The sequence below is a fragment of the Nitrosomonas mobilis genome, from assembly GCF_900103035.1.
Taxonomy (GTDB): Bacteria; Pseudomonadota; Gammaproteobacteria; order Burkholderiales; family Nitrosomonadaceae; genus Nitrosomonas; species Nitrosomonas mobilis.
This window is the reverse complement of record NZ_FMWO01000045.1, coordinates 56,062-113,732: the sequence shown is the minus strand read 5'-3', so window position 1 is coordinate 113,732 and position 57,671 is coordinate 56,062. Positions and strand designations below refer to the sequence as shown.

Annotated in this window: 52 protein-coding genes and 2 pseudogenes (2 of these 54 only partly in view); 34 read left to right on the top strand and 20 right to left on the bottom strand. The window is 47.6% G+C overall.

Annotation, left to right across the window (positions count from 1 at the left end; all coding sequences use genetic code 11):
• The 5 genes from efp to clpS form a co-directional block, all read right to left on the bottom strand.
• Positions 1 to 163, bottom strand: partial view of an elongation factor P gene (efp, locus tag NSMM_RS06575; protein WP_090285824.1) — the start only. The gene continues 398 nt to the left of window position 1, outside the view; 163 of the gene's 561 nt are visible here — the first part of the coding sequence; the start codon lies at positions 161 to 163; the stop codon falls past the left edge of the window.
• 148 nt (positions 164 to 311) lie between these two features.
• Positions 312 to 1,463, bottom strand: a complete 1,152-nt coding sequence (earP, locus tag NSMM_RS06570; RefSeq protein WP_245654707.1) for an elongation factor P maturation arginine rhamnosyltransferase EarP — start codon at positions 1,461 to 1,463, stop codon at positions 312 to 314.
• 21 nt (positions 1,464 to 1,484) lie between these two features.
• Positions 1,485 to 2,162 carry an orotate phosphoribosyltransferase gene (gene pyrE / locus NSMM_RS06565; protein WP_090285822.1) on the bottom strand — a complete coding sequence of 226 codons (678 nt, stop codon included), beginning with the start codon at positions 2,160 to 2,162 and terminating at the stop codon, positions 1,485 to 1,487.
• Between the two features lie 119 nt (positions 2,163 to 2,281).
• Positions 2,282 to 4,540, bottom strand: coding sequence for an ATP-dependent Clp protease ATP-binding subunit ClpA (clpA, locus tag NSMM_RS06560; protein ID WP_090285820.1), 2,259 nt, complete (start codon positions 4,538 to 4,540; stop codon positions 2,282 to 2,284).
• A 1-nt stretch (position 4,541) separates the two neighbouring features.
• The gene (gene clpS / locus NSMM_RS06555) at positions 4,542 to 4,856 is read right to left on the bottom strand and encodes an ATP-dependent Clp protease adapter ClpS (RefSeq protein WP_090285817.1); all 315 of its coding nucleotides are present in this window, start codon (positions 4,854 to 4,856) and stop codon (positions 4,542 to 4,544) included.
• 724 nt (positions 4,857 to 5,580) lie between these two features.
• Between clpS and NSMM_RS06545 the strand changes: the two genes are divergently transcribed.
• Positions 5,581 to 5,784, top strand: coding sequence for a cold-shock protein (locus tag NSMM_RS06545; protein ID WP_090285812.1), 204 nt, complete (start codon positions 5,581 to 5,583; stop codon positions 5,782 to 5,784).
• A gap of 144 nt (positions 5,785 to 5,928) precedes the next feature.
• On the opposite strand, the gene icd is transcribed toward NSMM_RS06545, so the two are convergent.
• The 7 genes from icd to NSMM_RS06510 all read right to left on the bottom strand — a co-directional run bounded on the left by icd (position 5,929) and on the right by NSMM_RS06510 (position 12,111).
• Complete coding sequence (gene icd, locus NSMM_RS06540; RefSeq protein WP_090285809.1) at positions 5,929 to 7,185, bottom strand: NADP-dependent isocitrate dehydrogenase; 1,257 nt, start codon at positions 7,183 to 7,185, stop codon at positions 5,929 to 5,931.
• Between the two features lie 29 nt (positions 7,186 to 7,214).
• The gene (gene scpB, locus NSMM_RS06535) at positions 7,215 to 7,835 is read right to left on the bottom strand and encodes an SMC-Scp complex subunit ScpB (protein ID WP_090285881.1); all 621 of its coding nucleotides are present in this window, start codon (positions 7,833 to 7,835) and stop codon (positions 7,215 to 7,217) included.
• A complete protein-coding gene (locus tag NSMM_RS06530; RefSeq protein ID WP_090285807.1) occupies positions 7,801 to 8,601 on the bottom strand; it encodes a segregation and condensation protein A in 801 nt (266 codons plus the stop codon). The genes scpB and NSMM_RS06530 overlap by 35 nt, the downstream gene beginning before the upstream one ends.
• A gap of 41 nt (positions 8,602 to 8,642) precedes the next feature.
• Complete coding sequence (locus tag NSMM_RS06525; RefSeq protein ID WP_090285805.1) at positions 8,643 to 9,845, bottom strand: tryptophan--tRNA ligase; 1,203 nt, start codon at positions 9,843 to 9,845, stop codon at positions 8,643 to 8,645.
• Between the two features lie 85 nt (positions 9,846 to 9,930).
• A complete protein-coding gene (locus NSMM_RS06520; protein ID WP_090285803.1) occupies positions 9,931 to 10,596 on the bottom strand; it encodes a site-2 protease family protein in 666 nt (221 codons plus the stop codon).
• The gene (locus tag NSMM_RS06515) at positions 10,589 to 11,221 is read right to left on the bottom strand and encodes an L-threonylcarbamoyladenylate synthase (RefSeq protein ID WP_090285801.1); all 633 of its coding nucleotides are present in this window, start codon (positions 11,219 to 11,221) and stop codon (positions 10,589 to 10,591) included. The genes NSMM_RS06520 and NSMM_RS06515 overlap by 8 nt, the downstream gene beginning before the upstream one ends.
• A gap of 32 nt (positions 11,222 to 11,253) precedes the next feature.
• The gene (locus tag NSMM_RS06510; protein ID WP_176753877.1) at positions 11,254 to 12,111 is read right to left on the bottom strand and encodes a 3',5'-nucleoside bisphosphate phosphatase; all 858 of its coding nucleotides are present in this window, start codon (positions 12,109 to 12,111) and stop codon (positions 11,254 to 11,256) included.
• 139 nt (positions 12,112 to 12,250) lie between these two features.
• Between NSMM_RS06510 and NSMM_RS06505 the strand changes: the two genes are divergently transcribed.
• From NSMM_RS06505 to NSMM_RS06425, 17 genes are all read left to right on the top strand, one after another.
• Complete coding sequence (locus tag NSMM_RS06505) at positions 12,251 to 13,498, top strand: NnrS family protein (protein WP_090285795.1); 1,248 nt, start codon at positions 12,251 to 12,253, stop codon at positions 13,496 to 13,498.
• Between the two features lie 131 nt (positions 13,499 to 13,629).
• Positions 13,630 to 15,651, top strand: coding sequence for a TonB-dependent receptor (locus NSMM_RS06500; protein WP_090285793.1), 2,022 nt, complete (start codon positions 13,630 to 13,632; stop codon positions 15,649 to 15,651).
• Between the two features lie 209 nt (positions 15,652 to 15,860).
• The gene (locus NSMM_RS06495) at positions 15,861 to 16,196 is read left to right on the top strand and encodes a c-type cytochrome (protein WP_090285792.1); all 336 of its coding nucleotides are present in this window, start codon (positions 15,861 to 15,863) and stop codon (positions 16,194 to 16,196) included.
• A 66-nt stretch (positions 16,197 to 16,262) separates the two neighbouring features.
• Entirely contained in the window at positions 16,263 to 17,000 is a 738-nt protein-coding gene (locus NSMM_RS06490; protein ID WP_245654706.1) for a helix-turn-helix domain-containing protein, read from the top strand.
• Positions 17,001 to 17,245: 245 nt separating this feature from the next.
• On the top strand, positions 17,246 to 18,013 hold the full coding sequence (rpsB, locus tag NSMM_RS06485) for a 30S ribosomal protein S2 (RefSeq protein WP_090285790.1): 768 nt from the start codon (positions 17,246 to 17,248) through the stop codon (positions 18,011 to 18,013).
• A 112-nt stretch (positions 18,014 to 18,125) separates the two neighbouring features.
• Positions 18,126 to 19,010: a translation elongation factor Ts gene (tsf, locus tag NSMM_RS06480; protein WP_090285787.1), complete on the top strand. Its 885-nt coding sequence runs from the start codon at positions 18,126 to 18,128 to the stop codon at positions 19,008 to 19,010.
• A gap of 22 nt (positions 19,011 to 19,032) precedes the next feature.
• Positions 19,033 to 19,740, top strand: a complete 708-nt coding sequence (pyrH, locus tag NSMM_RS06475; protein WP_281200896.1) for a UMP kinase — start codon at positions 19,033 to 19,035, stop codon at positions 19,738 to 19,740.
• Between the two features lie 97 nt (positions 19,741 to 19,837).
• Positions 19,838 to 20,395, top strand: coding sequence for a ribosome recycling factor (gene frr / locus NSMM_RS06470; protein WP_090285785.1), 558 nt, complete (start codon positions 19,838 to 19,840; stop codon positions 20,393 to 20,395).
• An 8-nt stretch (positions 20,396 to 20,403) separates the two neighbouring features.
• Positions 20,404 to 21,204, top strand: coding sequence for a polyprenyl diphosphate synthase (gene uppS, locus NSMM_RS06465; protein ID WP_090285783.1), 801 nt, complete (start codon positions 20,404 to 20,406; stop codon positions 21,202 to 21,204).
• Positions 21,205 to 21,239: 35 nt separating this feature from the next.
• Positions 21,240 to 22,067 (top strand): phosphatidate cytidylyltransferase, encoded by an 828-nt coding sequence (locus NSMM_RS06460; protein ID WP_090285781.1) that lies wholly within the window; start codon positions 21,240 to 21,242, stop codon positions 22,065 to 22,067.
• On the top strand, positions 22,064 to 23,284 hold the full coding sequence (gene ispC, locus NSMM_RS06455) for a 1-deoxy-D-xylulose-5-phosphate reductoisomerase (protein WP_090285778.1): 1,221 nt from the start codon (positions 22,064 to 22,066) through the stop codon (positions 23,282 to 23,284). The genes NSMM_RS06460 and ispC overlap by 4 nt, the downstream gene beginning before the upstream one ends.
• A 125-nt stretch (positions 23,285 to 23,409) precedes the next feature.
• A complete protein-coding gene (gene rseP, locus NSMM_RS06450) occupies positions 23,410 to 24,777 on the top strand; it encodes an RIP metalloprotease RseP (protein ID WP_090285775.1) in 1,368 nt (455 codons plus the stop codon).
• Positions 24,778 to 24,779: 2 nt separating this feature from the next.
• Positions 24,780 to 27,059, top strand: a complete 2,280-nt coding sequence (gene bamA / locus NSMM_RS06445; RefSeq protein ID WP_090285772.1) for an outer membrane protein assembly factor BamA — start codon at positions 24,780 to 24,782, stop codon at positions 27,057 to 27,059.
• An 87-nt stretch (positions 27,060 to 27,146) separates the two neighbouring features.
• Positions 27,147 to 27,665, top strand: coding sequence for an OmpH/Skp family outer membrane protein (locus tag NSMM_RS06440; protein WP_245654704.1), 519 nt, complete (start codon positions 27,147 to 27,149; stop codon positions 27,663 to 27,665).
• Positions 27,666 to 27,687: 22 nt separating this feature from the next.
• A complete protein-coding gene (gene fabZ / locus NSMM_RS06435; RefSeq protein ID WP_090285767.1) occupies positions 27,688 to 28,131 on the top strand; it encodes a 3-hydroxyacyl-ACP dehydratase FabZ in 444 nt (147 codons plus the stop codon).
• A gap of 187 nt (positions 28,132 to 28,318) precedes the next feature.
• Complete coding sequence (rnhB, locus tag NSMM_RS06430) at positions 28,319 to 28,888, top strand: ribonuclease HII (protein WP_090285764.1); 570 nt, start codon at positions 28,319 to 28,321, stop codon at positions 28,886 to 28,888.
• 78 nt (positions 28,889 to 28,966) lie between these two features.
• Positions 28,967 to 29,446: an FKBP-type peptidyl-prolyl cis-trans isomerase gene (locus tag NSMM_RS06425; protein ID WP_090285761.1), complete on the top strand. Its 480-nt coding sequence runs from the start codon at positions 28,967 to 28,969 to the stop codon at positions 29,444 to 29,446.
• A gap of 45 nt (positions 29,447 to 29,491) precedes the next feature.
• Here the strand turns inward: NSMM_RS06425 and ettA are convergent, their stop codons facing one another.
• Positions 29,492 to 31,162, bottom strand: a complete 1,671-nt coding sequence (gene ettA, locus NSMM_RS06420) for an energy-dependent translational throttle protein EttA (protein ID WP_090285759.1) — start codon at positions 31,160 to 31,162, stop codon at positions 29,492 to 29,494.
• A 194-nt stretch (positions 31,163 to 31,356) separates the two neighbouring features.
• Here ettA and NSMM_RS15125 point away from each other — a divergent pair, with 194 nt between their 5' ends.
• Positions 31,357 to 31,539 (top strand): hypothetical protein, encoded by a 183-nt coding sequence (locus NSMM_RS15125; RefSeq protein WP_143001880.1) that lies wholly within the window; start codon positions 31,357 to 31,359, stop codon positions 31,537 to 31,539.
• A gap of 150 nt (positions 31,540 to 31,689) precedes the next feature.
• On the opposite strand, the gene cysG is transcribed toward NSMM_RS15125, so the two are convergent.
• Both cysG and NSMM_RS06405 read right to left on the bottom strand, forming a co-directional pair.
• Positions 31,690 to 33,072: a siroheme synthase CysG gene (cysG, locus tag NSMM_RS06415; RefSeq protein ID WP_090285757.1), complete on the bottom strand. Its 1,383-nt coding sequence runs from the start codon at positions 33,070 to 33,072 to the stop codon at positions 31,690 to 31,692.
• Between the two features lie 570 nt (positions 33,073 to 33,642).
• A pseudogene (locus tag NSMM_RS06405) lies at positions 33,643 to 33,864 on the bottom strand (transposase); the annotation flags it as partial.
• Positions 33,865 to 34,290: 426 nt separating this feature from the next.
• Between NSMM_RS06405 and NSMM_RS06400 the strand changes: the two are divergent.
• The 13 genes from NSMM_RS06400 (at position 34,291) to NSMM_RS06340 (ending at position 52,205) form a co-directional block, all read left to right on the top strand.
• Positions 34,291 to 36,675: an efflux RND transporter permease subunit gene (locus tag NSMM_RS06400; RefSeq protein WP_218121033.1), complete on the top strand. Its 2,385-nt coding sequence runs from the start codon at positions 34,291 to 34,293 to the stop codon at positions 36,673 to 36,675.
• Positions 36,644 to 37,336, top strand: coding sequence for an outer membrane lipoprotein-sorting protein (locus NSMM_RS06395; protein ID WP_218121032.1), 693 nt, complete (start codon positions 36,644 to 36,646; stop codon positions 37,334 to 37,336). Before NSMM_RS06400 ends, NSMM_RS06395 begins: the two co-directional genes overlap by 32 nt.
• Positions 37,337 to 37,520: 184 nt before the next feature.
• Positions 37,521 to 38,741: a hypothetical protein gene (locus NSMM_RS06390; RefSeq protein ID WP_090285752.1), complete on the top strand. Its 1,221-nt coding sequence runs from the start codon at positions 37,521 to 37,523 to the stop codon at positions 38,739 to 38,741.
• Between the two features lie 350 nt (positions 38,742 to 39,091).
• A complete protein-coding gene (gene ahr, locus NSMM_RS06385) occupies positions 39,092 to 40,099 on the top strand; it encodes an NADPH-dependent aldehyde reductase Ahr (RefSeq protein WP_090285749.1) in 1,008 nt (335 codons plus the stop codon).
• Between the two features lie 418 nt (positions 40,100 to 40,517).
• Positions 40,518 to 40,937 carry a nucleoside diphosphate kinase regulator gene (rnk, locus tag NSMM_RS06380; protein WP_342671778.1) on the top strand — a complete coding sequence of 140 codons (420 nt, stop codon included), beginning with the start codon at positions 40,518 to 40,520 and terminating at the stop codon, positions 40,935 to 40,937.
• A 56-nt stretch (positions 40,938 to 40,993) separates the two neighbouring features.
• Positions 40,994 to 41,344, top strand: a complete 351-nt coding sequence (locus NSMM_RS06375; protein WP_218121031.1) for a transposase — start codon at positions 40,994 to 40,996, stop codon at positions 41,342 to 41,344.
• On the top strand, positions 41,262 to 41,576 hold the full coding sequence (locus NSMM_RS17020; RefSeq protein WP_425412354.1) for a hypothetical protein: 315 nt from the start codon (positions 41,262 to 41,264) through the stop codon (positions 41,574 to 41,576). Before NSMM_RS06375 ends, NSMM_RS17020 begins: the two co-directional genes overlap by 83 nt.
• Before the next feature lie 133 nt (positions 41,577 to 41,709).
• Positions 41,710 to 41,892, top strand: a complete 183-nt coding sequence (locus NSMM_RS16035; RefSeq protein ID WP_218121030.1) for a hypothetical protein — start codon at positions 41,710 to 41,712, stop codon at positions 41,890 to 41,892.
• Between the two features lie 354 nt (positions 41,893 to 42,246).
• Positions 42,247 to 42,885, top strand: a complete 639-nt coding sequence (locus NSMM_RS06360; RefSeq protein WP_090285738.1) for a hypothetical protein — start codon at positions 42,247 to 42,249, stop codon at positions 42,883 to 42,885.
• 51 nt (positions 42,886 to 42,936) lie between these two features.
• Positions 42,937 to 48,345, top strand: a complete 5,409-nt coding sequence (locus NSMM_RS06355; protein WP_090285735.1) for a cupredoxin domain-containing protein — start codon at positions 42,937 to 42,939, stop codon at positions 48,343 to 48,345.
• A 44-nt stretch (positions 48,346 to 48,389) separates the two neighbouring features.
• The gene (locus NSMM_RS06350) at positions 48,390 to 50,177 is read left to right on the top strand and encodes a YncE family protein (RefSeq protein ID WP_090285733.1); all 1,788 of its coding nucleotides are present in this window, start codon (positions 48,390 to 48,392) and stop codon (positions 50,175 to 50,177) included.
• The gene (locus NSMM_RS06345) at positions 50,174 to 50,764 is read left to right on the top strand and encodes an SCO family protein (RefSeq protein ID WP_090285731.1); all 591 of its coding nucleotides are present in this window, start codon (positions 50,174 to 50,176) and stop codon (positions 50,762 to 50,764) included. The genes NSMM_RS06350 and NSMM_RS06345 overlap by 4 nt, the downstream gene beginning before the upstream one ends.
• Complete coding sequence (locus tag NSMM_RS06340) at positions 50,739 to 52,205, top strand: c-type cytochrome (protein ID WP_176753876.1); 1,467 nt, start codon at positions 50,739 to 50,741, stop codon at positions 52,203 to 52,205. Before NSMM_RS06345 ends, NSMM_RS06340 begins: the two co-directional genes overlap by 26 nt.
• A 106-nt stretch (positions 52,206 to 52,311) precedes the next feature.
• Here NSMM_RS06340 and wrbA read toward each other — a convergent pair whose 3' ends face one another.
• On the bottom strand, positions 52,312 to 52,917 hold the full coding sequence (gene wrbA, locus NSMM_RS06335; protein WP_090285726.1) for an NAD(P)H:quinone oxidoreductase: 606 nt from the start codon (positions 52,915 to 52,917) through the stop codon (positions 52,312 to 52,314).
• Positions 52,918 to 53,381: 464 nt separating this feature from the next.
• Between wrbA and crcB the strand changes: the two genes are divergently transcribed.
• Together crcB and NSMM_RS06325 are read left to right on the top strand one after the other, a co-directional pair.
• Entirely contained in the window at positions 53,382 to 53,765 is a 384-nt protein-coding gene (gene crcB / locus NSMM_RS06330; protein WP_090285724.1) for a fluoride efflux transporter CrcB, read from the top strand.
• A gap of 16 nt (positions 53,766 to 53,781) precedes the next feature.
• Positions 53,782 to 54,099, top strand: coding sequence for a DUF190 domain-containing protein (locus NSMM_RS06325; protein ID WP_090285721.1), 318 nt, complete (start codon positions 53,782 to 53,784; stop codon positions 54,097 to 54,099).
• A gap of 151 nt (positions 54,100 to 54,250) precedes the next feature.
• Here the strand turns inward: NSMM_RS06325 and NSMM_RS06320 are convergent, their stop codons facing one another.
• The 4 genes and pseudogenes from NSMM_RS06320 to NSMM_RS06305 form a co-directional block, all read right to left on the bottom strand.
• Complete coding sequence (locus NSMM_RS06320; RefSeq protein ID WP_090285719.1) at positions 54,251 to 55,582, bottom strand: TrkH family potassium uptake protein; 1,332 nt, start codon at positions 55,580 to 55,582, stop codon at positions 54,251 to 54,253.
• A gap of 20 nt (positions 55,583 to 55,602) precedes the next feature.
• Entirely contained in the window at positions 55,603 to 56,334 is a 732-nt protein-coding gene (locus tag NSMM_RS06315; protein ID WP_218121029.1) for a potassium channel family protein, read from the bottom strand.
• 126 nt (positions 56,335 to 56,460) lie between these two features.
• Positions 56,461 to 56,887 (bottom strand): annotated as a pseudogene (locus NSMM_RS06310) (IS6 family transposase).
• A gap of 185 nt (positions 56,888 to 57,072) precedes the next feature.
• A protein-coding gene (locus tag NSMM_RS06305) for an alginate export family protein (protein WP_090285714.1) crosses the window boundary here: on the bottom strand, positions 57,073 to 57,671 show its 3' end. Its footprint extends 883 nt past the window's final position; 599 of the gene's 1,482 nt are visible here — the last part of the coding sequence; its start codon lies off the right edge, out of view; it ends in the stop codon at positions 57,073 to 57,075.

Genomic DNA, 57,671 nt, shown 5'->3' with positions numbered 1-57,671 from the left:
TATACACGGCTTCGCTGGGAGAGTCGGTCAACAGATTTTTGAATTTCATTTTTACAACAGAAGCGTTGCGCCCGGACTTGCTGAATTCGGTTTTTAAGACGACCATGGGGTCTTTGCCGAGCATAAATACGTTACCTGTACGGAGTTCCTGAGCTGTTTTCATTTTGAGATACCTGATCTTTTGCTGTTAGTGTGAATGAATCGCATTTTACTTGGAATGCTATTGCAAATCCACTAACCACGTCACAAAACCGTGGTTTTTGCTGGATAGGCTTTTGGTTTGAATGCTCAGGGAAGCTGGTTAATGCTTATTAAAGTGCAAATTTTTTGCTAAACTGCACCAGATTGGATGCAAGGTCACCGAATAGTGTTATCTGTTGCGCCCAAGTTATAGCATGAGTTTGTAATATGAGTTGATTTTTCCAAAATGCTGCCCAGTCAAGATCTCCGTCGTGGTTCCAACCAAGATGAAAAGCACGCAGGTTAGTCGCAACATTTGCCGTTAAATTCTGACAATAGCGGTCAAGGAAAGCGTTCAGTTTAACCAGATGAGCGTTATCCCGTTGTGGATAGATTTGCCAAATGAGGGGCTTGGCCGCCCATTGCGCACGCACAAAAGAGTCCTCGCCGCGAACAAAATTGCAATCACACGCCCCAAGTAGGCGATCATAATCCTCTTGTGAGAGGAAGGGAAGAATGTGAAGAGATAGATTTCCGCGTTGTACGGAATCGCCTGGAATGAGTCTTTCTCGTGCTGACCAACGAGTAACGTTTGGTAAAACTTTACTTTCGGGCAATAAACAGCGTACAGGACTGGGGAAAGCAGCCCACGCGTCGAGTAGACCGTCTACTCGATGGTTGTCATAGCAGAATAATGAAATTGTGGTTTCTGCTGGATCAGGGGAGGGTAATCCGATCTTGTGCCAGAAGTCCGCAAAACTCTGCTGCCATACAGTTTGCTGTTGGAGCAGATTATGTCCACGTATCAAGCCGCCAGTGGCTGCTGTGAAGCCGGGGAAGAAGAAATATTTGATTAATGGTAAGTATGGATGAGGCGAAGGTAAGCAGTGGTAGCCTTCGACCCATGACTCGGCGGACAGATATTCCAGGTTGATCCAGACAAGTGAACTGTTCGTTTGTGTGGAAGATACATGCTGCGACATTGCTGCGACATAATTTGCTGGTAACGTGCAGCCGAATGTTTCAATAACAACTTCGGCTGGTGCGATGGCAGGAAACGGTTCAATCCAATGCCGTACTTCCACTCCCCGCCAGTGCTGGATTGTCAGGCTGACATTAATAGCTGGACAGATACGATGCAGACTGGCGATCTCATCTACCCAAAGACGTATTGAAATGCCGTGTTCCGCAGCAAGCTGGCACGATAAACGCCAGCATACGCCGATGTCACCGTAGTTATCGATAACCCTGCAAAAAATATCCCACCGTGGCATTTCTGTCATTTGACAGTTGATGCAGCTCGTTTATTTGTCAGGATTGGCAGCAAATACTTTATCGGATTGGTTGATGCCGTAGCGTGTTCGGTAGGCCTCAATATCAGTAAGGTGTGGCGCAAGATCAGGCTGGGTGCTTAGATAAGCGGTAATGTCATTCAGGTTACTCAAGCTGATAACAGGAACACCAAAATTGCGCTCGATTTCTTGAATTGCGGATAATGGGCTATCACCGCGTTCCATACGATCGAGCGCAATCGCAATACCGCAAGGGGTCGCACCGGCGGCTTTGATTATATCGATGGACTGCTTGACCGAGATCCCGGCAGAGATTACGTCATCCACAATCAGGATGCGACCAGCCAGAGGTGCGCCTACGATACTGCCACCTTCGCCGTGATCCTTGGTTTCTTTGCGGTTAAAACTGAATGAATGGTTATGCCCCGATTGAGCTAGGGCAATCGCAATGGTGCTAACCAGGGGAATTCCCTTGTAAGCCGGCCCGAATAGCGCATCAAACGAAATCGTACTTTCAAGGATCGCGCGTGCATAGTACCGGCCAAGCAGTTGCAGTGTGTGGCCATTATTGAACAACCCTGCATTAAAGAAATAGGGTGATAGTCGGCCAGCTTTTGTTTTGAATTTTCCGAAACAAAGTGCACGATTGCGAATGGCAAATTCGATAAATTCCTGTCGGAAAGTAGGCATGAGAAAGGATAGTTAGTGAACGAAAATTGTAAATGGCGAACTGCCATTTACATATATTCGTAGTGCTGGCCAAGAGCCTCTAGTTGTTTTGAGTATTGCAGGTACTGAGTACATCGCGATCAAGTAATTTTCTCTATTTCTGAAAAATTAAGCACTGCCTTGCCTTGTATTTCATCGATATCAACCGTAACTTTTCCGCCATTGGACAGACGACCAAACAACAATTCGTCTGCGAGTGCGCGGCGGATAATGTCTTGGATGAGGCGAGCCATTGGACGGGCACCCATGAGCGGATCAAATCCATGAATTGCCAAGTAATTGCGCAAATTTTCGGTGAAAGTGGCATCCACTTTCTTCTCCTGTAATTGGGTTTCCAGCTCGATGAGGAATTTATCAACTACTCGCAGAATAATGGTCTCATTCAACGGCATAAAGGAAATGATATCGTCGAGGCGGTTACGAAATTCGGGGGTGAACAGCCGCTTGATTTCAGCAAGCTCATTACCGGCTTTAACATCCTTGGCAAACCCGATAGAGGTTTTAGTTAGCACATCTGCGCCAGCATTGGTGGTCATAATGATGATCACGTTACGAAAATCTGCTTTATGCCCACTATTATCGGTGAGTGCTCCGTAATCCATTACCTGGAGCAGGATATTGAATATATCAGGATGGGCTTTCTCAATTTCGTCCAGCAGCAGCACCGCATGGGGTTGCTTGATGATTTTGTCAGTGAGCAAACCGCCTTGATCAAAACCGACATACCCAGGCGGAGCCCCAATTAAGCGCGAGACTGCGTGGCGCTCCATGTACTCAGACATATCAAAACGGTGCAAGGGAATGCCAAGGATATAAGCCAGTTGTCGAGCTACCTCAGTTTTACCGACGCCGGTTGGTCCGGAAAAAAGAAAGGAGCCAATCGGTTTGTGTGTGTTCCCCAGGCCGCTACGTGTCATTTTGATGGCAGCGGCAAGCGCATCAATTGCTTTATCCTGGCCAAAAACGATAGATTTCAGATCACGATCAAGTGTTTTTAGTTTGTTGCGATCATCATTGGAAACACTTTGAGGAGGGATCCTCGCCAGCTTTGCAATAACAAGTTCTATTTCGTGTTTGCCGATGACTTTACGCTGTTTAGATTTCGGCAAAACTCGCTGTGCTGCACCAGCTTCATCAATAACATCAATTGCTTTATCCGGTAGATGCCGATCATTAATGAAACGTGAGGATAGTTCGACAGCTGCGACTAAAGCAGCTTCGGTGTATTTAACATTATGGTGTTTTTCGTAGCGGGATTTTAATCCACGCAGAATTGCGACAGTTTCATTGATTTCGGGTTCGGAAATATCAATTTTCTGGAAACGTCGGGATAAGGCATGATCTTTTTCAAAGATGCCGCGGTATTCATTATAAGTTGTGGCACCAATGCATTTCAAGGCGCCTGAGCTTAATGCCGGTTTAAGTAGATTGGAGGCATCAAGCGTGCCACCCGATGCTGAGCCGGCACCGATGAGCGTATGAATCTCGTCAACGAATAAAATAGCCTTAGGGTTATCGGTGAGTTGTTTAAGAACGGCCTTCAATCGTTGCTCAAAATCTCCACGATATTTGGTTCCTGCCAGCAGTGCGCCCATATCGAGTGCGTATACTTGATGATGCTGCAATACTGCAGGTACTCGACCTTCTGTAATTCTTCTGGCCAACCCTTCCGCGATAGCAGTTTTTCCGACGCCTGCTTCTCCTACGAGTAATGGATTATTTTTACGTCTGCGACACAAGGTTTGAATTACCCTTTCAACCTCTTTTTCTCGTCCAATCAGTGGATCAATCCGATTAGCAATCGCCAGATTGTTTAAGTTGACTGTGTAATTTTCAAGTATGTTACTGGAATGAGGTGGTTCATTATCGATACCATCGTCATTTTTTTCATGGGTGCTGTTTGCTGCAGCATTATGAATGCCGTGAGAGAGAAAATTGACGACATCCAGTCGTGTTACGCCTTTTTGCTGTAGGAAATAAGCGGCGTGTGAATCCTTCTCCCCAAAAATCGCGACCAGTACATTTGCACCAGTGACTTCTTTTTTGCCAGATGACTGAACATGCAGAATAGCCCGCTGAATAACTCGCTGAAATCCTAAAGTGGGTTGTGTGTCAACCTCATCGGAACCTTCGACTACAGGAGTATGGCGGAAAATATGCTCCTGGAGTAATGTGCGCAGTGTCTCAATATCAACGGCACAACCTGTCAAAACTTCTGCGGCACTGGGATTATCGAGTAAAGCCAGTAGTAAGTGTTCAACAGTGATGAATTCGTGACGCTTTTGCCTGGACTCGACAAAGGCCATATGCAAACTAACTTCCAGTTCTTGCGCAATCATATCACTCCTTATCCATCACACACATTAGCGGATGCTGATGCTGCCGCGAAAATTCATTTATTTGCTGTACCTTGGTTGCCGCAATATCATTAGGATAAACACCGCAGACACTCGAACCTTCATGGTGAATTTTAAGCATTACCTGTGTTGCTCTTTCTTCGCTCATCGAGAAAAAATTTTTGAGTATGGCAACTACAAAATCCATGGGGGTGAAATCGTCATTTATCAATATCACCTTATATAAAGGAGGGGGAGACAGCTTTGCTTTGCCTTTTTCGAGTACTCCACCATCGGGTTTTCCATTACGTATAGCCATAACTTTCTTATTTTCCATTCTATAAGAAATAATCTGCGTGCGTTTTCAGCCAAGCCAATTCCTAGGACTTCTGGAACAATATCGACTGAGCTTTGTGCGACATTAATATTGCACACTGATATTATTATTGCCTGCAAATTTTATGTTCGAGTAGTATTTTAGTTTTTCTCTGCTGTTAATATAGATATAAATACTTAGATTGCTGAACTCGATCAATGATTCCATAAGAAATAATGTCTGTATATTATAAAACTGAAGTTTCACCATTTTATGATTACCAAGCTTCGCTGCGGTTATAAGTCGAGGTGAATTTTGATAAGACTTGCTCATTTTATAGCAAGCTCCCATAAAACTACTGCTGGGTGTGTGTATTCATATAATGTAAAAACATACTATATTTCAATTAGATATTGTACAATATTAATATTACCACAAAATTGAAATCGTGAAACTTCAGTTATGAAATCATTTCGATGATTACGGCAATAGTTTGGTGTTGCTTGAGCAGGTAGCAGGTATTTATTTGCAAAAATATAATTTTCGACTGAATGCAAAAAAATATTCAAGTTAATGAGGACTTGGGCTTGACTTGAGCGTTATTTTGCGTAACACTGCGTTTGGCGTTTGTGCTTCAAGTATTCTGCAGTTCTGGTTACACCCGTTTGCGGTCTTGAAATTCAAATAGTATCAGGGTATCCGGCCCAGTTTTTAATAGGAAGTAGAAATGGCAACAGGAACAGTAAAATGGTTTAATGATTCTAAGGGTTTTGGTTTTATAACGCCAGATGATGGCAGTGAAGATTTGTTTGCTCACTTCTCCGCAATCAACATGACTGGTTTCAAGACGCTTAAAGAAGGGCAGAAAGTAAGCTTTGAAGTGACTCAAGGGCCAAAAGGTAAACAAGCATCTAATATTCAAGCTCCTTGAAACTAAAGTAACTGGTTTCAGTTTGGTTGAGCCTCCACTTAACCATGATCATGGTTAAGTGGAGGGATGCAGAAGCAAACTACAAATTCCCTTCACTAAGATTTATAGGTCTAATCGTAGCCATAACTGGCTATAATCGGTAAGTTAAAGCGTCCCCATCCTTTGTATCATCGCTTCACCAAATTGTGAACAGGAGACCTGCTTAGCATTGGGCGTTAGCCTGGCTAGATCGTAAGTCATAATTTTGTCTGAAATGGTTTTTTCCATCGATTGTATAATATTATCTGCTGCTTCATACCAGCCAAGATGTCGCAGCATCATTTCAGCAGACAGAATAATCGATCCCGGGTTTACCATGTCTTTTCCTGCATATTTTGGTGCAGTCCCATGCGTAGCTTCAAAAATAGCAATACTGTCACTTAAATTGGCACCTGGCGCAATACCAATACCACCTACCTGTGCAGCTAGCGCGTCTGAAATATAATCTCCATTCAGATTCAGTGTGGCAATCACGTCATATTCTTCTGGACGTAACAGAATTTGTTGCAGAAAAGCATCTGCAATGGCATCCTTGATAACGATCTCGTGGTTGCCGTGCTTAAGTTTCATCCAAGGGCCGCCATCCAGTAGCTGTGCGCCAAACTCTTTCTGAGCAATGGAATAACCCCAAGTCTTGAAGCCACCTTCGGTGAATTTCATAATGTTGCCTTTGTGAACCAGCGTTACTGAGTCGCGATGCTGATCAATTGCGTATTGAATGGCTTTTCTGATGAGTCTCTGACTACCCTCTTGTGATACCGGTTTTACTCCAATAGCTGAGGTTTCCGGAAAACGAATCTTCCTGACCCCCATGTCCCTTATCAGGAAGTCGATGACTTGCCCTGCTTCTTTTGTTTGCGCTTCCCACTCGATGCCAGCATAAATATCTTCCGAGTTCTCACGGAAAATGGTCATATTGACTTTTTCCGGGTGTTTAACTGGACTGGGAACTCCCTGAAAATAGCGAATCGGCCGCAGGCAAATATAAAGGTCCAATAGCTGCCGTAATGCCACGTTAATTGAGCGAATCCCGCCGCTGACCGGTGTAGTTAATGGCCCCTTGATTGAAACCACAAATTCCTTTGCTGCGGTCAAAGTCTCATCGGGCAACCAGGTCTCCTGATCATACAAGTGAGTTGCTTTCTCGCCAGCATAAATTTCCATCCAGGAAATGACGCGCTTGCCGCCATATGCCTGTCTGATTGCGGCATCGACGACCTTGATCATGACTGGTGTAATATCGATGCCGATGCCATCACCTTCTATAAATGGAATAATCGGGTTATCTGGTACAAGTAGCGTTAAATCCTGGTTGAGCTGAATTTTGCTGCCCGAAGTGGGAATTTTGATCTTTTGATACATGGTAAATATCTCCCCTTGTTGGTAATGATTTATGGTTGATTGTTGATATGGCCACAGATATGGTTTGTTATGTTCTGTGCGTCGATTAATTGCATCACTGTATTATTTTCAAATTGCTCCATATTCTCCAGTGGAGGCAACTGCTCAAGATCTTGTAAATTAAAGTCATCGAGAAAATATTCAGTTGTCGCATATAGTAATGGTCTGCCAGGGACTTCTCGCTGACCAACCGATTCTATCCAGCGTCTGGATTCCAATGTTTTGATAATTGTGGTTGAAACCGCAACACCACGAATTGCCTCAATATCCCCGCGCGTTACTGGTTGCCGGTAAGCGATGATAGCAAGGGTTTCCATGACGGCGCGCGAATAGCGTGGTGGACTCTGCGGATTAAGTTTTTCAAGAAAGACCTGCATTTCAGGTTTGCTCTGAAATCGCCAGCCACTTGCAATTTCCACTAATATTAATCCTCTATCCTGCCATGTCTCAGCTAACAATCTCAGCAGTCCGGACAGATCCCGATGAGTGGTTTTATTGTCAAACAATTTTCGTAACTGATCCAGAGATAAAGGGGTCGAGCTGGTCAGTAAAGCTGTTTCGAGTATCTTGATTGCTTCAGTTGATTGCGTCAGACTGGGCGGAGCGGACATAAATTGTTCCAAAGCGTTCTGTTTGCGAAATAGTAATCAGTGCTTCCCGTGCCAGTTCCAGCAAAGCTAGAAAGGTGGCTACAAGTTTGCCAGGACTGATTATTTGTTCGAATAATTCGGAAAATGAGATGTTGTGGTTTGTTCGCAGCCGCCGCATGATCTCGCTCATACATGCGCGCACGGATATCGCTTCATATTGGATGGCATGATGGCGATTGACTCTGGCTCTGTCCAGTAGCCCAATCCAGGCAAAATGCAGATCATCAATCGTTACAACTGGTAGTTTGACCGCACTCTGTGATTCAACCCATACCAGTGCAGGTACGAAATCCCTGCCTAGGGTGGGCAGGGATTCAAGACGTATCGCTGCAAGTTTGATGCGTTCATATTCCAATAGCCGGCGTACCAGTTCCGCGCGCGGATCGGTTTCTTCATCTTGGACGATCGTAGGTTGCGGCAATAATGAACGTGATTTGATGTCAATAAGCAATGCTGTCATCAACAGGTATTCTGCCGCAAGTTCAAATTGGTCAGTGTGCATGGTGTCGATATAGGCGATGTATTGACGAGTAAGCTCAACCATCGGTATATCCAGTATACTAAAATTATGCTTACGGATCAGGTAGAGCAAGAGGTCTAGCGGACCTTCAAAATTGTCGAGATAAATTGCCAAGGCTTCCGGCGGAATGTACAGATCGTGAGGAACTGCCTCTAGCGGCTTTCCGTCGACTTTTGCAATGTAATCGATTGTAATGACTTGATTCAAGGGATCAGTCTAGTATAGTAATAACCGGCTGGCAATGGCGGTTACAGGTAATTCAATCCCAGCGCTTCCCTGACATCGCGCATGGTTTCTTCGGCAAGTTTGTAGGCATTTTCGCATCCATCTGCGACAATGTTGCGCATGAGTGCAGGATCTTCCTCGTACATTCTGGCACGCTCACGAATGGGCGCCTGCTCTGCCAAAACAGAGTCGATGATGGGCTGTTTGCATTCAAGACAGCCGATACCGGCAGTGGTACAACCCTGTTGAACCCAGTCGCGTATTTCAGTGGAAGAATAAAGTATGTGGAATTGCCAGACGGGGCATTTCTGCGGATTGCCGGGATCACTGCGACGGACTCTCGCAGGGTCGGTTGGCATGGTACGGATTTTTCTGGTAACACTGTCCGGTTCTTCGCGTAAACCGATGGTGTTCCCGTAAGACTTCGACATCTTTTGCCCATCCAGTCCCGGCATTTTTGCGGTTTGTGTCAATAAAGTTTGTGGTTCTGGCAGAATCAGCCGGCTGCTGCCTTCAAGGTAGCCAAACAGGCGTTCACGATCACCTGCATTCAGATTTTGCTGTTCTCCCAGCAGGGACTTGGCCTCGGCAAGCGCATTTTCGTCACCATGTTCCTGGTAGCGGGCACGCAGTTCACGATAGAGTTTTGATATTTTGGAACCAAGTTTTTTGATGGCCTGCGCCGCCTTCTCCTCAAAACCGGGTTCCTTGCCAAAAATATGATTAAAGCGGCGACATATTTCGCGTGTGAACTCCAGGTGTGGGGCTTGGTCTTCGCCAACCGGAACAAGATTAGCACGGTAAATCAGAATATCGGCACTCTGCAGAAGCGGATAGCCGAGAAAGCCATATGTGCCCAGATCCTTATCAGTCAGTTTTTCCTGTTGATCCTTGTAGGTTGGGACCCGTTCCAGCCAGCCAAGCGGTGTAATCATAGATAGCAACAGATATAATTCTGCGTGCTGAGGAACCTTGGATTGAATGAAGAGAGTTACTTTCGAAGGATCGACGCCAGCAGCGAGCCAGTCGATTATCATGTTCCAGGCATTCTGTTCGATGATCTCGGGTGAGTCGTAGTGGGTCGTCAGCGCATGCCAGTCTGCAACAAAAAAAAGGCACTCGTATTGTTGCTGAAGTGTTAGCCAGTTCTTTAACACTCCATGATAGTGCCCCAGATGCAAGTTTCCTGTCGGACGCATCCCTGAAAGTACGCGATTAGCAAACATTTTTTCTGACCGTTAATCTGGAAAATATATGAATGAATAGCCTGCTAATGTAGATAGTTACCCCAAGATGTAATGTGACAAACATTTATATATACAAACCAAAAAAAATAACAATGGCCTGTTTTGTGAGCGCGATCAATGGCCATAAGATTGCTCCCAGTGTACCGGTGATCAGCAAGGTCAGCAGGATTATCATCCCATAGGGCTCAATCTGGGCAAATTTCCAGGCAAGCTTCTCTGGCAATAGACTAACAGCAATACGACCGCCGTCCAGCGGTGGCAGCGGTAGCAAGTTCAGTATCATCAGTATCACATTAATCTCGATTCCCGCAATTCCCATCAAAACCATAGGCCTGATAAAAGCGCTTTCGGGAAGTAACATTCCCAGTTTGATAATCAGCGCCCAGAAAAAAGCCATCAACAAATTGGCGCCTGGGCCGGCAGCAGCCACCCATAACATATCGCGTTTAGGGTGGCGTAGTTGATTGAAATTAACCGGTACCGGTTTGGCCCAGCCAAATAGTATGCCGCCACCCAGCATCAGTTTGCTGGTGATGAACATGATCAGCGGGACAGCGATCGTGCCTACCGGGTCAATGTGCTTGACTGGGTTGAGACTGACTCGTCCAGCTCTTTGAGCAGTCAAGTCACCAAAGCGTTTGGCGACATAGCCATGTGCGGCCTCGTGAAAGGTGATAGCAAAAATGACTGGCAGCGCGTAGATGGCGATACCCTGAATAATACTATCCATGGATACTTCCAAAGGGTGTCAAGGGCCCTTTACCGGCTCTGATAATTTCGGGGGTATTGCCAGTCAGATCGACGACAGTCGTCATTTCCGTTCCACATGAGCCGGCATCGAGAATGAGTTCAACCTGGTGTTCGAGACGCTGCCTTATTTCTGGTGCATCATTCAGCGGTAATTCATCATCCGGAAGAATCAAGGTCGAACTCAATATCGGTTCGTCAAGCTCGGTCAGCAGCGCATGAGCAACGGGATGTTCGGGAATACGCAAACCAATTGTATGTCGTTTAGGATGCTGTAATCGCCTGGGAACCTCACGGCTGGCGTTGAGAATGAATGTGTAGCTCCCAGGGGTGGTAGATTTAAGGAGACGATACTGGGTGTTGTCAACTTTGGCAAAGGTGGCGATTTCCGATAGATCGCGACATACCAGTGTGAAATGGTGTTTTTCATCAACATTGCGAATGGAGCGTATACGCTCCATAGCGTCCTTGTTGCCAAGCTGACAGCCAAGCGCGTAACAGGAATCGGTTGGGTAAACGATGATCCCGCCTTGACGGATGATATCGACCGCCTGGCGGATTAGCCGGAGGTGGGGTGTCTGTGAGTGGATCGAAAAAAACTGTGCCATGGAAAACCTGTGTCAGTTATTTTAGTTGTACGTCAGAGTTGGATTTGACCTGCTGGTAACGCCCAGTCATGCCATATCGGAGTGCATTCTGCGGGTATTCTGGGTAATTGCCCCAGATTAAAGTAGCTCTCGTTTGGTCCATGGTAATCGGAGCCACAAGAAGCAAATAAATCTTTTTTAATAGCAAGCTGCGCAAACTGTTTTACCTGTTCAGGTGTGTGGCTGGAGGAAACGACTTCTATACCAACGCCGCCCAGTGCCTTGAATTCATCCAGTAGTTGGTCAAGCAGATTTTTTCCCAGCTGATAGCGGGCGGGATGCGCAATGACCGCCCGGCCACCACTGCTGCAAATCCAGTCAATTGCTTGCAACAGAGAAACCCATTCATGATGTGTATAACCAGGTTTTCCTTTAATTAGAAATTTTTTGAATACCGTTTTGACATCTTTCGCATATCCACGCGCTGCCAAAAAACGAGCAAAGTGCGTCCGTCCAATCAGTCTGCCTTCGCCAGCATAAGAACAGGCGCCTTCATAGCTGCCTGCAATACCATGCTTACTGAGTTCGGTGGCAATATTACGGGCACGTTCGACGCGGCGTTCACAGATATCGCGTACCCCTTCAAGCAACGGCTGATAATCCGGATTAATATTCAGACCAAGGATATGCAGCGTACGGTTTCGCCAAGTGACGGAAATCTCAATGCCGTTTATGAGTGTGATGCCCAGCTGATTGGCGGCTTCTCTTGCCTCGCCAAGCCCACTAACAGCATCATGGTCGGTTAGGGCAAGTACACTTACCCCAAGCGATGCGGCATGTGCTAATAGTTCTGTCGGGGACAATACACCGTCAGAAGCGGTCGAATGACAGTGTAAATCGATGTTCAGCATCAAAAAGCGATAGAATTAGACATCGCTCTATCATAGCAAATAACGGCCTCGATTAAAAATTACCTGAATTGCTAGGCGGACCTGGCCGGATCTGCTGCTTTTGCTTGTAACTATAATTAACAGGATAAACCAGAATCTTATGAATCCTTTAACAGCAGCCTGGGGGCAGCTATCTGCGGCACCACATCGCGGGCCATTTCTGATTGGCGCCATCCAGGGCGTGTTGACTTTTTTGTGGTGGAATGCGGATCTGCTCGGCCGATCTGGGTTGATTGCTGGGTTTCCTGGCTTACATGGGCAGATTGCACCAATCTGGATACACGCTTTTTTAATGATTTATACTTTTTTTCCTTTTTTCATCGTTGGATTCTTATTTACTACTTTTCCCAGCTGGGTGAATGGTGAAAAAATCAAGCCGTTCCTGTACATGACGGTTTCTGTCGTGATGGCATTGGGTACTCTGGTGTTCTACATTGGGCTGATTTATGGAACTCCTTTTATTTTCCTGGGGCTATTGCTGCTGTTGCTGGGTTGGTGGGTGGCTATTTTTGCTTTGCTTAAAGTGCTGCTGACTGCCCCAGGTGGAGATAAACGCCATGCATGGGTTTGTGCGAGTGCATTCGTCGGTGGTTGGCTGGGTTTGGCTGCTTATACTTTCTGGTTGTTGACAGAATCAGTTACGTTTCTGAATTTTTCACGTCAGGCGGGAATCTGGTTCTTTTTATTGCCCATCCTGATAGCCGTTTCGCACCGCATGATTCCATTTTTTGCAAGCAGAGTGCTGCAAAACTATGTAGTCATTCGCCCGTACTACTTACTATGGGTAATGCTTGCATGCTCGGTTCTACATGGGTTGCTATATTTTATAAATTTTGAGCAATACGCTTGGGTAAGTGATTTGTTGCTGGCGGCCTGCACGCTCTATTTTAGTTATGTTTGGGGGTTTGCTCGAAGTTTTTCAGTGCGTTTGCTGGCAGTATTGCATATCGCCTTTGCCTGGTTGGGTTTGGCCATGCTTCTGTTTTCGCTGCAGAGTTTTTTGCTATGGTCGATCGAGGAGGGTCAGCGTCACTGGCTTGGGTTGGCGCCCTTGCATGTGCTGACGATAGGTTATTTTGCCAGTATGGTGCTGGGAATGGCGTCCCGTGTAACTCTTGGCCACTCAGGCCGGCCGCTTGAGCTGGATGGTTATACTTGGCTGTTGTTTCTTGGGTTTCAGGTGGCAGTTCTTTTTAGAATTTTACCCGAGATACTGCCGACAATTTTTGCCGGAGTGCCCTGGCTCCACTTAGTGGCGGGAGGCGTGTGGCTAGTGTGTTTCATGTTATGGGCAGGCAAGTATGCTCCGATTTTCTGGCGAGCCAGGGTGGATGGTAAGCCGGGGTAAATGGATATTGCCAGTCTCAATCTCAATAATTAACATTTTAAAATCTTGGTGATTGACGAAACAGACAGTTGTTGTCAACCTGTAATAGATATGTTACAACATATCATATTTTAATTATTTGTTTGCAAAAAATGAAACCATTCGGAATTTTGGTTAGTTGGCTGGTTGTTATTGTGGGGGGCTGTTCATCTGTTCTGGCAGAAGAAATCACGCCTGTTTTAACGTTGCAACCTTTAACCATAACGGCAGACCCGCTTAGCAGAGGAGAGGCAAATATAGCGCAGCCGGCGTCCATTTTAAAGCGAGAGAGACTATTGACCAGGGATATGCGCAATATTGGTGAGGCTGTATCGCAGGAGTTGGGTGTTTCCAGTAGTGATTTTGGGCCGGGAGCCGGGCGTCCAATTATTCGGGGTTTGGGGGGCGCGCGAGTGCGAGTGCTGGAAGATGGAATTGGCACGATGGATGTTTCCACGATCAGTCCGGACCACGCGGTGGTGGCGGAGCCGCTATTTGCCGACCAGATCGAAATCTTTCGTGGCCCTTCCGTCTTGATGTATGGTTCGGGAGCCAGTGGCGGGGTAGTCAATATCGTGAATCGCCGTATACTTGAGCATGTGCCGGAAGCAATCGATGGCGATTTGTATGGACATTACAATTCGGTTGCGGATGATTTTACCGGTGCATTTCGTTTAAATGCGGGAGCGGGTAAATTTGCCTTTCATTTGGATGGCTTGAAGCGGCATACTGAGGATTATTCCATACCGGGTTTTGCCAGCGTTGATCCTGAGCCTGATGCTAAAAAAGGCAAACTCACGAATAGCGATATCGATACAGAGAGCTTTTCGGGTGGGCTGTCTCATGTTGGCGAGCAAGGGTTATTGGGTGTGGCGATCAGCCGTTTTAGAAATGATTATGGCGTGCCCGGAGATGACGACGAGAATGTCCGGATTAGGCAGCGTCAGACCCGCTTTGATATTAAGGGGGCACTGAATAATCCACTGCCAGGATTTCGTGTGGCCAAAACGCGCTGGGGTTATAACGATCATGCTCATAAGGAACTTGAAGGCGATGAAATTGGCACCTTGCTTTTGAATCGGGAGTGGGAAGGACGAGCTGAGCTATTGCACAACCCATTGGCAGGCTGGGATGGTGTGTTGGGGATGCAGTATCAGAATCGTAAGCTTTCCACTTCAGGAGAAGAAGCCTTCGTGCCGGATTCACAGGCAGAAGCCGTCAGCGGCTTTATGTTGGAAAAACTAAAACTCGATCGGTGGCAGTTCGAGATGGGAGGACGTTTTGAGCATCAGTTGGCCGGACGTCAAAAAGACAATTTAGCGGCCACACATAATGCATTCAGTCTTTCCGGTGGGACCACCTGGACATTTTTCGATGGATATTCACTGGGCGGCAATCTCTCGCATGCACAACGCGCGCCAGCGCTTGAAGAGCTCTTTTCCAATGGGCCGCACCTGGCGACCAATTCTTTTGAAATAGGTAATGCTTCCCTAAATAAAGAAAAATCCAATAGTCTGGATGTATTTATGCGTAAACGTGATGGTCGCTTTGAATGGACATTGAACCTGTTTGCCAATCTGATAGACGATTTCGTTTTTCTCCAGGAGGTGGATTTGGCAGATGATGGTGTAGCAGATCGAGTTGATTCGGAAGGTAGTCCTGCTGCCGATGGTTTATTGCTGTTGACACATCGCCAGAAAAAGGCCAGATTTCTGGGGTTCGAATTTGAAACCACGGCGCAGCTGCTGAATGATCGTCGTGGCAAGCTTGATCTCAGATTGTGGACGGATTATACGCACGGCAGACTTGCTGGTGGTGAACCTATCCCGAGGATGACGCCTCTGCGTTTTGGTGGCGCGCTCAATTATGGACGGGGACCTTGGCGCGGCATGATCGATGTGATGCGCGTAAATAAGCAAAGCCGGGTTTCATCACTAGAAACGGAAACAGGCGCTTATACGATGCTGAATATTCAAATGGAGTATGCGATCGATTGGAGAGCCGGAAATTACAGCTTATTTGTGCGAGGAACGAATCTATTGAATGAAGAAGCCCGCCGCCATACATCCTTCCTTAAGAACCGTGCACCGTTACCTGCTCGTTCGGCGATGGTCGGTCTGCGTATCAATTTTTGATTTACCGCGTTTAGTTGCATGCCGATGCCTTTGTCCGATTAAAACAGGTGACACGACTTGCGAATTCTACTGTTACCTTGACAGGCTCTTTTTCGGAGTAGCTTGTATGCTAAAATTTCTAGTTCGTTAGAGATAAAATGCGGGATGCTTTTTAGCTAACAGCGTACTTGACTTGACGGAAAAAGCTGACCATCTGGAGAAAATATAAAATGAAAAAAATGACTGCTTTGTCCTTGACTTTAACAGGCTATGCGTTAATCGTATTATTAAGTGGCTGTGCAAAGAATAGTGACTATATGCCTTCTGCTGGGGCAACCGGCGAAAGTATCTTTAAAGAGGCTTGTGCCAACTGCCATTCTCCCGTTAATGGAAAGGTAATGATACTGCGTCCCGAAATGGCTAATTCGGAAGCGATTATAGAGAGAGTCAGAAATGGCAAGGGATTTGGTATGCCGGCTTTCCCGAACCTGATGGGGGATTCTGTGCAAATGCTGGCTGATTATCTGCTGGAAAATGCAGGCACGTTGCCGGAAAAAGCTGAATAGCAACTCAGCTTGACGATTAATTTGTGATTTTTGTCTGAAACTTTTGATCAGAATTAGGCGGATGCCTTGTTAAATAAACTTGTGGCAGAGCATTCTGTGGTTGCGGCGCAGCAAAAACCAAGCTGTACTACATGCAGTTTGCGTGATGTCTGCCTGCCGGTTGGACTCGATGATGCTGAAGTACAGCATTTGAGCACGCTGATCAAGCATAAATTCAGAGTGCGACGTGGCGAATATCTGTTTCATGCAGGTGCTGACTTCAAGTCGTTGTATGCCGTAAAAAATGGTTTTTTTAAAGCCAGCATATTGAAAACTGATGGACGTACGCAAGTGACGGGCTTTTATATGACTGGCGAGTTGCTGGGATTGGGTGCGATCAGTCTTGAGAAATATAGCTGTGACACAATGGCGTTGGAAGATAGCGAGGTTTGTGAAGTGCCTTTTGCTAAGCTTGAGGAAATCGGGCGAGCCATTCCACCGCTGATGAATCAATTTCATAAAATCATGAGTCGTGAAATCGTTCACGATCATGATGTCATGATGCTGTTAGGCAGTATGAAAGCTGAGGAGCGTTTGGCCACATTTCTGCTAAATTTGTCGACTCGCCTGAGTCGGCGTGGTTATTCATCGACGGAATTCAATCTCAAAATGACCCGGCATGAAATTGGCAGCTATCTAGGGCTTAAACTGGAGACAGTCAGCCGATCTTTTTCGAAATTGCAAGAAGAAGGTCTGATCTCGATCAGCAATAAGCGCGTGAAACTGGAGAAAATCGCTGAGTTGTATCGCAAGATTGGCGATTGAGATTAACTGCCCGGCCCGCCATTCACCATAAATCGTCTGGCATTGAGTCGAAGTGGTTGCGTGTTATAATCCGGCACGAAGCGGATTACAGTTTGATTTTCGCCTAATGGATATAGCGGCATGGCTGTTTCATGCAGCTGTTTTTAAATAACATTTAATTTTATATCACTCGCGTCTGCTGGAAAGGGTGCCTTGTACATCAAGGAAGCGTGTCGGCAGGTGGCGGTTAACCCTAAGGAAATTTCATGGCAGTTACAATGCGGCAAATGCTTGAGGCAGGGGTACATTTTGGACATCAGACTCGTTTCTGGAATCCTAAAATGGCACCATTTATTTATGGTCAGCGCAACAAAATCCATATTATCAATCTTGAAAAAACGCTGACCATGTTCAATGATGCGTTAAATTTTGCGCGTAAAACTGCTGCAAACAAAGGCACCATTTTGTTTGTGGGTACAAAGCGTCAGGCAAGGGATATTGTGAAGGAAGAAGCTATGCGTTGTGGGGCACCCTACGTTGCCCAGCGCTGGTTAGGTGGAATGCTGACCAACTTTAAAACTATCCAGCAATCGATTAAACGGTTGCACGAGATGGAGAAGATGGAGCAGGACGGAACCATGGCTAAGCTGATCAAGAAAGAGGCGTTGAACTTTCAGCGAGAGATAGAAAAGCTAAACAGTAGCCTGGGTGGAATAAAAGATTTGAGAGGGCTGCCAGACGCTATGTTTGTGATAGATGTCGGCTATCAGAAAGGGGCAATTATCGAGGCTGAGAAGCTGGGGATCCCCGTAATTGGTGTGGTTGATACCAATCATAATCCAGCGGGTGCTAAATATGTGATTCCTGGAAATGATGATTCCAGTCAAGCGATCCGACTGTATGCGCGTGCGATGGCTGATGCTATTCTGGAAGGCCGCAACCAATCCATTCAGGAAATCATTGATCTTCAAAAATCGGATGAGGAATTGCTGGCATCAGCACCTGAGACTGATCAGTCTGCCGCTGAAGGCTGACTCAGGGGCTAGCATTGGTTCATGCGTTATCTAGCCTTTTCTCGAGGAGAATTGGTCAACAAAGTAACTACTTTTATCTTAATAAACTAAACATCTTGTATCTGGAGTAAATATGGCGGGAATTACCGCGAGTGTAGTCAAAGAATTGCGTGAACGCACGGGCTTGGGGATGATGGAGTGCAAAAAAGCATTGACCGAGACCGATGGTGATTTGAAGGCCGCAGAAGATCTTCTGCGGATACGCAGTGGCGCTAAGGCAAGTAAAACTGCTGGGCGTATTGCGGCAGAGGGAGTGATCAGCGGATTTATTTCTGCCGATGGTAAGCAGGGAGCCATGGTAGAGATCAATTGCGAAACTGATTTTGTTGCCAAAAACGAAGATTTTATCGAGTTTGCCAGGCAACTGGCGCAGCTGGCCGCAGAACAGCATATTGTCGATGCGGCTGCATTGTCCGCATTAACGCTTGCTGATGATAATACTGTAGAAGCACGGCGGCAAGCATTGGTGATGAAGCTGGGTGAGAATATCAGTGTGCGGCGTGTGGTCAGTTATGAAACTGAGAGTAGACTGGCCATGTATCTGCATGGCAGTAGAATCGGAGTCATGCTGGATTTCACCGGGGGTGATGAGGTACTTGGCAAGGATATTGCCATGCATATCGCGGCAAGCAAACCAGTTTGTGTGTCCAGTGACCAGGTGCCCGCGGAATTGCTGGCGCGTGAACGCCAGATATTTGAAGCACAAGCAGCTGAAAGCGGCAAGCCAGCCAACATCGTAGAGAAAATGGTCGATGGCCGGATCATTAAATACTTGGCTGAAGTAACTTTGTTGGGTCAGCCATTTGTTAAAAACCCAGATCAAACAGTGGAAGCACTATTAGCAGCAAAATCAGCCAAAGTAATGCGTTTTTCCTTGTTTGTGGTTGGTGAAGGCATTGAAAAGAAATCCGAGGATTTTGCCACTGAGGTGATGGCGCAAGTGAATCAGACAAAGTAAAGCAAAATCTGGCGGTGTTGCATTGATCTATAAACGTATTCTGTTGAAGCTGTCCGGAGAAGCGCTGATGGGTGAGGCGCAATATGGTATTGATCGGACTATTGTTGAACGAATAGTGATAGAGATTGCCAGTGTCCTGCAAATGGGCGTAGAGGTAGCAATTGTGGTCGGTGGCGGAAATATTTTTCGTGGGATGAAATCGGCTGGCGATGGAATGGATCGTGTAACTGCTGATTATATGGGCATGCTAGCTACCACCATGAATGCACTGGCATTACATGACGCAATGAAGCATGGGGGTTTGGTTTCGCGAGTACAGTCCGCGTTGCGGATTGATCAGGTTGTTGAGCCCTATATTCGAGGCAAAGCGCTACGCTATTTAGAAGAGGGTAAGGTAGTCGTGTTTGCTGCTGGCACTGGGAATCCGTTTTTTACAACAGATACTGCTGCTGCGTTGCGTGGCATGGAGATGAATGCGAATATCGTGCTCAAAGCAACCAAGGTTGATGGTATCTACACCAGTGATCCCATTATTCATTCCGATGCAAAGCGATACCAGCAGCTGAGTTTTGATGATGCAATTAGCCAGAACCTACAGGTAATGGATGCAACTGCATTAACATTGTGCCGGGGTCAAAATCTTTCCATTAATGTATTCAGCATATTTAAGACTGGTGCATTAAAACGGATTGTCATGGGTGAGAATGAAGGTACGCTCGTAACTGTTTGATTTTTTGTTAAAAGATATGTAAAAATTGATCTACATAAAAATATATAACGGTTCGTGGCATTAAGCAGATATTTTTAAATAAACTTCCTGATAAGCAATGATCGTCGAGATAAAACATTCCGCAGAACAAAAAATGCAGAAAAGCCTGGAAGCACTCAAGCTTGATTTCAGTAAAGTCAGAAGTGGCCGCCCTCATACGGGATTACTTGATCATATTGTAGTGGATTACTATGGTGCGCCAACTCCGATCAAACAATTGGCCAATGTGATTTTGGCTGACGCTCGCACGATTGGTGTGGTGCCTTGGGAAAAAAAACTGATGGCAGCGATAGAAAAGGCCATACGGGATTCTGATTTGGGGTTGAATCCTTCAACTGTTGGTGAGATGGTGCGGGTGCCAATGCCAGCACTTACTGAGGAAAGGCGTCGTGATCTGACTAAGATTGTCAAAGCCGAGGCGGAGAATGCGCGTATCGCCATGAGAAACATACGTAGAGACAGTAATGCACAGCTAAAAGAATTACTTAAAGATAAATTGATTGCCGAGGATGATGACCGGCGTGGTCAGGAGGAAATTCAAAAACTGACCAATCATTATATTGCTGAAGTTGATAAGTTACTGCAACTTAAAGAATCTGAACTCATGGCGGTTTGAGCAAATACATGCCGGATGAGTTAGTCAGTTCGACTGTTCAGCTTCCTGAGATCGGCGATGTCCCAAGACACGTTGCCATTATCATGGATGGAAATGGTCGCTGGGCAAAACAGCGGCACCTTCCTCGTGCTGCCGGGCACAAGCAGGGATTAGAATCTGTACGCGCGATTATTAAAGCCTGTATTGAGCGTGAAATAAAATATCTGACTATTTTTGCTTTTAGCAGTGAGAACTGGCGCAGACCGGAGGATGAAATAAAACTCCTGATGCAACTTTTTCTCATAGCACTTGAGCGAGAAGTGAGCAAGCTGCATGAAAATGGTATTCGCTTCAGAGTAATAGGAGATATTAGCAAACTGGATAGCCGCATTGTTGACTGCATCCGCCAAGGAGAAATACTGACGGCGAGTAATAGCCGCCTGTTTTTTACTGTGGCAGCTAACTATGGTGGGCGCTGGGATATCATGCAGGCGGTACGCAAGATGATGATCCAAGCGCCCCATTTGCAGACCAACTTTACCGAAGCAGATTTGTCCAGACATCTGGCGCTAGCGGATGCGCCCGAACCTGATCTGTTTATCCGTACTGGTGGAGAATGCCGTATCAGTAATTTTTTATTATGGCAATTAGCGTATACGGAGCTATATTTCACTGAAACTTTGTGGCCGGATTTTGATGCTGCTTCACTGAATAGAGCAATCGTTTCTTATCAGCAGCGAGAACGCCGTTTCGGTCGAACCAGCGAGCAGCTTGCTGCCGCTGTGCCACAACAGGCAATTTACAAGACGAACAGAGACCGTTCTAACTAATACCCCTATTCTATCTGCCTGTAACAGCCTATCCTATGCCCGGCACCCGAATTCTCACTGCATTAGTTTTATTGACTACCTTTCTGGTTGCATTATTTTATTTGCCGCCTATTTTTTGGTCGATGCTGCTCCTTGGTCTAACAGTAACTGCCGCCCGGGAATGGTGTCGACTTGGTGGCTTCTCGGTAAATCAGACCATTTTCTACCTAATTGCGACTACTTTATTGGGAGGGGAGCTTTTGTTCCTACTTGGCGAAGCAGTTATTGTCGATACAGTAAGCACATCGTTTATCTGGCTATACGGCGCTTCAATTGTGTTCTGGCTGTTGTTTGCTCCCATCATGCTAAAAATAGGACGCGTGTTTAAAACCAGCTGGATATTTATGATATTGGGCTGGGTAATATTGCTACCCACTTGCCTGGCTTTATATCAGTTGCGTGCAATTGAACCTTTATTGCTGCTGGGTTTCATGGGTGTAATCTGGGTGGCAGATAGCGTTGCTTATTTTGCCGGTCGCGCCTTTGGCAAGCATAAACTTGCGCCGCAGATCAGTCCCAGGAAAACCTGGGAAGGTGTATTCGCTGCTTTGGGTGGTGTGCTCATCTATGCGGTCATCTGGTCATTCTGGATGAATAGTGACGACAAATTAATCCTGTGGCTGCTGCCTTTTTTACTGATGCTGACTGTGCTGGGTATCATTGGCGATCTGTTTGAATCGTTGTTAAAGCGACAGGCAGGTGTCAAGGATAGCGGGAAAATATTGCCTGGTCACGGTGGTATACTGGATCGGATTGATGCGTTGACTTCGACATTGCCTCTCGCCGTCTTGGCCGTAATTTTATTTTATTCGAAAGTAATATGACTACGAAACGTCATCTGACTATACTCGGCTCAACTGGCAGTATTGGGGAAAGCACTCTGGATGTGGCGGCACGACATGCAGATAGATTCTTAGTTTTAGCTCTGACCGCCAATCAGAACAGCGAAAAACTGTTTACACAATGTTTGCAATTCCAGCCCCGTTACGCAGTCATGCTCAACCCGCGTAGCGCGGATGATCTGGATAATAAAATTCGTGCGGCAGGGCTTGATACTGTTGTGCTGGCAGGCATCGAATCGCTGGAACATGTTGCCTCGTTGCCAGAAGTTGATACGGTGATGGCTGCGATCGTTGGAGCGGCCGGTATCCGCCCGACGCTTGCTGCCGCACGTGCGGGTAAGCAAATTTTATTAGCTAATAAGGAAACATTAGTGATGGCTGGCGGTATCTTCATGGATATCGTACAAAAGCATCATGCGAGCTTGTTGCCGATTGACAGTGAACACAATGCCATATTCCAGTCGTTACCGCATGAGTTTAATGCAGATCTGGCTTTGTCCGGTATTCGCCGTATTTTACTCACGGCTTCAGGCGGGCCTTTTCGTCAGGTAGAGTTGGCGGAGTTGGCTAGTGTGACACCTAAGCAGGCATGCGCCCACCCCAACTGGATAATGGGGCGGAAAATATCGGTTGATTCCGCTACCATGATGAATAAAGGGTTGGAGGTAATTGAAGCGCATTGGTTGTTCAACGCCCATCCCGATCAAATCCAGGTGGTGGTGCATCCCCAGAGTGTTATCCACTCAATGGTTGAGTATGTCGATGGTTCTGTACTCGCGCAACTGGGTAATCCGGATATGCGAACGCCGATTGCGCACGCGCTTTGTTATCCAGAAAGAATGGAAAGTGGTGTGCCATCGCTGGATTTATTTGATATTGCACGTCTTGAATTTGAAACTCCGGATTTTGAACGCTTTCCATGTTTGAGACTAGCTTACGAGGCATTGGCAAGGAAAGGCAACATGCCAACTATTATGAATGCAGTTAATGAAGTCGCAGTTGAATCTTTTCTGAATGGTAGAGTGCCATTTCTGGCCATTCCGGCGATGATTGAACAGGTTATGCAATCATCACCATGGCAGGAAATTACGACCTTGGATGAAGTCCTGGCAGCAGATACTTTCGCGCGTGAGTCGGCCATGGAATGGCTGGCGCGTAGTTATGGATTAAACAGCTTGTATTCAGTTGCAGCTGTTTAGTTACGTTGCTTTGTATAGCAAGTTTGTATCTTGCAGGTTCGTACGAAAAACAGTCAATAGCAGAACACTCCGCCCCACCCATTTAATTATTACGAATCCAGCCTGCGAACCAAATCTACCCTAATATGACACTATTATCTACTCTGCTGGCCTTTGTGATTGCGTTGAGTTTGTTGATTACCTTTCACGAGTTTGGTCATTATCTGGTGGCGCGCTGGAGTGGTGTCAAGGTATTACGCTTTTCCATTGGCTTCGGTCGTCCTGTGTATAAAAGGAAATGGGGGCAGGATCAAACGGAATGGGTTGTAGCAGCCATTCCTTTGGGTGGTTATGTAAAAATGCTGGATGAACGTGAAGGATCAGTTCCAAGGCATGAACTGACGCGCGCATTTAATCGTCAGCCAGTTTTAAAACGTTTTGCCATTGTTGCAGCAGGTCCGTTAGCAAATTTTCTGTTGGCAATTCTGCTTTATTGGGCGCTTTTTGTAGTTGGGGTGACCGGAATGAAACCGGTATTGGGCGATATCCAACCTATGACACTGGCGGCTACAGCTGGGTTGCATGTTGGTGAAACTATTACCAAAATTGATAACCAACCCGTTGCAACCTGGCAGGATGTTCGCCTTGTCCTACTGGATCGTGCTGTCGATCGAGATGCAACTGTCAGGCTGGAAGTCATGGCTGAAAATGGAGTCATACACAAACGCACGCTCGATCTCAGTACACTTCACCCTGATGAATTAAATGCAGATTTTCTTGGTAAGATTGGTTTGAGTGTGTATAGACCTGTATTAACTTCGGTGATTGGCCAGGTAATCGCCGGCAGTGCTGCGGATAAAACGGGGTTGCAGGCAGAGGATGAAATCCTGGCGATTGACGGTAAGGAAATTTTGTACTGGGATGAGGTCGTAAGTGAAATACGTGCCAGTCCGGAGCGTGAGCTTGAAATAGAGGTTCTGCGCGACAAATCCGTCATGAAATTGATATTGGTGCCGGAGAAAGCACGTGAAGATCAATCCGAAATAGGTAAGGCAGGGATTGCCCCGAAGATCGAACATGCTGCGCTGGAAAATTTGCTGATCACAATCAGCTACTCACCTTTTACTGCGCTTGTTAAAGCGATCGCCAAAACGTGGGATATGACCTACTTCACCTTGCGGATGCTTGGCAAGATGATGACGGGAGACGTTTCTTTAAAAAATGTTAGTGGCCCGATTACCATTGCGGACTATGCTGGCCAATCTGCTCAGATGGGAATAGTGGCCTACCTTGGTTTTCTGGCGCTGGTGAGTGTCAGCCTGGGGGTATTAAATTTACTGCCAATCCCCGTGCTGGATGGAGGACATTTGATGTATTACGTTATTGAGATGATTCGCGGCGCACCACTTTCTGAAAGAGTGATGGAGATTGGGCATCAGATCGGTATGGGGTTATTGGTAACGTTGATGTTGTTTGCATTGCATAATGATCTGCTGCGCTTGATTTCAGGATAGGTATGGGGTTCCGGAATTGTCTGTTGGTGATGGCGTTATGCTGTTCCAGTGTATGCATAGCAGAAGATACGTTTGTCATTCAGGATATTCGCGTGGAGGGCATACAGCGTACTGAAGCCGGTACCGTGTTCAGTTACCTGCCGGTCAAGGTGGGAGATGTACTCGACAAGGCCAAAGTGAGTGCGGCGATCAAAGCATTATATGCCACCGGATTCTTCAGGGATGTCAAGCTTAAGGCGGAAGGGTCGCTATTGATTGTACAAGTGGAGGAACGACCAGCAATTGCGCAAATTACAATTAATGGTGCTAAGGAGTTTGACAAGGACAAGCTGAAAGATGGCTTGAAGCAGGCAGGATTATCCGAATCGCGTATTTTCAATCGCTCCTTGCTGGAGAAAGCGGAGCAGGAGTTAAAGCGTCAATACATCAGTCGTGGCAAGTATGCCGTAAAAATCACTACCACCACCACTCCGTTGGAACGTAATCGTATTGGCATCAATTTCGACATCAAGGAAGGTAGAACTGCCCGAATCAAGCAAATCAATATTATTGGCAATCATACTTTTAGTGAAAAAAAAATATTGAAGCTTTTCAGTTTACAAACCCCCAATCTATTGACTTGGTTTAATAAGCAAGACCAGTATTCCAAACAAAAATTATCGGCAGATATCGAGGCATTGCGTTCGTATTATCTTGATCGTGGCTATCTTGAGTTTAATATCGATTCCACCCAAGTCTCTATTACGCCAGATATGAAAGATATCTATATCACCATTAATGTGACGGAGGGACCGCAGTATACGGTTTCGGATATCAAGCTTGCCGGTGAATTGATCGTGCCAGAGGAAGAGTTGCGCAAATTGATCAAGCTCGAGGTCGGTGGCGTGTTTGTGCGCGAAAAACTGACCGAGTCCATTAAATTAATCAGTGACAGGTTGGGAGATGATGGCTATGCATTTGCCAATGTCAACGCCGCGCCAGAACTGGATAAAGAGACGCATCAGACCGTATTTACTTTTTTCATTGATCCGGGACGACGAGTTTATGTTAGACGAATCAATGTTAGTGGCAATGAACGTACCCGGGATGAAGTGATCCGGCGAGAGTTTCGCCAGATGGAGGGAGGGTGGCATTCTACAAGCCAGATCAATACCTCACGGCGACGTATTGACCGGCTTGATTTCTTTACCAGCGTGAATGTCGAGACACCGCCCGTGGCAGACGTGCCTGATCAGCTGGATATCAATGTGAGTGTTGTTGAGAAACCAACCGGAGCAATCATGTTTGGTGCTGGTTATTCTGACAGGGAAGGGATTATTCTGAACGGGTCGATCGCACAAAATAATATTTTTGGTACCGGCAATTTTCTTAGTTTGCAGGTGAATACCGGCAGCGTTAATAAAATCCTCTCCGCGTCATTCACCAATCCTTATTACACCATTAATGGTGTCAGCCTGGGGCTGGAAGCCTTTAGAAGAGCAATCAATACCCGTTCTCTCAATAGCGTCGGGGTATTTAATACCGATACTACTGGCGCCAGTATTCGTTTCGGGATCCCCGTCGCAGAAAATGATTCCATTTCATTGGGACTGGGATTTGAGCAGACTAAAATAAAACTGCGCGATGATAGCCCACAACGGTTTGTAGATTTTGTCGAACGGTTTGGTAAAAATTCTACCAGTTTTCCATTGACGTTAAGTTGGGCGCGTGACCGACGGGATAGCGCGATCTGGACAACTTCCGGCCTGACGCAACGTGTATTTGGTGAATTCAGTGCGCCGATCGCTGATCTCCGCTACTATAAAGTCAGTTTGGAGCAGCGCTGGTTTTATCCGCTGACGAAGCATTTTACGTTGATGCTCAATGGTGAAGTGGGTGTCGGGGATGGTTATTCTGGCAAGCCATTGCCTTTCTTTAAAAATTTCTTTGCGGGCGGGTTTAATTCCGTACGCGGCTTTAATATCAATACATTGGGGCCACGTGATAATGATAATAGGGTTCTTGGTGGCAGCAAACGGATTGTGGGAAATATCGAAGTATTATTTCCTGTTCCATTTATGCTGGAAGATAAAAAGGTCCGCTTGAGTGCATTTCTAGACGGCGGTACGATTGTCAACTCTTTCTCCGGGCTTGGTTCCAACGATTTTCGTTATGCTGCTGGCTTGGCCGTTACCTGGATTTCACCGATGGGCCCCCTGAAATTCAGTGTTGCACAGCCTTTCAATGATCAGCCTGGTGACAAAGTACAACGCTTTCAATTCCAACTAGGACAAACTTTCTAATTAGCGATAAATAAGCGTGGGGTGTAGATGAAGTTTGTATTGAACGGGTGGTTGTCGAGAAAGTTCGTTAGCATGCTGATACTGGCTATGGCATCACTACTTTTGCCACAAACTGCGGATGTTTGTGCCACGGAGATCAAGATCGGCATCGTCAATACTGAAAAAATTCTAAGAGAGTCTATCCTTGCCATCAAGGCTCAAAAAAGAATTGAGCAGGAATTCAAGTTACGCGATAGCAAGGTCAAGGAACTTTCTTCTCAGATTAAAAAACTTCAGCAACAGCTGGAAAAGCAGTTGAGTACCCAAACAGCTGATTCATCCGATAGACGTGCCAAAGAGCGTGAGCTTGCAAGTATCAGTCGGCAACATCAGCGTGAACAGCAACAAATGCGGGAAGATTTGAGTCTGCGCCAGAATGAGGAATATGGCCGAATCCTGGATCTGATTAATCAGACCATCAACAAACTAGCCTCAGAGCAAGGTTATGATCTGATTCTTCAATTGCAGGACTCAGTGTACCGTAGTGCGCGCATCGATATTACCGATCAGATAATGTCTATATTAGATGGGCAAGAAAAGAAACCCAAGAATCTGAAAACAAAATAACAGCTACGAAAGGAAGCATGAAATGACCGCTATGGATATCCATGAAATTCTCAAGTATTTGCCACACCGTTACCCTTTTATCCTGGTGGACAGAGTGGTTGAGCTCGAAAAAGGAAAGCATATCCACGCATACAAGAATGTATCGATCAATGAACCTTATTTTAGCGGACATTTTCCTCACTATCCGGTCATGCCAGGTGTGTTGATCGTAGAGGCATTGGCGCAGGCAGCAGCAATATTGACCATACGCAGTGAAGGCACCAGTCTTGATTCAAATAAGGTTTACTATTTTGTTGGAATTGATGCGGTGCGTTTTAAAAAACCAGTGATAGCGGGAGATCAGCTGGTTCTAAAAGTAGTGATCAGCCGGCAGATCAGAGGCATATGGAAGTATGCTGCTGTCGCTGAAGTTGATGGTCAGATCGTGACCGAGGCACAGTTGATGTGTACGGCGCGCGCAATTTAAGGCTACGTCCTGAATGGATGTTGTACTGGCTGCATTAGCAGTCATGGGCGCATCTAAGAACCCGTATTTCGTCACAATGCGTTGTTGTCTGTAAAAAATTTTACTTGTATATCAATCGTATGTTGCGTCAATATTTTGTATTTGCGCCTGATCTTATTTAGAACTCTGAATTTTTAGAGGCGCCCTCATGTATTCAGAAAAAATAATTTATGGTGTGGACGAGGCGGGTAGGGGGCCATTGGCTGGTGCAGTGTATGCAGCCTGCGTAGCACTGAATCCCAAACATGTGATAGCAGGGTTGGCCGATTCAAAAAAACTGACTGAACAAAAACGTGAAACTTTAGTCAAGGAAATTAAACTTCACGCTATTGCCTGGTCAGTTGCCAGTGCTTCAGTGACAGAGATTGATCAGCTGAATATTTTGCAAGCCAGTTTACTCGCGATGAAAAGGGCCATCGAAAAGATTTCCCCACCTAAAAATGCACTGATACTGATTGATGGTATGCATACGCCTCAATTGAGTTATGAAGTACAAGCCATCATTAAAGGTGACGAGAGGGTAGCGGAAATTTCTGCTGCATCCATTCTGGCTAAAACGACACGGGATGCGGAAATGCTACGCTTGCACGCATGCTATCCGATGTATGGTTTTAATCACCATAAAGGCTATCCTACCAAGATGCATCTAGCCGCAATCCACCGATACGGTATTTGTGGCATACACCGTCGCAGTTTTGCACCTTGCGCCAAATTTTAGAAGTGATCTGAAAACCAAACGTACCTTAAACAAAAAAATTTTGTGGCTTAACCATCATGATCAACAAATGGAGATAACATGAGAATAGAAAAAAATACCGTTGTATCCCTCAATTACAGAATGCTTAATCGGGAAGGTCAGATTGTGGAGGAAGCGGAGACGCCCATCAGCTACCTGCACGGTGGTTATGACGGGATATTCCCGGCAGTTGAAGAAGCGCTCCACGAAAAGGAAGTTGGGCACAGCCTTTCTATTTTGATGGAGCCTGAAGATGCTTTTGGGGGATATGACGCTGAACTGATGCGAATCGAGCCCAAATCTGCTTTTCCCGAGGGTGTGACAGTCGGTATGCAATTTGAAGGTGGCGAAGAAGAATCGGATGATATGATGATCTACACTGTGACAGACGTAACTGAAGATATCGTTGTTGTAGATGGCAATCATCCGTACGCTGGTATGGCATTGCAGTTTGAATGTACCGTAGTCGATATCCGTTCCGCAACCACGGAGGAAATGATGCATGGCCATGTGCATGGGCCAGACGGACATCATCATTGAAACTCTTCATTACTCCATTGTCACCAATTTGCTGGAGTTACATTTTTATCGGGTAATCGGTTTGTAGCGGATACGTTTGGGTTTCGCCCCTTCTTCACCAAGGCGTGTGCGCTTGTCGATCTCATATTCATGATAGTTTCCAGCAAAAAATGTGACTTGTGAATTACCTTCAAAAGCGAGGATATGCGTTGCAATACGATCGAGGAACCAGCGATCATGGGAGATGACCAGTACGCAACCAGCAAATTCCAGTAGTGCATTTTCAAGCGCGCGCAGTGTTTCGATATCCAGGTCATTGGAAGGCTCGTCTAGCAGCAGCACATTTCCACCGGATATCAGTGTTTTGGCTAGATGCAGTCTGCCTCGTTCGCCACCGGAGAGCGTACCAACCAGTTTCTGCTGATCTGGTCCCTTGAAGTTAAATCTGCCTAAATAAGCTCGTGCAGGAATTTCATATTTGCCGACCGTTAATATGTCAAGACCATCTGAAATCATTTGGAATGCAGTCTGGTTAGCAGCTAATGCATCTCGGGATTGATCCACATAAGCAAACTTGACGGTATCACCAATCTTGATTTCCCCACTATCCGGCTGATCCTTGCCGATAATCATGCGAAAAAGCGTCGATTTACCAGCACCATTAGGTCCGATGATGCCAACAACAGCGCCTGGTGGTATCTTGAAATTCAGATTGTCGATTAACAACTGATCACCAAATCCCTTGGAGACATCGATAAACTCGATTACTTCATTCCCCAATCTGTCAGCCACCGGAATAAAGATTTCCTGTGTTTCGTTGCGTTTCTGATAATCCTGCGAGTTGAGTTCTTCAAAACGTGCCAGCCGCGCCTTGGATTTGGATTGCCTTCCTTTGGGATTTTGCCTGATCCATTCCAGCTCTTTTTTTAGTGATTTCTGGTGGGCAGATTCCGTACTTTCTTCTTGTTTCAGGCGGTTCTGTTTTTGCTCAAGCCAGCTCGAGTAGTTACCTTTCCAGGGAATTCCATGACCACGATCCAGTTCAAGGATCCACTCAGCGGCATTATCGAGAAAATAGCGGTCATGCGTGACAGCAACCACCGTTCCAGGAAAGCGCGCCAGAAATTGCTCCAACCACTCGACCGATTCCGCATCAAGGTGATTGGTGGGCTCATCCAGCAAGAGCATGTCTGGTCTGGAGAGCAGCAGTCTGCACAGTGCAACCCGACGTTTCTCGCCACCCGAGAGATTTTGGATCAATGCATCCCATGGCGGCAGGCGTAATGCATCCGCAGCAATTTCCATTTGCTGCTCCAGGTTGTCTCCCCCTTCCTGCGCGATCAGAATAGCTTCCAGCCGCGATTGTTCGGCGGCCAGCGCATCAAAATCCGCATCTGGTTCAGCATAAGCAGCATAGATAGCATCGAGTTGCTGTTGGGCATTGAATGCCTCGCCAAGCCCAGCTTGAACTGCCTCACGTACCGTTAGCCCAGGATCAAGTTGTGGTTCTTGTGGTAAGTATCCTATTTTAAGTCCAGGCATCGGCGTGCATTCCCCATCAAACTCCTTATCCACACCAGCCATGATTCTCAGCAAGGTGGATTTACCTGAACCATTCAGCCCGAGCAAGCCGATTTTTGCACCTGGCAAGAAACTCAGGGAAATATCCTTGAGAATGGTGTGTTTGGGCGGGACAGTTTTACTGACACGATTCATGATGAGAACGTATTGAGCCATAAATACTTGTTTACTCCGATGTTTGAATTATTTGGGACGTTCTAGAATGCCGGGAATGGTCGTTGGATAGTAACCGCGCATGTAATTTTACATTGCTTGGCAACTAATGTGAAATGAACGCCAGGCAAAGTGAATAAATCTGACAGGATCAAAAGTGTGTTTCCGTTTCAAAATAATTAGTTGAGATTAGCGCCATGAAAGTATTGGTTCATTATAGATCAGGAGCAAACCAGGTGTTTATTGTGCCTCGGGAGATGGATGTGGCTGAATTTCGACGTTTGGCCGAAGAAATTGGGGGGGCTTTACGTAAAATTGAATTTCCGTCGACTACCATGAAAGTGGATTGGGCAAACTCAAGCCTGGGGTACAGAATATAAGCAACTAAATAAAATTTAGGTCAACTTCACAGAAGAACCAGCGTAATCATGAAAATAGTCAAATTTAAATCTTGCTTCAGCCGGCGACAATCAATATTAAATATATACGAGTTGATGCGCCAGGTTAATCTGCGCCATAGTCAGTAGGCATTATTCAGATTTCTCTGGATGAAACCAGTTTAATTTTTCCCGGAGGGTAACTACTCCGCCCACAATGATCAAGGTCGGTGGTCTGGGTTTTTCAGTTTGCACGATTTCGGGCAACGTTGCCAATGTCCCGGTATAGATACGCTGATCTTGAGTTGTCCCCTGCTGCACTAGCGCAGCCGGCGTGCCTGCCGGCAGGCCATGTGAAACAAGCTGGGCGCAGATCGTTTCAAGACCATGTAGACCCATATAGAACACGATCGTCTGATTAGGGCGTGCGAGTCTTTCCCAATCGAGATTCGTCGTGCCATTTTTCAGGTGTCCAGTGACGAAGGTGCATGATTGTGCGTAATCGCGGTGCGTCAGTGGAATGCCTGCGTAACTGGCGACACCGGATGCGGCGGTGATGCCGGGTACAATTTGAAAAGGAATGCCATGTGCGGCAAGCGTTTCAATTTCCTCTCCACCGCGTCCAAAGATGAACGGATCACCCCCCTTGAGACGAAGTACGCGTTTGCCTTCCTGTGCCAGCCGTACCAGTAATACATTGATTTCTTCCTGTGGCAAGGTATGATTATTGCGCTGTTTGCCAACATAGATACGTGTCGCATCGCGCCGTGTCATTTCAACAATAGGTTTGGATACCAGATTATCAAAGAGCACGATGTCCGCCTTCTGCATCAGACGCAAGGCACGGAATGTCAGCAAATCAGGATCACCTGGCCCTGCACCTACCAGGTACACTTCACCACTTGGAGGCTTGTTACCTTTTTTTAACTGATCGAGCAGCATGGCTTCCGCATCTGCCTCGTCGCCTGCGAGTACTTTCTCGGCAATAGTACCCTCCAGCACGTTTTCCCAGAAAATGCGCCGTATAGCCGGCTCAGTAATGCCTGTTCTGACCGTGTTACGTAATCGTGCACAAAATGCAGTCAAGCGGCTATATCCCTGTGGAATCATGGTTTCCAGCTTGCCACGCAGCATTCGGGCAAGTACAGGCGAAGCACCACCGCTGGAAAATGCCACCATTAACGGCGAGCGATCCAGAATCGACGGCATGATGAAGGTACATAAGTCCGGATTGTCAACTACATTCACCGGAATGTTCCGCGCGCGTGCCAGTTTTGAAACTTCATGGTTGACTACATGATCATCCGTTGCGGCGATGACTAGAATTGCTCCGTCCAGGTGGTTTGGTTGAAATCGCTGCACTACGTACTCAATACCTGCTAAACCCGAAAATTCCTCAAGAAACTCCGGCGCTACCGCCTTAACCATTGCGCCAGCATCCAGCAGCACGGATGCCTTGCGCTGTGCAACCTCGCCACCGCCTATTATCAGACAGAGGCGGTCTTTGACGTTCATGAAAATTGGTAAAAAGTCCATAGCGAACCCTTTAAGTTTGCTGTAATTAAAATAGTCGCCCCTGAAATTCACTCTGTGGGAGCAAGAACTGTACTGCAAAAAGCTGATCAAGGTATATTGCTCTGCCGATAATCTGAATCAGCCAGACGAACCTGGCATCAGCATGACCAATTGCAGCTTTGTTTTTACGGTTGACCGCATCAGCATGCTTTAGCATAGGTTTGGAGAACAGCTAAGCCCTTTTTATACACAGGACACGCTTATGTTTAATGGAAGCATTCAGGATCGAGCTTGCGGCGCGATGATGGGTGCATTTATCGGGGATGCGTTAGCCCTCGGTCCGCATTGGTATTAAGTCTCGATGAACTTCATCGTGATTACGGAACATGGATTGACGATTATACTGATCCAAAGCCCGACCGGTATCATGCCGGGCTTAAAGTCGGTCAATTATCACGGCTGGTTTTATTCTTAGCTTGATGATTCGTTCACTCAATGAATGTAATGGCTACAACAAGGCCGATTTTTGCCGCCGCATGGATGATGAATTCTTTTTATTGCTTGATAGAGCCCCGCCCAGGGGGTTTGATGCTTATAATTTTTGCCATTTTTGCCATTGCCAGGGGGATGGGTTACAGTTTCGTGCTTATCGTGACCAAGATGCTCGGCTATCTCTGCTTGTAGGGCACGTTCAACCAGCGCTTTGGTGAGTTGCTTGAGAAGACCATTCTCACCGATTAAATCTTCTGGCTTTTTGTAATCGGCCAACAAACTACCAATTAAGTCGGTCGGCAGGGATTTGTGTGTGGTCATCTTTACTCCAGAAGTAAATAAACAGTTTCCTGCTGAATGACTATTTACACCCCCATAAAATTTTCACAATTAAGATCGGTCAGCCTTAATCGTGTGATACTGTGTAAAGCTTAATTCGCATTAAATAGTGAACCTGCAACTAATGCCGCCAAGTATCTCGGTTCCTATTTCGGCTGGTTCCGCACCCTTGACCCGTCAACTCTCACCGAAGCATCACTCTCGTCATTACTCTCTCTGACTTTCGGAGCTCGTGCCGTCGTTACTTAACGCGAATTGAGCCTTGTTTGTTTAAATACGTGTTGATATAGATAGATCCAGTATTTGAATCAATTGGCATCCATTACAAATATTTAGTACTTGTACTTGCCACAAATTTTAAAAATTTTTTGACGATAAAAGATCATATGATCTTAAATGGAGGTTGCAGTGACTGTCATTAGAAACGAAACCAAACAATTAAACAAAACTGATCGTTTTGCACTTCAATGGGCGGAATTCGTCATTAAAAATCGTCTGAAGACAATTTTTTTCGCAATTACTGTCTTTTTTGTTCTCGCTGCTGGATTGATGCAAATTCAGGCTTCACATAATTATCGAGTCTTTTTTAGCGATAAAAATCCTGATTTGCTTACATTTGAGAAGTTTGAGGAGACATATACAAAAAACGACAATTTTCTTTTTGTCGTTAAACCGAAGTCAGGCACGATTGATCAACCGTTTGTTGCCCAAGCCATTGAAGCATTAACCGCACGCGCTTGGATGGTTCCATTCGCGATACGGGTCGATTCAATCACGAATTTTCAACATACCTATGCAATAGATGACGATTTAATTGTAGAAGACTTGATTGAAGATGCAGCCAATCTTTCGCAGGCAGAAATAGCCAAGCGGGTTGACATCGCGCTTAAAGAGCCCTTACTTGCCGGTAGTCTTGTCGCACTTGATCGTGGCGCATCAGGTATCAATGTAACGTTGCAATACCCGGGGCTCAGTGAGAGTGAGCTGCCAGAAGCCATTCATTTTGCACGCGCACTTGTATCCGAATTCGAACAGGAATATCCCGACCTGAAGATCGCCCTCACGGGAATATCGGCGCTCAATGCTGCTTTTTTTGAGGCTACAATCAATGATGCAGAAACGCTCTATGGGCCGATGTTTTTGGTGCTGGTCCTTATCACATGGTTAATCATACGGAACTTTTCTGGTGTCATTTCGACTGTACTTGTTATTACATTTGCAACAATTGCTGCGATGGGTTTTGCGGGCTGGGCAGGCATCACCATTTCGCCATTCTCGGGCAGCGCGCCGGTTGTGATCCTAACACTCGCGATTGTGGACTCTATTCATATATTGATCACGATGGCACAACGCATGCGTGTAGGCGATGACAAAATTGCGGCCATCAAGGAAAGTATGCGCGTTAATTTCCTGGCTGTTTCAATTACCAGTTTAACGACGGTTATCGGTTTTTTAGCGCTTAATTTTTCCGATGCGCCACCATTCAATGCTCTGGGAAATATTGCAGCCTTCGGGATTACAGCCGCCTGGTTTTATTCGCTTACATTTTTGCCAGCATTGTTAGCGATTCTACCTTTCAGTGTGCAAACCTACTCAGATAAATCCCGAGGTCCGCTGCAGGAGGCAATTAACAAACTTGCCGAGTTCGTTATTGCACGCGCACGCGCTACACTGGTTTTTGTGGGTCTTATTTTTATCGGGCTAGCTTGTGCCATACCAACAATTAATCTGAATGATCAATGGGTTGAATACTTTGATGATAGGGTGGAATTTCGTGGTGATGCGAAGTTTGCTATCAATCATCTGACAGGGCTTTATATTCTGGAATACTCAGTACCTGCTGGGGCACCTGGTGCCATTAGTGAGCCTAAATATCTGCAAGACCTGGATGACTTTGCGATCTGGCTACGGGAATATGCAAAAGTACGCCATGTTTATTCATATACGGACATCATCAAGCGGCTGAGTAAAAATATGAATGCCGATGACCCGGCCTATTATCATATTCCCGGCGAACGCGAGCTGGCTGCACAATATCTGCTGCTCTATGAGTTGTCATTACCATATGGATTGGACTTAAATGACCGCATAGACATTGACAAATCATCAACCCGGGTTTCAGTTACGCTGGATGAAATTACGACAGGAGAGACGCGGCAATTCCTAAAAGATATCGATGCCTGGTGGGATTCCCGTTCACCGGGGAATGAAGTATATGGCACTGGCGCAACCTATCTGTTTTCCTTTATCTCTGAGCGCAATATACAAGACATGATTGGCGGCAACATCGTCGCCGTTATTTTGATTTCCATTGTCATGATGATCGCGTTGAGGAGCTTCAGTTTTGGACTTCTCAGTTTGATTCCAAATATTGCACCACTCATTATGACCTTCGGCGTATGGGCATTGTTAGTGGGAGAAGTGGGCATGGCTGCAGCGACAGTATCCGCCACTTCTCTCGGTATTATCGTCGACAACACGGTCCATATCCTGACGAAATACCAGCGTGCTCGTGAAGAATTGGTACTCTCCATTGAGGACGCGATTCGCTACACCTTTGATACCGTCGGGGCTGCCGTTGTGGCGAATGCGCTGATTCTGGCGTTTGGCTTTAGTGTGCTCATGTTTTCATCATTCAAGATTACGGGTGATATGGGAACGCTGACAGCACTCGCCATTCTTATCGCCTTGGTTGTAGATCTGTTGTTGTTACCAGCGCTTTTAATGTTACGCGCCCAATCTAAAACAAAAGGAGCTTCATATGCTAATACTGAAAAAACACAAACAATTTAACCTTAACCATAGGATTTTAACGGGCGCTTTCATGTTGGTAAGCTTTGCGCTACCCGTTGTTGCAGAAGATCTCGATCAAAAAGGATTTGATATTGCTGCGCGCTCCGACCGCTCAGATCGAGGCTTTAATAACAGCCGTGTAGAGCTTGAAATGGTGCTGAAAAATGCCTCAGGTGCAGAATCTCGACGTGTGCTTGAGCAGTCAACTCTAGAACTTCCGGATGAGTCCGTCGGAGATAAAAATCTGATTGTTTTTTTCTCGCCCGCAGATATTGAAAGTACGGCGTTACTTTCTTACGCGAAAATATTGGACCCGGACGATCAGTGGCTTTATCTGCCAGCGCTAAAACGCGTGAAGCGTATTTCATCAAAAAACAAATCGGGCCCATTTGTCGGTTCAGAATTTGCTTTTGAAGATATTACCGGTCAGGAGCTTGAGAAATATGAATATACCTGGTTGCGTGAAGAAGCGTGTGGAGAGCTGACCTGTGATGTTGTCGAGCGGCGTCCACTTTATAAAGATTCTGGTTATACACGGCAAATTGGATGGGTTGATCAGACTGATTATCAAGCGCGCAAGATTGAATATTACGATCGCAAAGGCAGCCTGCTGAAAACCCAGCTGTTTGAAGATTATCAACTTTATGATGACAAATACTGACGGGCACATGTGTGGCGCATGGAAAATCATCAAACGGGTAAAAGCACGGACCTTTTTTTCAAGGCATATGAATTTAATGTAGGCCTCGGCGACGGAGATTTCGTCAGGGGTGCGCTGTCGCGCCAGCGTTAGAGAACGTTAGATTGGCAAGTGTCATGAAAAATTGCGAAAGGTTATTGTATCAATGCTTATTTTAATCAAGGCACTTGCTGCTTTGTTTCTTTTCAAGTTGTCTGTGGTTTCGGCACAATCGTTCGACTTTAGCGGTCAAGCTGCTTTAGAGCTGCGTGGGTTTCCTGAAGCATCATTATGGCCTGGTCAGGTCGAAGGTGTGCAGTTCTCAAGCTTTCTCGAACCAGAATTTCGCTGGCGTAATGCAGACCGCGATTCATTGTTAAAATTTACGCCCTTCATTCGCGTAGATGCCGCAGATGATAAACGTACTCATTTTGATATCCGGGAGGCAAATTGGCGAAAAATTGCGGGTAAATGGGAGTTTTTGGTAGGCGCCACGCGTATATTCTGGGGGGTGACAGAATCCCGTCATCTGGTTAATATCATCAATCAGATTGATGCTGTTGAAGACATCGATGAAGAAGATTTTCTTGGCCAACCCATGGTGCAGGTGGGCCATCAGTCTGATTTCGGTCGATTTGATGTCTTTTTAATGACAGGATTTCGTGAACGAACCTTTCCGGGACGCGATGGACGGCTTAGAACGCCGCTTCCTGTTAAAACAGGAGATGCTGTTTATGGTAATAGTGCTGAACAGTGGCACCCCGATGTCGCCTTGCGTTATTCCCATTTTTTTGGTGATTTTGATCTGGGGTTACATGTCTTTCGCGGCATCAATCGCGAACCTTCTCTTGTTTTATCGGCTGACAGCCAGAGTTTTACACCCCATTACACCTTAATTACCCAGGCTGGCATTGATCTTCAATTGACTCACGATGCCTGGCTTTGGAAGTTTGAAGGTATCGTCCGTGAAGGTCAGGGTGATACTTTTGCTGCGGTGGTAGCCGGATTGGAGTACACCTTCTTCCAGGTTGCCGAAAGTGATGTTGATCTTGGTCTCATTGTGGAAGGACTGTATGACGGCCGGGATAAGCTGAGCTTTAATGACATTCGAGACAATCAAATTTTTCCTACAATTTATGACAAGGATATTTTTCTGGGTACGCGCCTCGCCTTTAATGACGTTCAGGCTTCATCTGTTCTCGCCGGTTTTGTAACTGATATTGAGGATGGGCCAGCAACCTTGCGTGTTGAAGCTGAGCGTCGTTTCGGTGAGGACTTGAAAATCGAATTTATCGGGCAGGCATTTTTTGAAGAAGCTCCTAAGAATCCAGTGTCTTTCTTCAGGCAGGATAATTTTGTTACCTTAAGATTGTCTAAATTCTTTTAATTCAGTCGATTTACCCATATGGCTGGCATATAGCGAGTAGTCGATTGCATTACTTACCCTTTTTGTTTTTGCAGAGTGGGCGATATTGGGCCGTTCGCTCCATTTACATTGTTCAGACGTCGCTTAATGCTGTATTCCAGACGAATATCCTGATCGTCATTCGATGGCCAGTGGCGTAAGGTGGTTAACCCGATAGTAGTCCGTTTTCTTTCTATCAAACCTTTGTTGCGAGCGGGCACTTCACTTTTTAGAGAATTACGATATATTGCTGAATACGTCCAAACATAAACCGGCTGGTAAGGCTGACGCAAAATAGCCCCGCGTTAAAACAGGAATAGGAGAAGCTGAAAATGAGTACAGTTCATGCGTATGCAGCGAGTAAAGCCAATGGTGTTTTAAAACCATTTGAATATCAGTTGGGGGCGATTGGTCCGCAAGAAGTCGATATCGCCGTGGAGTCTTGCGGCATCTGTCATAGCGATCTCAGTATGCTAGAGAATGCTTGGGGAATGACGCAATTTCCACTGGTTCCCGGTCATGAAGTGATTGGCAAAGTCAAAGCCGTTGGCAATCAGGTGTCGCATCTCTCGGTCGGAGAGCGAGTCGGTTTGGGTTGGCACGCGGGATATTGTATGACTTGCGATCAGTGCTTCGGTGGGCATCACAATTTGTGTTCAGATGCGCAGCCCACGATTGCGGGTCGTCATGGTGGGTTTGCTGATACTGTTCGCGCTCATGGCGCAAGTGTTGTCAAATTGCCTGACGACCTTAACGCCAAGACGGCGGGTCCATTGTTCTGCGGCGGAATGGCGGTGTTTGATCCCTTGATGCAGTTTGGCATCTCGCCCACAGACAGCATTGGTGTCATCGGGATTGGTGGCTTAGGACACCTGGCTTTAAAGTTCGCACGGGCTTGGGGCTGCCATGTCACTGCCTTTACGTCTGGGGAGGGGAAAGAACAAGCAGCTCTGGACTTTGGAGCGCACGAGGTGATTAATTCCCGTGCGCCGTGCGCCATCAAGGATGTCACCAGTCGCTTTGATTTGTTGCTTTCGACCGTCAACGTCACGCTTGACTGGAATAGCTATATTGGTTTGCTCAAACCGCGGGGTCGATTACACCTGTTGGGCGCAGTCACAACGCCTCTGGATTTAAACCTTATCCCAATGATGTTTAGCCAGTTGTCAGTGAGTTCATCACCGGTCGGCAGTCCCGCAACCATTCGTAAAATGCTTGAATTTGCTGCGCGTCATGATGTAGCGCCTGTGACTGAGCATTTTCCAATGGATAAAGTCAACGATGCAATGGAGCACCTTCGTTCTGGTAAGACGCGATATCGAATTGTCCTGGATCGGTAATTAATTCAATAAGACTATTGCAAAAATTCTCGTCATAAGCTTTATCCAATTGATTGTAAATTATTAATTTTTCAACTATTGGGGTTTTGTAAAGATCTCTCAATGTTCGATGCGGCTGATAGGGCCACGATTATCTTTTTTGATTGAATCGGCATCCCGCAGCGGTTTCACGAGCGCAGGCAGATCGTTGATTATGATTACATCATTTGGCTTGACATCGTTAAAATACTAGGCTAGAAGAGCCTCCCCAAGACTTGGGCGAGCATCCCATAACTAAACATGAGAATAAGCGTTAACAATGCGCTACACTCGGATAAATTTATGCTTCGCTCCAATTTTTTGGTGGGCGCGGCGTTGGGCCGCATACATTTAGAGTAGCATTGTGAGAATGCTACAGAGGATAGGAATGAAAACGAGGATGGAAATGAAAACAAGGCCAGAAATAGTGATCTCAACGGTAGATTCCGAAAGACTAGAAAGACTCTTAGACTCGTTACCAAACAATGGGTTTATAGGCAAGGTTGAGTTGGAATCCGAGTTGGCAAGGGCTAGAGTAGTAGAACCAAAGGATGTTCCAGCTACAACTGTCACCATGAATTCAACCGTTCGATTCAAGGTTGAATCTTCGAGTGAGGAGTTCGAGTTGACACTTGTCTATCCGAAGGACAGTGATTTGAGTGGTAAAACATTATCAATTTTGGCACCCATTGGAAGCGCATTGCTTGGCCTTTCACAAGGAGATGAAATTGAGTGGCCGAAACCAGGAGGTGGTGTTCTGCGTGTTCAAATTCACGAGATTACATATCAGCCAGAAAGATCAGGTGAATTCCACCGCTAGAAAGCAGCATTAGCGTATGAATACGCGTTAGCACAGAAAAGGGACAGGTCCTTGATTTGGCGGGAGTCGTGCCTGATGCCAGGACCATGTCGAAGAAGAGCACCGAGCAGTTCCATGGTTACAAGAATCATGCTAATGTTAATCGGGAGACCAAGTTGATCGCCGCAGGGGAGATAACTTCAGCACAAGTCCATGACAGCCGGATTCCGGTAGACGTGTTGCAATCCCCTGCAATGGATGGAGCGGATGTTTACGCGGACTCGGTCTATCGCAGCCATACGCAGAAAGAAAACCTGATTGCAATCGGGCACAAAAGCCACATTCATGAAAAGGGTGCGCGTAATTATCCGCTCACAGCAGCACAGAAGCAAAGCAGCAAGGAGAGATCGCAGGCGCGCGCGGGTTGAGCATGTATTTGGCTCGATGACAGATGAAATAAGTGCAATCTCTATTCGCACCATCGGCTGTGCAAGAGCGAAAGTACAAATAGGCTTGCTCAGCCTTATCTATATCATCAAGCGCGTCGTGACACGCATCCGCAAAAAAGACTTCAGCTGCAACAGAATTATTGAGTTCTGTCGCATTAACGAAAGAAAGCTGATATCTGGTTGGTCTTATCAAGCGTACAGTTGGTCTTGACGCGATTATCTAACCAGAGCATAAAATCGTTTAACAAAAGACATCTTGTCAGCTCCTTCCATCATCGACTGACCTTTGCAAGTCATGTGCATGGGTTATGCCAGACAGGGTATTTTTAGCTGATTGAAAAGATTTGAATCCGAGCATTAGTTTTGTTATTCGCTTCACTACCCAAGTGGTCTTGTACCGCGATATTGTTGAGGTATTTGACCTGCCTGACGACAATAGAAGTGTCATTATTCTTGATGATCTAATCAATAGCTGCTTGATTGGCACCACGCTTCTCCATCATTTCTTCCAGGTGTCGGCAACTTAACGGATACGCTGCGTACCAACGGATACAAACCAGAATTACCTCAATCGGAAACCGCATCTTTTTACAATAGGCATGTAGCAGCACCATCTCCTTAATGGTCAGCACGTTATATCGAATGTATCGATGATCTTGCTAAATGCGACAGAACCTTTACCCCTGGGTGTCTTGCGCCGGAAGCGCCAAAACGCTGCAATATCTTTGACGTTTTGTGCTAACTTAACCTGAATACAGTCATTTTTCGGTCGCTTACCACCGCTTTTGACAGTTGAGCTAGATCTCTGTACATTTAATGCTCGTGGGATAAGTGGTGCATTTCTCCTATGCCCAATGCTTATGTTCAAGGAGGTAATTGCAATGCCTTTACTAGCGAACAATCGTTTCTTTCAAAATGCCTTTGATGGCTACATCTTGCATGGGCGCGGCCAGTGTCTGGCTGGCATCGATTATGACGGGGGTGTTCCTGCCACCACTTTTAAGCCGCTACAGGGTGGAAATATTGTCGTACTCGATGACCCTGCATTCGACCCGGTGACCGGCAGACCTACTGGCAACGGTTTTCCTGACCCGTGCGACACCAGTTTCTTTTCAGTGTTAAGCACCATTGGAATCGATGGTTCGATTCTGGAGTGCAGAGACGTCAATCTGTCGGCCAACAGCGAGCTGCGGTTTATCTGGGCGTTTCTGCCGCTAGAGTCACACACATCGATTTGCTTCAATAGCTTCGCATTATTTGTGGCTTATGATCAGGATGACCCAGGTAGCGCTGGGGACTTCGCCAACGCGACACCAACCTACACCACGGTTCTCGGTCAATCAAAAAACATTCCCGATAGCTCACGGCAGAACATTTGCTGGCAAGTTTCCTGTTGGCAACCGCAACAAAACTTCTCGGGTACGCTTTACTGGATTGTGTCGACGGGTGCATTCGCGCAGACCAATAGCCATTGCCGACCGTCAATGCTACTGCTGGATAGCGTTGAGGTTAATAGCTGAGTTTAGCAGACCGAAAAATCGAGAATACTTGATAACGTAACGGGGCGAATGATGAACAAGAGTTATTTTAACTATATTCTGCTTGCACTTTCTACCTGCATTCTGCCTGCCTGCGATTTGCTTGAGAAAAACAGCGACGCGCCGACTTCTCCGCCTGCGAGGCGCGTTCTCTTTGCAGAGGTAGTTGCTTTGGACCAGCCAATCACCTACAACCGCTTTGGCTCCTACAACCCATACGGCATGATGTATGCTCTCAAACGCGACGTGGTAGATACTGACAAATGTTCCCAGGTTGGCGACGAGGAAGAATGCATGCCTATGTCGGCAGAGACGAAACCAGGTCACGTTCGTTTACGCAATGACAAACGCCCTCGTCCACTGGTGCTCAGAGCAAATTCCGGCGATCGGCTGGAAGTCAAGTTTTACAATATGCTTATGCCCAATCAGCCTGACTCAAGCAGCCCGGATACCCCAATACCCGACACCGGACTCGGGTTAACGTATTCCAGCATCGGTAAAACCGAGGTCGAAGACAACGTGGCATTGGCAGCTGAGGTTGAAGTACATCCACCAGCCATTGAGGGTGATGCCGCCACAACCGGTTGTGGGTCGGATCACAAGTCGGTGGGTGAAAAAGGCAGTGACAACTGGCCGCGTACCCGCTGCGCTTCGATCACTATTTCAGGTGTCACGCCAATCGGGGATGCCCATGACCCTCTGGTGACTGGCCTGCAACCCATTCCTCCCGGCGCGACAATAGATTACGCATGGCAAATTGACCTGACTGAGGATGAACGGCAAAGACGATCCACTCATTTATTCTTTAGTCACGGTGCACCGGCGGGCGGTGAGGGCGACGGTGGCAGCCTGGTACATGGTTTGTTTGGCGTGCTCAATATAGAACCAGAAGGTAGCGAGTGGTACCGCAGTCAGGTTGATCACATGGCTCTCCAGCAAGCCCGCGAGCAGAGCCAAGGTGATGCCTATTTAAATTATCAGGCAACGGCGGCTGATGATACGCCCATATTGGCGCTGTTAAAACCGCTGGCTGACAATCGCCATGAGTTGGTGCACGGCGATCTAAACGCGATTATCGTTGAAAAAACTTCTGCAGAAGGGCATGACAATCCCGCCTTCAGGGAATTTACCGTCGTATTTCATGATGAGTTAAAAACGTTTTATGCAGACCAGTTCAAAGAGCTGGCAACCGAGTTTACCCTGTCCGGTATTGGCGATGGGTTTGCGATCAACTACGGCGCCAGCGGCATGGGAACTTTATTGCTTGCCAATCGAAAAAAAATTGGTCCGGCAAAGAACTGCGTGAACTGCGCGTATGAAGAATTCTTTCTGGAATCATGGGCTAATGGTGACCCGGCACTATTAGCAAACTTTGCAGACGACCCGTCCAACGTCCACCATTCCTATCTGAATGACCGGGTAGAGTTTCGTAATCTACATGCCGGTCCGAAGGAAACGCATGTTTTTCACCTGCACGCCCATCAGTGGCTGTCGCAGCAATCCGATACCGGTACCTATCTGGACTCGCAAACGGTTGCGCCGCAACAGGGATTCAGCTACCCGATTTACTACGGCGGCAGCGGTAACCGCAACAAGACGCCGGGCGACTCGATTTTTCATTGCCATCTGTACCCACATTTCGCGCAGGGCATGTGGGCTTTGTGGCGTGTGCATGATGTACTGGAAGACGGCACCCGCCGATTGCCTGATGGGGAACTGGGCACAGGTACCGATTTGGTCAGCGGTATTTCCAATCCGGAGTCTGGCACACCAATTCCAGCCATTGTGCCGTTGCCAAAGCAAGCCATGCCGCCAACGCCGACTTACACCGACGTCGCCGGCGAGAATGCGATGCCTGGCTATCCATTTTATATCGCCGGAAAGAGCGGGCAACGCGCACCTCAGGCGCCATACGATGTTGCCGAAGCAGCGGGACTGGGCCGGCATGTAGTTACCGGTGGCACAAGAGGCGTGTCTGGCTTAACGGCTGCGGAAGCGGCCGGCCTCTCGCCGGATGAATTAGTCGCGCACGCCTTACGCACTGGAGATTTTACTTCACACATTGAAACGGCAGATATCAAGGTGCTGCCGGAAGATGGTACCGTGCTTGAAAAAAGCGCCATGACGTTTCATTCACAAGGTAGTCACGCCAGCAAAACGCCGGAGGGTGTTGCCGCTGACTATGTTGTCAATGATAAACCTCCGGTCGCTGGCGCGCCTTTTGCCGATCCTTGCACAGGTGATGCCTGGGAGTTTAGCAAAAAGTACACGCGTCAGTATAAGGTGTCGGCCATTCAAACCGACCTGGTCGTGAACAAAGCCGGCTGGCACGATCCGCAGGCACGTATCAATGTGCTGGACAGTGATGTCAGCGCGTTCGAAAACAAGCAAACAGACAAAGCTGAGCCGTTCTTCTTCCGCGCCAATTCTGGTGACTGCATCGATTTCAAGCATACCAATCGCACCCCGACCGAGCTTGATCTGGATGATTTTCAGGTGCGCACGCCGACCGATACAATCGGTCAACATATTCATCTGGTGAAATTCGACGTCACCGCCTCCGATGGATCGGGCAACGGCTTTAACTACGAAGACGGTACCTTCGCCAAGGAAGAACTCGACCATCTTATCGACGCTGCCAATCACCCGGAGGGTAGCGCGACGGATGTCGACGGTGCGCCAGTCACCCTTGCCAAACAAGACGGTGTTTTCCAGACGACCACTCAGCGCTGGTATGCTGACCCGTTGCTGACCACCGAGCAGGCCTGCCTCGACGAATTAGCAACCATTGACAATAATGACCCTGACGCAACAGATAAGCGCAAGGCGATCTGGAATTCTGCGTCCTGCAAAGACCGGACGATACGTACTGTTTTCACCCATGACCATTTTGGGCCTTCGTCGATACAGCAACACGGCTTTTACGCAGCCCTGTTGGTGGAACCGCGCGATTCGAAATTCCTGACCCGGGACGGCACGGAAATGCCGGAACAGGCGGTGGGGTCGGAGGCCATGATCATTCATATGGGTGATGCGGGCGGCGAAGAGGATTATCGTGAATTCGCCATGGCAATAGCCGATTTCGCACTACTGTACGACGGCAGCTCGCGACCGGATTCCGGCGCGGAGAATTTTCAATCTGCTGCGGATAATTTGCAAAAACAAGCGCAAGCAGCCAACAGCGCCGGCAATGCAGCATTTGCCGGGAAAATCACCGCCGAGCTGAAAGCACTTAATTCGGTATTGCCCGATCTGAACGAGCACTATGCCGTCCTGCACGGTAAACACGGACGACCCGTGGATCCACCCATGCTACCCGAAGCTATTTCCAAGGACCATCACAACCCCTATCTGGTTAATTACAAACACGAACCGGTCCCGCTGCGCATTGGCTGCAAGCGTCTGGATGACGATAAATCTAAAGGGAAATGCGCCTCTGACAGCGTCAAGCAGCAACGTGACGGACCCAGGGGCGATATGGCCAATGTCTTTAGTTCGCGTGTGCATGGTGACCCGGCAACGCCGGTATTTGCAGGCTATGAGGGGGAAAAAGCGCAGCTGCGGCTTATTCAGGGGGCGCAGGAAGTACAACATAGCATCAATATCAATGGCCAGGTCTGGTCGCGCGAGATCGGCAAGGATAAGGAAGATAAAGACACCGTGTTGGTCAGTGCCCAGGAAGTCGGCATCTCGGAACACTTTGAAATGCAGCTGGGTCTCGACACCATACTGCGCGGCGATCTGTTTACCGATTATCTGTATAACTTCGGGTCGGTCGACGATATCTGGAACGGTGCCTGGGGCCTGATCCGCTCGGTTTCTTCCTATAACCTGGATGAATGTGCTGATACGCGCAATATGACCAAGTGTCAGGCGCTGTTCGACAAACTCGAATGTGACGGACCCCTGAACCAGGCCGGTCTGAAGACCTGTTTAAGCCCGCTGGCGAAACACAGGGCCGATGGTAGCGGCGCAGAGATACTGAACGTTGATAGAGAAAGCTTTAAGGAATTCAACAAAAACACCGAGTATAGTTGTCCGCAAGATGCGCCCACCGTTCACTATTCCGTAGCAGCAGTGGATGTCGGCGACTGGCTGGGACGCGAAAGTAAATACCGTGAGCGTATTTCTGACCCAGACAGCCTTGCCTTTGTTGTGCTGGAACGTTACACGCCAGAACAGGTAGGTAATGGTGAAGCCGAGGATTATGTGGCGCATTCTGCCGGTGCGCGAGACTATGCAACACAGAAGCTGAACAGCTTGAAGTCCTATTACAACGATCATCCTCTGGAGCCCCTTGTGCTGCGCGCAAATGCCGGCCAGTGCGTGCGTGTGGCGCTGTTTAATATGCTACCGGAAGACATGCAGGATGCCCCCGGAGATGCATTGATGCCGAAGATTGTACCGCTCAATGTGGATCAAACCGTCGAGCAAAAAAACGCCGGAGCGGGCGATGTGAAACCTTCCAGCCAGGTGTCGATGCATGCACAGAAAGTGTTCTATACGGTGGATCAAAATGATGGCAGTAGCGTGGGTTGGAACAGCGCTGTTATGGCCCCTTCATTACAGGTCTGCGACCCTGACGACCGCGCTGTATGCGCTCCTAGCCACTATCACTGGTATGCGGGCACCGTTAGCCTCAAGACCTGCGAAGATAACACCAACGAGAAATGCATGAAGGCGCAGCCTCGCGAATTAGGCGCAAGCAATCTCATCTCACTGGGAGATGTCATTAATCATCCCACACATGGCCTGATCGGCGGGTTGATTATCGAACCAGAAAACGCCAGTTATACCTGTATCGACGTCGCAGGCGACGAAGACAGCGAACGCACGGCGTTGCATATTGGCTGCGGCATACGGGCCGATATCAGCTATGCTGACAAGCAGCGGTTTCGTGAGTTTGTCGTCTTCTATCGTGACGGGCTAAACCTGCATTATCAGGGCGACGGCAAGGATAACAGTCACCCGATTCCCGATTGCCTGATTTGCGATGACTCCTATGATCTGGGAGAGAAAGGGCTGAATTACACAACCGAGCCGTTCTGGGCCAGACTGGGTCAAAGCCCGGCGCTGGACAGTGCGAGTGGTCGATGGGCTTTGCCGGAACTGAATGGTGCCTTCTTTCCCACCGATTTTTTCCTTGAAACATACAAGCCTGTCGCGACACCACGATTTGTCGCTAATGCCGGTGAAGAAGTACGCTTTCGAGTACTGCAGCCGAGCGGCCGCGCACGGCAACGGGCTTTTCTGGTCTACGGCCATGACTTTCCTGACATGCTACCGGAATTTGGCTCACCGCATGCACCATTGATCAGCGTCGGTAAAGCCATCACTGCCCGAATCGATTCGGCCCATTCGGGCTTGTGGCAATATCGCGATGGCCCTAGCCAGATGTGGTCCAGCGGTGCCTGGGGAATCTTCGAAGTGAAAGAGAACTAACTGTGTTTTGCAGAGCGATCCCCCCAATTGTGTTACTGGTTTGCATGGCCGGCAACACTACACACGCGGCGGCGGAAAGCAATCTTGACATTCAGATGAGCGCACGCGCCACCAACAACTTGACAACAACGGAATCTCCAATCGTGGCCGGTGAAGCCGCAAAAATCAGTTTCAATATTACCGGCAAGTACGATGATGGCGCTGTCTCCGGCTTGCATCCGGGGGCGTGGATAAGACCGCGGCTGGCTGGTCAGCCAGACTGCAAGGATGCGGTCAGAAATTATTTAACGGTGGGGCCGAATTCATCGCGCGATATCGATCTGAATAGCTATAGTTTTATCACGTTAAACGAAGACAATTCGGTAGGTGTGATGGACCCACGGCTTAATCTCGCCAGCGCTAATCTTCTGGCGCTACGGAAACTCGAATCACCGGTGACGGACTGGCACCTGAATCAGACGACCGGCGAGATTTTCCTAAGCCAGCCGAAGTCTCGTCAACTAGGCATCGTCAGTGCGCTTAATGGTAACGTACTCGCAACGATTGCCTTGCCTGTCGCACCTAAAAAAATAGTAGCCATTGATAATGACAACCTGCTTTGGATTGCAGGGCAACAAGCGCTGATGATTGTCGATACCGACACACGCCAACTGCTACAGACAGTCCCGCTCAAATCTAATGCGATACTGTTGGCACTCAGTTCTGAAAGGGAAAGACTGTGGGCGTATTCTCCCGATGACGGCGAATTAATCGCCGTAGACACCGTCTCTCTGGTCACTCTCTGGCGGCGCAAAGTACCACGGCAGTTATCGGACATCGCATATTCAGCGCATGCGGACAGATTATATTTTGGCAGCCACGATCAGCAAACCATCACTACGTTGTACCCGGGCCGGGATACTGAAATTACTACCGTCGCACTGCAAGGCGTGCCTGAAAAAATTCACATCACGCCGGACGGCCATTGGCTAATCGCACTGGATACAGCGCAAAAGCAGCTCATCATCATCGATACCGCAATAAATCAGGTCATTCACTACCTGCTGTTTGAGCACGAATTCGATCAACTGGTGTTTTCCGAGCAATTCGCATATCTGCACCACACCACCTCGGCGCGCGTCTCGTTAATCAATCTGAATTCTCTCAGTGACTCCGAGCCCCCGGCATTGATTGAGGTTTCGTTTGGAGTGACGCCACCCGGAAAGCAGAGTGCTGACTTGCCCATGATCGTGCCGCTACCCGAAGGAGGCGCTGTCATCGTCAATAACCCTGCCGATAAAACCCTGTTCCTCTATATGGAAGACGGTATGCTGGCCCCGACCAATGCGTTCAAAGTCTATACTGCGGCGCCATTAGCGGTTTTGATACATGACAAATCATTTGCGGAAACACGGCCCGGGCAGTACGAAACCGTCACTATGGTGCCGCGGCCGGGTGACTACGAACTGGTTTTCTACCTGAGTAGTCCACTCACCGTCGCCTGTATGCCGTTGCAGGTGGAAGGCTCAGGTACCGCGGTCGCGGAGGTATTCAAGTCATCCGTTGACGCAATCAAGTTAGCACCCTCCAGCTACAAAGCCGGTGAACCTGCTGAGGTGAAAATCAGGTTGATAACGAATTCTTACGTCGCTAACACAGATGTGCAGATGTTATTTTTCAAACCTGGTTCGAACTGGCAACGGCGTATTAGCGCTCGCGCCAATCACAAGATGGAGGTATCGGCGCCGATTACCTTTCCCGAGCAGGGACAGTACCTGCTTGGTATTCAGTCTGACAGCTTAAAATTCGGACTCAAGCAGAACACGATGCAAACCCTGGAGGTGACGCGATGAAACGGAAAGCTATTTTTGCAATCTGCCTTGGGCTGGCAGTTTCATTACCTTTAGGCGTCGCAGCGGAGGGGGGTGCGCTAGGCGAAAGCACCTCGATCAAACTGCTTGATCATGTCATGGTCGATACTCAGCGGCGTAGCATGAAGCTGGTTAGCGAAGCCATGGGCAATCATATTGTCGTGATGAATTTTGTGTACACCGATTGCAAAACGGTGTGCCCTGTGTCAACCGGTATCATGCGGGCGGTGTATAAGCAAATTGAAGACTCTCAAGAGCTGAAAGATTCTGTGCGCATGATTTCGCTGACCTTGAATCCGGCACTCGACACGCCGAAAAAAATGCGTGACTTTGCCGAGAAGTACGGTTTTAACGAAGACAACTGGCTGTGGTTAACCGGTAGCAGCAACGCGGTTAACGAGGCATTGCTGGGTCTTCGAGCGTACTCTGCCGATGTAACCGAGCATTCAAGCGTTATCCTGGTCGGCAATCCGACCGATAATCACTGGACCAGTTTCTACCAGTTTCCCAACGCTGATTTAATAATCAATAGAATTCATGATTATGTCGACCAGCAAAAAGCGAGCTAGCCTGCTGGTATTTTTGCCTGCGTTACTAATGTCCTTGCTTGTATACGGCGGCGATTTACAGCAAGGAAGGGCTTTCTATCAAAATGGTGTAGCCATTGACGGAGCAACGGTCACCATTGCCGGTGGTATTCAAGCGGATGTGAAAAACTTCCCTTGCCAGTCGTGCCACCAACCCGGCGGTAAAGGGGGATTTGAAGGCGGTGTGGCAGTACCTTCCATAACCTGGCGGTCGTTAGCGGTACGCAGGCCTACTAAGCAATTTACGGCATATAACAAAACACTCCTTAAACGTGCTTTGTCGGCAGGAATAGATAGCGAGGGCAAGCCGCTGCATGCACTGATGCCGCGTTACAATCTGAGCGATACTGACTTCGAGAATCTATTCAGTTACCTTAAATCACTTGATCATGCTGCCACGCCAGGGGTGAGCGATCATTCACTGCGTATTGGCGTTATTCTCTCTGCCGATCGACAGTTACTGGATGTAACTTCATTAATACGGAAAATTCTGCACGCGTATTTTCGGGAACTCAATGATAACGGCGGTATTCATGGCAGAATCGTGCAATTGGTCTTTACCGTACCCAAGGATTTGCCCGAGGATGTTTTTTGCTATTTGGGTGGCATTATAAAGCCCGCTGAGCTGGAGGGTATTAACCGCTCCATCAACCCCGGGATTCCGGTGCTGTTCCCACTGGGTCAATTGCCGCAGTCTACAGACAGTATTGCGTTTTTAGCGGGGTTTTCTGACCAACTTGCCAGTTTATCAACCTTTATGAATAATGCAGGTCATACCGACGAAGAAATCACATTAGTTGCCGATGCGAAGGACATAGCATCACTACGTGAACGACTCGAAGATTCAATACCTCCGTCAAACAGAATTTCAGTCGTGCAAATCACTGCTGATGGCTTTGCTCAACAACCACTCGAAAATATGAGTGGCCATATCTTCTGGTTCTCAAGGCATTATAGCTTCGCAAAATTTGTTGCTGGTTTAAAAAATTCAAGTCTCAACACTTCAATTTATAGCAGCATCGACCTTGTGGGCGGCTCTCTGGCAAGGCTGCCCGCAACAGCGAACACCGTGCAGCTAATCCTCAGCAATCCGCGTGGGGTACCCGTTCCTGACTCGGCCGAATATAAGAACTTCACGCGTTTCCAACATGAAAATTCATTGCCAATAACGCACGCAGAATGGCAACGCACTGCCTGGCTTTCAGCCACCCTACTGGCACATACGCTGAAACAATCCGGTCGCCGCATCAACCGGCAAATACTTCTTCAATCAGCCTCGGCCATACACAAATTGCCAGTGGGTGTGATGCCTCCTGTATCAACATCAGGTACGTTAGCCAAACCCTCGCAGATACTTCGGTACAACCCTGAATCCAGATCGCTCGTGTCGTTGCAAGCTTGGCTTGCTGACCAGAATCAATAATATTGAGTTCTGTCGCATTAAGCAATTTCTGGAAATTTTTCCTTAACGAAATAACTAGGGGAGTCGGATGAAAAACGCTTAATGTGGCAGAACCGATTTTAATGACCTATTTGCGGCATAATTTGCTGGCCACTTGCGCGACATGAGCACCCTGAAAGCATGCAATTTTTATTTCGTTGTCTGATGGCAGCCGTTTGCCATCCCCACCAGCCAACGTGCTTGCCCCGTAAGGTGATCCGCCGGTTATTTCACTCATGTTCATGATCTCCTGACAGGAATAGGGAACACCCACGATGATCATGCCGTGATGGAGCAAAGTGGTATGAAACGAGGTAATCGTGGTTTCCTGGCCGCCGTGCTGTGTACCCGTAGACGTAAATACGCTACCCACTTTGCCGATCAGACCACCATCAAGCCATAATCGACCTGTCTGATCAAGAAAATTGCGCATTTGTGCGCACATATTGCCGAAGCGTGTTGGTGTACCGAAGATAATGGCATCATAGGTTGGTAGCTCATCTACGGTCGCAATTGGCGCCACCTGGTCAAGCTTGGCGCCGACTCTTCGTGCAGCTTCCTCTGACATGAGTTCAGGTACACGTTTAACGACAGCCTCGGCATTCTCGATGCTATGCACACCTTCAGCTACTGCATTTGCCATGATTTCGATATGACCATACATGCTGTAATACAGTATGAGAATTTTTGCCATGTTGCACCTCCTGGATTTATATAAGCGCCCACCAAACCTATTAAAAATTTTGCGAAATTAATGACGATCGCCAGATAAATTGCTTTGGCACGAACGCTACCAGCGTCACGAACTTTGGCATGGATGCAATCGAGATAGATTGCAGGTTACACCACTTCCTTCTCCCTTGTTCTACATCAGAAAAAATAATCATAGCTCAAATGCATATGTTATGGGGTTATTGTAGGTGTTGGTGATTTGAAAGTTTTTTTACCAGGGTTTTATGTTCTATTGCTCCCTAGACCCGCGGCATTAATAGAAAAAACTACAGAGCCCGGCCATTTCTGACACAACTGCCGCAAAATATACAATCATTAAAAGGAAGACAAATTCCACTGTTTTCTTAATAGCTTAAAAATTTTATCATTTTCACAAGCGAAAGAATTTAAAATTGATAACTCCAAAATCGATATTGACAGAAATTTATGCTCAACTCCATATTAGCCATTTGTATTGGTGCATCACTTGGTGCTGTGCTGAGATGGCTGTTAGGATTGTCGCTCAATGCACTGTTTCCGACTATTCCACTTGGCACACTAGCGGCGAATCTCATTGGTGGTTATTTGATAGGCATGGCGCTCGCTATATTTACTCAGCATCCTGGTCTTGCACCCGAGTGGCGCTTGCTTGTAATTACCGGTTTCCTGGGTGGGTTAACCACGTTTTCCACTTTCTCTGCCGAAGTAACGGTGCTGATTCAAGAGGGGCGTATGCTTTGGGCCATTGGCGCAATTAGTGTTCATGTGATAGGTTCTTTGATGATGACGATGTTAGGACTAGCGACAGTTTCTGCGTTCAGGACTATTTGATTCTAAGGAGAAGACTATGAATGGGTATCAATTGACTTTCTTTACTCAGCAAGATCGCAAGCACGATCACATGCTGCTAGGGGAATGGTTGGTGCAAGAAGCCAAGAAACTTGGTATTGGAGGCGCAACTCTGATTGTTGCGACCGAAGGATTTGGACATGACCGCAAGCTCCATTCCGCGCATTTCTTTGAACTGACTGATCAGCCTATCGAAGTGACGATGGCTGTGAATGAACAGGAAGCAGAACGTATGTTCGCGCATCTGAAGCAAGAAGGTATTAATATGTTCTACGTCAAAACGCCGATTGAGTTCGGTATGATCGGGGAAAGTTAGGTGTAACAGCTTGCAAACGTAATCCGCAGAGCCATTTTTGTCCTCCATTTCATAACTACATTTCACGAAATCTTAGACTCCATAAAATTCAGCGTACCTCAGTTCGTGTACTTCGTGCGCTGACTTCGCTCCTGTCTTTCAAGGCTCCGGACTAGCCCAGAAAGATCCTTCCTTCGGGATAGCGCACCCTCGGTGGCACGCGGGTGGCGAGGAGCAGGCCCAGCGCAAGCGGGCCGACCCGGCCGATGAACATCAGGGCTATGATCACGGCACGACCAAAGCCGTCGAGTTCGCCGGTCACGCCCATGCTCAGGCCCACCGTGCCGAATGCCGAGGCGACCTCGAACATCAGCTCCAGGAATGGCAGGTCCTGAGTCTGGGCGAGCACGAAGGCGGCGGCCAAGACCAGCATCAGGCTCAGCGAGATCAACGCGAGCACCTTCATCACCTCCTCGCCATCGAGCCGTCGATGGAATGCTGTTGGGTAGTCGCGGCGGCGGAAATAGGCCAAGGTGGCCAGCAACATCACAACAAAGGTCGTGACCTTGATGCCGCCGGCGGTGGACGCCGAGCCACCACCTATCAGCATTAGTAGGATGAACATCAGTGCGCTGGCGTCCTCAATCTGGCCAATATCGAGCGTGTTGAAGCCGGCCGTGCGCGTGGTCAGCGCCTGGAAGCTGCTGGCCATGAGCTTCTCGCCCCAGCCGGCAAGCGAGCCCAGCGTAGCCGGATTGTTCCATTCGATGGCCGCGAACGTTACCACAGACCAGATGATCAGCCCGGCTGTACCGGCCAGGGTCAGCTTGCTGTGCAGTGACAGCCGGTCCCAGCTTCGCGAATCGCGCAGGTCGGTCAGCACGCTGAAGCCAATGCCGCCGACAAGGATTAGCAGCGGCACCACCAAGTTGACCAGCGGATTGTCAACCCAGCGCGATAGGCTGTCGGAAAACAGCCCGAAGCCGGCGTTGTTGAACGCCGAGACAGCATGGAACAGCGCCTGCCACAGGCCGTGGCTCCAGCCGAATTCAGGCACGAACACGCAGATCAGCGCGGCTAGGCCGACGGCCTCGAACACCAGCACCACGCGCAGAATGACCAATGCCATCTTCAGCAGGTCGCGCATCGAGGTTTGGTTGAGTTCGTCTCTCAGGAACAGCTTGTGCTCTAGGCTGATCGGCAGACCCAGCATGCACAGTACCACCACCGAGAAGGTCACGATGCCCAGCCCACCGAATTGGATCAGCACCAGGATCACAGCCTGGCCGAACAGCGTAAAGTCGCCGCCCGTATCGAGCACCACCAGTCCGGTGACGGTGACCGCCGAGGTGGCCGTGAACAGTGCCTCGGACAGCGTCACGCCGTGAACCGAGGCCTCGGGGAGCAGCAGCAGCGCCGCACCCAGCACGATCAGCAGCGCGTAGGCCAGCACCAGAACCGTGGTTGGTGGTAGGTGCACGGTCTTGCCGGACGGGTTGCGCATCGTTCAGCTCCGGTCGCGGCTCATAGCCCTTCGGAAAAGTCACGTAATTCATCGCGCTTGCCAAGCAACAGCAGCTTGTCGTTTTGTTTGAGCACCAGATCGGATTCGTTGAAGTCGATGTGTTTGGAACCGCGTATCACGCCCAGGCAGCTTAGGTAGGGGTGTTCGTCGAGTTTGAGCGTGTCCAGCGTCTTGCCGTGCAGCGTTTCAGGCACATGCAGATCGATGATGTAGTAGCCGTTGCCGAGGCTCAGGTAATCACGCACCAGCGGGTTGTGCAGCATTTGCGCGATATGTTGGCCGACGTCCTGTTCCGGGTGTATGACCCGGTCGGCACCGAGCTTGGTCAGGATCCGGTGGTGGGTGCGGCTCAGCGCCTTGGCCCAGATCATGTCCACGCCCAGCAGCTTGACGTTCATTGTGCATAGCACGCTGGCTTCGATCTCGTCGCCAATCGCGACCACGGCGACGTCATAGTCGCCGACGCCAGCCTGGCGCAACGCCTCTTCGTCCCTGGAATCGGCGATTACCGCCTCGGATACCGAGTCGAGCACGGCGTTGATATTGTCCTCGTTGTGGTCGATGACCAGCACATGGTTGCCAAAGTCGGCCAACTCGGTGGCGATGGTGCGGCCGAACGTGCCCAGTCCGATGACGACGAAATTGCGTTTGCGTTTACTCATCACGCTGCCCGTGTGGATCGAGTCGGAAGCCGGCCGGCAGTAGATCCTTGAACCGGTCGCATTGAGCAAGGTTTTGTCGCATTAAAGAAAGAAAGCTGATATCTGTTTGATTTTATCAAGCGTACATCTGGTCTTAACGAGATTATTTTGCCAGAGCATAAAATTGCTGAGCAAAAGACATCTTGTCAGCTCCCTCTATCCATCCATCTGACCTTTGCGCATCATGTGCATGAGTTCGATGCCAGCTAGGATGTTTTTAGCTGATTATAAAGATTTGAACCCGAGCATTGGTTTTGTTATTCGCTTCACTGCCCGATGGTCTTGTTCCACGATATTGCTGAGGTATTTGACCTGACGAGCCACCGAGTATCTCCCTGTTGGTATTGATCTCGTCCATACGCCAGCTTCTACCAACCGAGCGTTTATACTTTCTTCTGAAAATATTCTCCAATCTTGGTAGAAACCGGATCGCCCAACGGCTCACTGTAGAATGGTCAACTGTAACACTATGCTCCTCAATCATCTCTTCCAGGTGTCGGCAACTTAACGGATACGCTGCGTATCAACGAATACAAACCAGAATTACATCAATCGGAAAGCGTATTCCTTTTACAGTTAGCATGTAGCCTAATCATTTTTACAATACCAGCAGTCTACACGATGTATCGATGATCTCGCTTAATGTGACAGAACCGCAAGAAAGAAAGATTGGGCTACCTATCGCCAGCACAATTTACGCAGCGATACCATGCAAATTTAGCCGTTGCTTAAACACATGAGCTCCTTCTTTGGCAGCACACCCATTATTTAGAACTTAAAGGTCAGCATGGTATACCCATAATTGGTATCAGCGCTGCCAGGGCTTTGTGAGACTTTATCAAAGTAAGAGCCTTTAAATAAATGGGAATATCCCACATCTAAGCTCATGTGCCTTAAATAACTGGTCTGAGGACTCCAACTGAGACTCATGTCAAATAGATTTCCCAAGAAGCTACCGGCTTGACCGGTTGCATCTTGCAATCCAGAGCCAACGAACGCGCCACGTTTATCAGCCAACCAAAACGCGCGATGAGACATCATAAGTCGGACAGTGGGTGTTGGTGAAAGCGTTGCACGAAGACCAACAGGCGAAATAATGTTCGAAGGAAAGAATATGCCTAGAATCCCAGTAGGACCAAACTCAACGCGGCGTTTTGCAAATAAAAAATCAAAGTTCTTATTGGGATCGCGGTCTCCCGATGAGTAATCGAACGGATAAACAATTCTGAAAGGCATTTTAGTGTTAAAGCTATAACCTATTTCTCCATGATGACGATGCGCAAAGTAGTTAGTAGAGCCAACTTCTCCAAACTGATACATGGATTCAATTTCGTAGTCAAGCTGACCTTTGTTAGGCTTCGCAAATA

What these genes read in the sequence shown, in the direction of transcription:
- NSMM_RS06345 (WP_090285731.1), top strand. Translation starts at nt 50,174, where the DNA reads ATGAAACGGAAAGCTATTTTTGCAATCTGCCTTGGGCTGGCAGTTTCA.
- cysG (WP_090285757.1), bottom strand. Translation starts at nt 33,072, where the DNA reads ATGGACTTTTTACCAATTTTCATGAACGTCAAAGACCGCCTCTGTCTG.
- NSMM_RS06440 (WP_245654704.1), top strand. Translation starts at nt 27,147, where the DNA reads ATGGCATCACTACTTTTGCCACAAACTGCGGATGTTTGTGCCACGGAG.
- NSMM_RS06510 (WP_176753877.1), bottom strand. Translation starts at nt 12,111, where the DNA reads ATGCTGAACATCGATTTACACTGTCATTCGACCGCTTCTGACGGTGTA.
- rnhB (WP_090285764.1), top strand. Translation starts at nt 28,319, where the DNA reads ATGTATTCAGAAAAAATAATTTATGGTGTGGACGAGGCGGGTAGGGGG.
- wrbA (WP_090285726.1), bottom strand. Translation starts at nt 52,917, where the DNA reads ATGGCAAAAATTCTCATACTGTATTACAGCATGTATGGTCATATCGAA.
- fabZ (WP_090285767.1), top strand. Translation starts at nt 27,688, where the DNA reads ATGACCGCTATGGATATCCATGAAATTCTCAAGTATTTGCCACACCGT.
- rseP (WP_090285775.1), top strand. Translation starts at nt 23,410, where the DNA reads ATGACACTATTATCTACTCTGCTGGCCTTTGTGATTGCGTTGAGTTTG.
- uppS (WP_090285783.1), top strand. Translation starts at nt 20,404, where the DNA reads ATGCCGGATGAGTTAGTCAGTTCGACTGTTCAGCTTCCTGAGATCGGC.
- clpA (WP_090285820.1), bottom strand. Translation starts at nt 4,540, where the DNA reads ATGATTGCGCAAGAACTGGAAGTTAGTTTGCATATGGCCTTTGTCGAG.
- NSMM_RS06425 (WP_090285761.1), top strand. Translation starts at nt 28,967, where the DNA reads ATGAGAATAGAAAAAAATACCGTTGTATCCCTCAATTACAGAATGCTT.
- crcB (WP_090285724.1), top strand. Translation starts at nt 53,382, where the DNA reads ATGCTCAACTCCATATTAGCCATTTGTATTGGTGCATCACTTGGTGCT.
- NSMM_RS06395 (WP_218121032.1), top strand. Translation starts at nt 36,644, where the DNA reads ATGCTAATACTGAAAAAACACAAACAATTTAACCTTAACCATAGGATT.
- NSMM_RS06320 (WP_090285719.1), bottom strand. Translation starts at nt 55,582, where the DNA reads ATGCGCAACCCGTCCGGCAAGACCGTGCACCTACCACCAACCACGGTT.
- NSMM_RS06500 (WP_090285793.1), top strand. Translation starts at nt 13,630, where the DNA reads ATGAAACCATTCGGAATTTTGGTTAGTTGGCTGGTTGTTATTGTGGGG.
- NSMM_RS06390 (WP_090285752.1), top strand. Translation starts at nt 37,521, where the DNA reads ATGCTTATTTTAATCAAGGCACTTGCTGCTTTGTTTCTTTTCAAGTTG.
- icd (WP_090285809.1), bottom strand. Translation starts at nt 7,185, where the DNA reads ATGTATCAAAAGATCAAAATTCCCACTTCGGGCAGCAAAATTCAGCTC.
- bamA (WP_090285772.1), top strand. Translation starts at nt 24,780, where the DNA reads ATGGGGTTCCGGAATTGTCTGTTGGTGATGGCGTTATGCTGTTCCAGT.
- NSMM_RS06545 (WP_090285812.1), top strand. Translation starts at nt 5,581, where the DNA reads ATGGCAACAGGAACAGTAAAATGGTTTAATGATTCTAAGGGTTTTGGT.
- ettA (WP_090285759.1), bottom strand. Translation starts at nt 31,162, where the DNA reads ATGGCTCAATACGTTCTCATCATGAATCGTGTCAGTAAAACTGTCCCG.
- tsf (WP_090285787.1), top strand. Translation starts at nt 18,126, where the DNA reads ATGGCGGGAATTACCGCGAGTGTAGTCAAAGAATTGCGTGAACGCACG.
- NSMM_RS06360 (WP_090285738.1), top strand. Translation starts at nt 42,247, where the DNA reads ATGCCTTTACTAGCGAACAATCGTTTCTTTCAAAATGCCTTTGATGGC.
- NSMM_RS06325 (WP_090285721.1), top strand. Translation starts at nt 53,782, where the DNA reads ATGAATGGGTATCAATTGACTTTCTTTACTCAGCAAGATCGCAAGCAC.
- NSMM_RS06355 (WP_090285735.1), top strand. Translation starts at nt 42,937, where the DNA reads ATGAACAAGAGTTATTTTAACTATATTCTGCTTGCACTTTCTACCTGC.
- rnk (WP_342671778.1), top strand. Translation starts at nt 40,518, where the DNA reads ATGGAAATGAAAACAAGGCCAGAAATAGTGATCTCAACGGTAGATTCC.
- NSMM_RS06495 (WP_090285792.1), top strand. Translation starts at nt 15,861, where the DNA reads ATGAAAAAAATGACTGCTTTGTCCTTGACTTTAACAGGCTATGCGTTA.
- NSMM_RS06515 (WP_090285801.1), bottom strand. Translation starts at nt 11,221, where the DNA reads ATGGCACAGTTTTTTTCGATCCACTCACAGACACCCCACCTCCGGCTA.
- frr (WP_090285785.1), top strand. Translation starts at nt 19,838, where the DNA reads ATGATCGTCGAGATAAAACATTCCGCAGAACAAAAAATGCAGAAAAGC.
- NSMM_RS06460 (WP_090285781.1), top strand. Translation starts at nt 21,240, where the DNA reads ATGCCCGGCACCCGAATTCTCACTGCATTAGTTTTATTGACTACCTTT.
- rpsB (WP_090285790.1), top strand. Translation starts at nt 17,246, where the DNA reads ATGGCAGTTACAATGCGGCAAATGCTTGAGGCAGGGGTACATTTTGGA.
- ahr (WP_090285749.1), top strand. Translation starts at nt 39,092, where the DNA reads ATGAGTACAGTTCATGCGTATGCAGCGAGTAAAGCCAATGGTGTTTTA.
- NSMM_RS06340 (WP_176753876.1), top strand. Translation starts at nt 50,739, where the DNA reads ATGTCGACCAGCAAAAAGCGAGCTAGCCTGCTGGTATTTTTGCCTGCG.
- pyrE (WP_090285822.1), bottom strand. Translation starts at nt 2,162, where the DNA reads ATGCCTACTTTCCGACAGGAATTTATCGAATTTGCCATTCGCAATCGT.
- ispC (WP_090285778.1), top strand. Translation starts at nt 22,064, where the DNA reads ATGACTACGAAACGTCATCTGACTATACTCGGCTCAACTGGCAGTATT.
- NSMM_RS06505 (WP_090285795.1), top strand. Translation starts at nt 12,251, where the DNA reads ATGAATCCTTTAACAGCAGCCTGGGGGCAGCTATCTGCGGCACCACAT.
- NSMM_RS17020 (WP_425412354.1), top strand. Translation starts at nt 41,262, where the DNA reads ATGAAAAGGGTGCGCGTAATTATCCGCTCACAGCAGCACAGAAGCAAA.
- NSMM_RS06525 (WP_090285805.1), bottom strand. Translation starts at nt 9,845, where the DNA reads ATGTTTGCTAATCGCGTACTTTCAGGGATGCGTCCGACAGGAAACTTG.
- clpS (WP_090285817.1), bottom strand. Translation starts at nt 4,856, where the DNA reads ATGGCTATACGTAATGGAAAACCCGATGGTGGAGTACTCGAAAAAGGC.
- earP (WP_245654707.1), bottom strand. Translation starts at nt 1,463, where the DNA reads ATGACAGAAATGCCACGGTGGGATATTTTTTGCAGGGTTATCGATAAC.
- NSMM_RS06350 (WP_090285733.1), top strand. Translation starts at nt 48,390, where the DNA reads ATGGCCGGCAACACTACACACGCGGCGGCGGAAAGCAATCTTGACATT.
- scpB (WP_090285881.1), bottom strand. Translation starts at nt 7,835, where the DNA reads ATGTCCGCTCCGCCCAGTCTGACGCAATCAACTGAAGCAATCAAGATA.
- NSMM_RS06520 (WP_090285803.1), bottom strand. Translation starts at nt 10,596, where the DNA reads ATGGATAGTATTATTCAGGGTATCGCCATCTACGCGCTGCCAGTCATT.
- NSMM_RS15125 (WP_143001880.1), top strand. Translation starts at nt 31,357, where the DNA reads ATGAAAGTATTGGTTCATTATAGATCAGGAGCAAACCAGGTGTTTATT.